General features: G+C 57.2%; 56 protein-coding genes (1 of these 56 running past the window's edge). 23 read left to right on the top strand and 33 right to left on the bottom strand.

What is annotated here, in order from left to right:
• A protein-coding gene (locus GS630_RS12660) for a DNA-3-methyladenine glycosylase I (RefSeq protein WP_171175397.1) crosses the window boundary here: on the top strand, positions 1 to 350 show its 3' portion. It extends 313 nt beyond the left edge of the window; 350 of the gene's 663 nt are visible here — the last part of the coding sequence; its start codon lies beyond the left edge, outside the window; the stop codon is at positions 348 to 350.
• Positions 351 to 392: 42 nt separating this feature from the next.
• A complete protein-coding gene (locus GS630_RS12655; protein ID WP_171237227.1) occupies positions 393 to 1085 on the top strand; it encodes a hypothetical protein in 693 nt (230 codons plus the stop codon).
• Here the strand turns inward: GS630_RS12655 and GS630_RS12650 are convergent.
• Positions 1076 to 1480, bottom strand: a complete 405-nt coding sequence (locus tag GS630_RS12650) for a cytochrome c (protein WP_171175401.1) — start codon at positions 1478 to 1480, stop codon at positions 1076 to 1078. The two genes, GS630_RS12655 and GS630_RS12650, sit on opposite strands and share 10 nt — an antisense overlap.
• Positions 1481 to 1572: 92 nt before the next feature.
• On the opposite strand from GS630_RS12650, the gene GS630_RS12645 reads away from it, so the two are divergent.
• Positions 1573 to 2010: a DMT family transporter gene (locus GS630_RS12645; RefSeq protein ID WP_171175403.1), complete on the top strand. Its 438-nt coding sequence runs from the start codon at positions 1573 to 1575 to the stop codon at positions 2008 to 2010.
• Here the strand turns inward: GS630_RS12645 and GS630_RS12640 are convergent.
• Positions 1994 to 2680, bottom strand: coding sequence for an ABC transporter ATP-binding protein (locus tag GS630_RS12640; RefSeq protein ID WP_171620599.1), 687 nt, complete (start codon positions 2678 to 2680; stop codon positions 1994 to 1996). The two genes, GS630_RS12645 and GS630_RS12640, sit on opposite strands and share 17 nt — an antisense overlap.
• Entirely contained in the window at positions 2673 to 3968 is a 1296-nt protein-coding gene (locus tag GS630_RS12635; protein WP_171620597.1) for a lipoprotein-releasing ABC transporter permease subunit, read from the bottom strand. Before GS630_RS12635 ends, GS630_RS12640 begins: the two co-directional genes overlap by 8 nt.
• Positions 3969 to 4325: 357 nt before the next feature.
• Here GS630_RS12635 and GS630_RS12630 point away from each other — a divergent pair, with 357 nt between their 5' ends.
• A complete protein-coding gene (locus GS630_RS12630) occupies positions 4326 to 4685 on the top strand; it encodes a hypothetical protein (RefSeq protein ID WP_171175409.1) in 360 nt (119 codons plus the stop codon).
• Between the two features lie 91 nt (positions 4686 to 4776).
• Here GS630_RS12630 and proS read toward each other — a convergent pair whose 3' ends face one another.
• Positions 4777 to 6117, bottom strand: coding sequence for a proline--tRNA ligase (gene proS / locus GS630_RS12625; protein ID WP_171620595.1), 1341 nt, complete (start codon positions 6115 to 6117; stop codon positions 4777 to 4779).
• A gap of 169 nt (positions 6118 to 6286) precedes the next feature.
• Between proS and GS630_RS12620 the strand changes: the two genes are divergently transcribed.
• The 5 genes from GS630_RS12620 to GS630_RS12600 all read left to right on the top strand — a co-directional run bounded on the left by GS630_RS12620 (position 6287) and on the right by GS630_RS12600 (position 12073).
• Positions 6287 to 7651 carry an FAD-dependent oxidoreductase gene (locus GS630_RS12620; RefSeq protein WP_171175412.1) on the top strand — a complete coding sequence of 455 codons (1365 nt, stop codon included), beginning with the start codon at positions 6287 to 6289 and terminating at the stop codon, positions 7649 to 7651.
• On the top strand, positions 7651 to 8625 hold the full coding sequence (locus GS630_RS12615; RefSeq protein ID WP_171237223.1) for an isopenicillin N synthase family oxygenase: 975 nt from the start codon (positions 7651 to 7653) through the stop codon (positions 8623 to 8625). The genes GS630_RS12620 and GS630_RS12615 overlap by 1 nt, the downstream gene beginning before the upstream one ends.
• Positions 8626 to 8715: 90 nt before the next feature.
• A complete protein-coding gene (locus tag GS630_RS12610) occupies positions 8716 to 9789 on the top strand; it encodes an AI-2E family transporter (RefSeq protein WP_171176236.1) in 1074 nt (357 codons plus the stop codon).
• Positions 9790 to 10479: a DnaA ATPase domain-containing protein gene (locus GS630_RS12605; protein WP_171620593.1), complete on the top strand. Its 690-nt coding sequence runs from the start codon at positions 9790 to 9792 to the stop codon at positions 10477 to 10479. It begins immediately after the preceding gene.
• Between the two features lie 49 nt (positions 10480 to 10528).
• Positions 10529 to 12073, top strand: coding sequence for a Ppx/GppA family phosphatase (locus GS630_RS12600; RefSeq protein ID WP_171175416.1), 1545 nt, complete (start codon positions 10529 to 10531; stop codon positions 12071 to 12073).
• A gap of 7 nt (positions 12074 to 12080) precedes the next feature.
• On the opposite strand, the gene GS630_RS12595 is transcribed toward GS630_RS12600, so the two are convergent.
• The 6 genes from GS630_RS12595 to scpA all read right to left on the bottom strand — a co-directional run bounded on the left by GS630_RS12595 (position 12081) and on the right by scpA (position 17546).
• Positions 12081 to 12455: a hypothetical protein gene (locus GS630_RS12595; RefSeq protein WP_171175418.1), complete on the bottom strand. Its 375-nt coding sequence runs from the start codon at positions 12453 to 12455 to the stop codon at positions 12081 to 12083.
• A gap of 37 nt (positions 12456 to 12492) precedes the next feature.
• Positions 12493 to 13494 (bottom strand): endonuclease/exonuclease/phosphatase family protein, encoded by a 1002-nt coding sequence (locus GS630_RS12590; RefSeq protein ID WP_171237220.1) that lies wholly within the window; start codon positions 13492 to 13494, stop codon positions 12493 to 12495.
• A gap of 4 nt (positions 13495 to 13498) precedes the next feature.
• Complete coding sequence (locus tag GS630_RS12585; protein ID WP_171175422.1) at positions 13499 to 14179, bottom strand: molecular chaperone DjiA; 681 nt, start codon at positions 14177 to 14179, stop codon at positions 13499 to 13501.
• A 45-nt stretch (positions 14180 to 14224) separates the two neighbouring features.
• Positions 14225 to 14713 (bottom strand): GNAT family N-acetyltransferase, encoded by a 489-nt coding sequence (locus GS630_RS12580; RefSeq protein WP_171175424.1) that lies wholly within the window; start codon positions 14711 to 14713, stop codon positions 14225 to 14227.
• Positions 14710 to 15312 (bottom strand): VOC family protein, encoded by a 603-nt coding sequence (locus GS630_RS12575; protein ID WP_171235486.1) that lies wholly within the window; start codon positions 15310 to 15312, stop codon positions 14710 to 14712. The genes GS630_RS12580 and GS630_RS12575 overlap by 4 nt, the downstream gene beginning before the upstream one ends.
• 107 nt (positions 15313 to 15419) lie before the next feature.
• Complete coding sequence (gene scpA, locus GS630_RS12570) at positions 15420 to 17546, bottom strand: methylmalonyl-CoA mutase (protein ID WP_171620591.1); 2127 nt, start codon at positions 17544 to 17546, stop codon at positions 15420 to 15422.
• 169 nt (positions 17547 to 17715) lie between these two features.
• On the opposite strand from scpA, the gene GS630_RS12565 reads away from it, so the two are divergent.
• A complete protein-coding gene (locus tag GS630_RS12565; protein WP_171175430.1) occupies positions 17716 to 18162 on the top strand; it encodes a DUF4174 domain-containing protein in 447 nt (148 codons plus the stop codon).
• A gap of 76 nt (positions 18163 to 18238) precedes the next feature.
• Here GS630_RS12565 and GS630_RS12560 read toward each other — a convergent pair whose 3' ends face one another.
• Together GS630_RS12560 and GS630_RS12555 are read right to left on the bottom strand one after the other, a co-directional pair.
• Positions 18239 to 20284, bottom strand: coding sequence for an acetyl/propionyl/methylcrotonyl-CoA carboxylase subunit alpha (locus GS630_RS12560; RefSeq protein WP_171237216.1), 2046 nt, complete (start codon positions 20282 to 20284; stop codon positions 18239 to 18241).
• Between the two features lie 116 nt (positions 20285 to 20400).
• The gene (locus GS630_RS12555) at positions 20401 to 20604 is read right to left on the bottom strand and encodes a hypothetical protein (RefSeq protein WP_171175434.1); all 204 of its coding nucleotides are present in this window, start codon (positions 20602 to 20604) and stop codon (positions 20401 to 20403) included.
• 650 nt (positions 20605 to 21254) lie between these two features.
• Here GS630_RS12555 and GS630_RS12550 point away from each other — a divergent pair.
• Entirely contained in the window at positions 21255 to 22406 is a 1152-nt protein-coding gene (locus tag GS630_RS12550) for a DcaP family trimeric outer membrane transporter (protein WP_171620589.1), read from the top strand.
• 86 nt (positions 22407 to 22492) lie between these two features.
• Here GS630_RS12550 and GS630_RS12545 read toward each other — a convergent pair whose 3' ends face one another.
• The 3 genes from GS630_RS12545 to GS630_RS12535 all read right to left on the bottom strand — a co-directional run bounded on the left by GS630_RS12545 (position 22493) and on the right by GS630_RS12535 (position 25111).
• Entirely contained in the window at positions 22493 to 22846 is a 354-nt protein-coding gene (locus GS630_RS12545) for a hypothetical protein (protein WP_171175437.1), read from the bottom strand.
• Positions 22847 to 22979: 133 nt separating this feature from the next.
• Positions 22980 to 23309, bottom strand: a complete 330-nt coding sequence (locus GS630_RS12540) for a DUF6497 family protein (protein ID WP_253284444.1) — start codon at positions 23307 to 23309, stop codon at positions 22980 to 22982.
• 269 nt (positions 23310 to 23578) lie between these two features.
• Positions 23579 to 25111: an acyl-CoA carboxylase subunit beta gene (locus GS630_RS12535; protein ID WP_171620587.1), complete on the bottom strand. Its 1533-nt coding sequence runs from the start codon at positions 25109 to 25111 to the stop codon at positions 23579 to 23581.
• 183 nt (positions 25112 to 25294) lie between these two features.
• On the opposite strand from GS630_RS12535, the gene GS630_RS12530 reads away from it, so the two are divergent.
• Together GS630_RS12530 and GS630_RS12525 are read left to right on the top strand one after the other, a co-directional pair.
• The gene (locus GS630_RS12530) at positions 25295 to 26500 is read left to right on the top strand and encodes a multidrug effflux MFS transporter (protein WP_171620585.1); all 1206 of its coding nucleotides are present in this window, start codon (positions 25295 to 25297) and stop codon (positions 26498 to 26500) included.
• 63 nt (positions 26501 to 26563) lie between these two features.
• The gene (locus tag GS630_RS12525) at positions 26564 to 27964 is read left to right on the top strand and encodes a short-chain fatty acyl-CoA regulator family protein (RefSeq protein ID WP_171175445.1); all 1401 of its coding nucleotides are present in this window, start codon (positions 26564 to 26566) and stop codon (positions 27962 to 27964) included.
• 75 nt (positions 27965 to 28039) lie between these two features.
• Here GS630_RS12525 and GS630_RS12520 read toward each other — a convergent pair whose 3' ends face one another.
• The 7 genes from GS630_RS12520 to GS630_RS12490 form a co-directional block, all read right to left on the bottom strand.
• Positions 28040 to 28279, bottom strand: a complete 240-nt coding sequence (locus GS630_RS12520) for a YdcH family protein (RefSeq protein ID WP_171175447.1) — start codon at positions 28277 to 28279, stop codon at positions 28040 to 28042.
• A gap of 89 nt (positions 28280 to 28368) precedes the next feature.
• Entirely contained in the window at positions 28369 to 28950 is a 582-nt protein-coding gene (locus GS630_RS12515; RefSeq protein WP_253285900.1) for a thermonuclease family protein, read from the bottom strand.
• Between the two features lie 120 nt (positions 28951 to 29070).
• Entirely contained in the window at positions 29071 to 30729 is a 1659-nt protein-coding gene (gene betA, locus GS630_RS12510) for a choline dehydrogenase (RefSeq protein WP_171175458.1), read from the bottom strand.
• Between the two features lie 70 nt (positions 30730 to 30799).
• On the bottom strand, positions 30800 to 32308 hold the full coding sequence (gene betC / locus GS630_RS12505) for a choline-sulfatase (protein ID WP_171175460.1): 1509 nt from the start codon (positions 32306 to 32308) through the stop codon (positions 30800 to 30802).
• Entirely contained in the window at positions 32305 to 32877 is a 573-nt protein-coding gene (betI, locus tag GS630_RS12500) for a transcriptional regulator BetI (protein WP_171175463.1), read from the bottom strand. Before betI ends, betC begins: the two co-directional genes overlap by 4 nt.
• 86 nt (positions 32878 to 32963) lie before the next feature.
• Positions 32964 to 33872, bottom strand: a complete 909-nt coding sequence (locus GS630_RS12495; protein ID WP_171175465.1) for a DMT family transporter — start codon at positions 33870 to 33872, stop codon at positions 32964 to 32966.
• Between the two features lie 40 nt (positions 33873 to 33912).
• Positions 33913 to 34512 carry a LysE/ArgO family amino acid transporter gene (locus tag GS630_RS12490; protein WP_171175467.1) on the bottom strand — a complete coding sequence of 200 codons (600 nt, stop codon included), beginning with the start codon at positions 34510 to 34512 and terminating at the stop codon, positions 33913 to 33915.
• Positions 34513 to 34599: 87 nt separating this feature from the next.
• On the opposite strand from GS630_RS12490, the gene GS630_RS12485 reads away from it, so the two are divergent.
• The gene (locus GS630_RS12485; protein WP_171235473.1) at positions 34600 to 35493 is read left to right on the top strand and encodes a LysR family transcriptional regulator ArgP; all 894 of its coding nucleotides are present in this window, start codon (positions 34600 to 34602) and stop codon (positions 35491 to 35493) included.
• A 27-nt stretch (positions 35494 to 35520) separates the two neighbouring features.
• On the top strand, positions 35521 to 36210 hold the full coding sequence (locus GS630_RS12480; protein WP_171175471.1) for a nitroreductase family protein: 690 nt from the start codon (positions 35521 to 35523) through the stop codon (positions 36208 to 36210).
• A gap of 11 nt (positions 36211 to 36221) precedes the next feature.
• Here the strand turns inward: GS630_RS12480 and GS630_RS12475 are convergent, their stop codons facing one another.
• Positions 36222 to 37556, bottom strand: coding sequence for an MFS transporter (locus GS630_RS12475; protein WP_245223224.1), 1335 nt, complete (start codon positions 37554 to 37556; stop codon positions 36222 to 36224).
• A gap of 92 nt (positions 37557 to 37648) precedes the next feature.
• Positions 37649 to 38389, bottom strand: a complete 741-nt coding sequence (locus GS630_RS12470; protein WP_171175476.1) for a YebC/PmpR family DNA-binding transcriptional regulator — start codon at positions 38387 to 38389, stop codon at positions 37649 to 37651.
• 110 nt (positions 38390 to 38499) lie between these two features.
• Here GS630_RS12470 and GS630_RS12465 point away from each other — a divergent pair, with 110 nt between their 5' ends.
• The 4 genes from GS630_RS12465 to GS630_RS12450 all read left to right on the top strand — a co-directional run bounded on the left by GS630_RS12465 (position 38500) and on the right by GS630_RS12450 (position 43627).
• Entirely contained in the window at positions 38500 to 40272 is a 1773-nt protein-coding gene (locus GS630_RS12465) for an SLC13 family permease (protein ID WP_171175477.1), read from the top strand.
• Between the two features lie 16 nt (positions 40273 to 40288).
• A complete protein-coding gene (locus GS630_RS12460; RefSeq protein ID WP_171620579.1) occupies positions 40289 to 41023 on the top strand; it encodes a glutamine amidotransferase in 735 nt (244 codons plus the stop codon).
• 73 nt (positions 41024 to 41096) lie between these two features.
• Positions 41097 to 41954, top strand: a complete 858-nt coding sequence (locus GS630_RS12455) for a bile acid:sodium symporter family protein (RefSeq protein ID WP_171175481.1) — start codon at positions 41097 to 41099, stop codon at positions 41952 to 41954.
• Positions 41955 to 41965: 11 nt separating this feature from the next.
• Positions 41966 to 43627 carry an FAD-binding dehydrogenase gene (locus GS630_RS12450; RefSeq protein WP_171620577.1) on the top strand — a complete coding sequence of 554 codons (1662 nt, stop codon included), beginning with the start codon at positions 41966 to 41968 and terminating at the stop codon, positions 43625 to 43627.
• 13 nt (positions 43628 to 43640) lie between these two features.
• Here the strand turns inward: GS630_RS12450 and GS630_RS12445 are convergent, their stop codons facing one another.
• The 3 genes from GS630_RS12445 to GS630_RS12435 form a co-directional block, all read right to left on the bottom strand.
• Positions 43641 to 44378: a YbaY family lipoprotein gene (locus tag GS630_RS12445; RefSeq protein ID WP_171175485.1), complete on the bottom strand. Its 738-nt coding sequence runs from the start codon at positions 44376 to 44378 to the stop codon at positions 43641 to 43643.
• 96 nt (positions 44379 to 44474) lie between these two features.
• Positions 44475 to 46253: an SLC13 family permease gene (locus GS630_RS12440; protein ID WP_171175487.1), complete on the bottom strand. Its 1779-nt coding sequence runs from the start codon at positions 46251 to 46253 to the stop codon at positions 44475 to 44477.
• 87 nt (positions 46254 to 46340) lie between these two features.
• A complete protein-coding gene (locus GS630_RS12435; RefSeq protein WP_171235466.1) occupies positions 46341 to 47156 on the bottom strand; it encodes a TIGR00282 family metallophosphoesterase in 816 nt (271 codons plus the stop codon).
• A gap of 133 nt (positions 47157 to 47289) precedes the next feature.
• Between GS630_RS12435 and GS630_RS12430 the strand changes: the two genes are divergently transcribed.
• Positions 47290 to 47517, top strand: coding sequence for a DUF333 domain-containing protein (locus GS630_RS12430; RefSeq protein ID WP_171235465.1), 228 nt, complete (start codon positions 47290 to 47292; stop codon positions 47515 to 47517).
• 3 nt (positions 47518 to 47520) lie between these two features.
• On the opposite strand, the gene GS630_RS12425 is transcribed toward GS630_RS12430, so the two are convergent.
• Together GS630_RS12425 and mgtE are read right to left on the bottom strand one after the other, a co-directional pair.
• Positions 47521 to 48078: a 5-formyltetrahydrofolate cyclo-ligase gene (locus GS630_RS12425; RefSeq protein ID WP_171620575.1), complete on the bottom strand. Its 558-nt coding sequence runs from the start codon at positions 48076 to 48078 to the stop codon at positions 47521 to 47523.
• Positions 48075 to 49469, bottom strand: a complete 1395-nt coding sequence (mgtE, locus tag GS630_RS12420) for a magnesium transporter (RefSeq protein ID WP_171235463.1) — start codon at positions 49467 to 49469, stop codon at positions 48075 to 48077. Before mgtE ends, GS630_RS12425 begins: the two co-directional genes overlap by 4 nt.
• Before the next feature lie 139 nt (positions 49470 to 49608).
• On the opposite strand from mgtE, the gene guaD reads away from it, so the two are divergent.
• Positions 49609 to 50895 (top strand): guanine deaminase, encoded by a 1287-nt coding sequence (guaD, locus tag GS630_RS12415; RefSeq protein ID WP_171235462.1) that lies wholly within the window; start codon positions 49609 to 49611, stop codon positions 50893 to 50895.
• On the opposite strand, the gene GS630_RS12410 is transcribed toward guaD, so the two are convergent.
• The 3 genes from GS630_RS12410 to GS630_RS12400 form a co-directional block, all read right to left on the bottom strand.
• Complete coding sequence (locus tag GS630_RS12410; RefSeq protein WP_171237203.1) at positions 50892 to 52226, bottom strand: 8-oxoguanine deaminase; 1335 nt, start codon at positions 52224 to 52226, stop codon at positions 50892 to 50894. The genes guaD and GS630_RS12410 overlap by 4 nt on opposite strands.
• Before the next feature lie 114 nt (positions 52227 to 52340).
• On the bottom strand, positions 52341 to 53132 hold the full coding sequence (gene hisN / locus GS630_RS12405; protein WP_171620573.1) for a histidinol-phosphatase: 792 nt from the start codon (positions 53130 to 53132) through the stop codon (positions 52341 to 52343).
• A gap of 40 nt (positions 53133 to 53172) precedes the next feature.
• Positions 53173 to 53544, bottom strand: coding sequence for a helix-turn-helix domain-containing protein (locus GS630_RS12400; protein ID WP_171175504.1), 372 nt, complete (start codon positions 53542 to 53544; stop codon positions 53173 to 53175).
• A gap of 332 nt (positions 53545 to 53876) precedes the next feature.
• Between GS630_RS12400 and GS630_RS12395 the strand changes: the two genes are divergently transcribed.
• Entirely contained in the window at positions 53877 to 54833 is a 957-nt protein-coding gene (locus tag GS630_RS12395; protein WP_171620571.1) for an NADPH:quinone oxidoreductase family protein, read from the top strand.
• A 6-nt stretch (positions 54834 to 54839) separates the two neighbouring features.
• On the opposite strand, the gene GS630_RS12390 is transcribed toward GS630_RS12395, so the two are convergent.
• Positions 54840 to 55721: a LysR family transcriptional regulator gene (locus GS630_RS12390; protein WP_171235457.1), complete on the bottom strand. Its 882-nt coding sequence runs from the start codon at positions 55719 to 55721 to the stop codon at positions 54840 to 54842.
• A 127-nt stretch (positions 55722 to 55848) separates the two neighbouring features.
• On the opposite strand from GS630_RS12390, the gene GS630_RS12385 reads away from it, so the two are divergent.
• On the top strand, positions 55849 to 56058 hold the full coding sequence (locus GS630_RS12385; protein ID WP_171175509.1) for a DUF1127 domain-containing protein: 210 nt from the start codon (positions 55849 to 55851) through the stop codon (positions 56056 to 56058).
• Positions 56059 to 56179 lie beyond the last annotated feature (121 nt).

Genomic DNA, 56179 nt, shown 5'->3' with positions numbered 1-56179 from the left:
CCGTTCGTGACAATGCCGCGTTTCTGATGGAACTGCGCGAAGAAGGCGGTGCGGGCAAAGTACTGGGGGGCTGGCCCTCGGCAGATTACATCAACTTGCTGGCACTGCTGGCCAAGCGCGGGTCGCGACTGGGCGGTGCGTCTGCGCAATACGCGATGCGTTTCATAGGACGTGACAGTTTTATTCTGTCCCAGGACGTTACCGCCCGGCTGATCGCCGAAGGCGTGATCGACAAACCTGCCACGTCCAAGAAAGCGATGTTGGCCGTCCAGAAAGCTTTTAATACATGGATGGACCAATCCGGGCGGTCCTTGACCGAAATCAGCCGGGTGCTGGCCATGAGCCTGTGAAAACGGTTTGCGGAACCGGCGCGGCAGACTAGGATTCTACGTATGGTTCTGCGCGTATTTCTAGTTTCTCTCTTGTTTCTATCGTCCTGCGGTCGTCCGCTGACAGAGCCAGAGCGCGTGTTTGCAGAAAGCATCCAAGGAGAAACACTGAACCTGGATAGTGTGCGTCTGGTCGAAGGGGCTCCGGTCGCCCCGGTGACGTATTTCCGAGAGGAACGCCCACGTCAGGCTTGCCGCGAGCTTATTCTGCCGCCGGTCGAAGCTGGGCTTGTGACAGGCAAACCAGCTGCCGTCGCCCTTTTCAACAAGGTCTACTTTGCGCGCGACTGGTATCTGGAAGATTATATGACCGACTTCCCCGATCAGATGAACCTGATTGCCGCGATGCTGCTGGCCCATGAACTGACCCATGTCTGGCAATGGCAAAATCGCGCAACCACCGGCTATCACCCTTTACGGGCCGCGGCGGAGCATGGCGGGCGGCGGGATCCGTATCTGTTCGATCTGGACACCTCGCCTGACTTTTTGTCCTACGGCTTCGAACAGCAGGGCGCGATCGTCGAAGAATACGTTTGCTGCCGTGCGCTGGACCCTCAGGCCGAACGCACAGCAAGGCTCCACACTATGTTGGGCGCACATTTCGACCTGTCTCCGTTGCCGGAAAAAGGGCGTGAACGAGCGGTTCTTTTGCCGTGGAGCGAAGCCGAAGTAGACGGGATTTGCAGTCAGTCCTGAAGCGTTTCCAGATAGGCCACCAGATCCACAATAGGCTGGCTTGTCAGGATCGGCTGTCCCTGCGGCGTTTTCATCGATGTGTCCTGCCCATCAAAATACGGGCCATACACCGGCATCGGGCTGCCGTGGCTGACCAAAGGGTCCCGTCCATCGATCCGGCCAACTACGCGGGCGGTTGGGAAAAGACCATCCTGGCCGGATAAATCGGTCAAATCAGTCGGCTGCACGACCAACACACTGGCCATAGGCCCCTGCCCGGTCGCATCAATCCCATGACAGGTTGCACAATAGTGCATGTAAAGTTCTTGTCCGATCTTGGCGTCCTGCGCCAAAGCGGCCTGAGACGATACGACTGAAACCGACAATACCAGCGCACCAAGGGTTGCCTTGAACATCCTATCCTCCTGTCAAGATTGACAATTGAAGGGTTGCCCGGCGGATGTCTTGGCGCAATGATCCAGATCAACGCAGGCGGAGGGCACGGGCCATGACACAATACGCAGCGATTATGCTGGCAGCCGGGATCGGCGTCCCTATTCTTGCGGCGTTGAACGCGGCCCTAGGCAAGCTGATTGGCTCCCCAACCACCGCCGCCGTGATCCTGTTTGCGATCGCCTTTATCGCGTCGGCCTTAGTGATGCTTCTATTTCCGGGTCTCGAAGCGCTTTCCAAGGTGGCTGCGACCCCGAAACACTTGTTGCTGGCCGGTGTTCTGATCTCGTTCTATGTTCTGTCGATCACCCACGTGGCCCCGCACTTCGGTGTCGGTAACGCGGTTTTCTTTGTATTGCTGGGGCAATTGATCAGCACAGCGGCGATTGACCATTTCGGCCTGTTTGGCGCTCAGATCACGCCACTGACATGGATACGAGCCGGCGGAATCGCCGTAATGGCCATAGGCGTTGCGATCACGCAACTGGCCTGAGCACCCCGCCCTCAAGCTTGACCATTCGGTCCATACGAGCCGCCAGATCCAGGTTGTGGGTCGCAATCAAGGCCGAAAGCCCTTCGTCGCGCACCAGTGCCATCAGCGCGTCAAAAACCTGATCCGAGGTTTCCGGGTCCAGATTGCCGGTCGGCTCATCCGCCAACAAAACACGCGGTGCGTTGGCCAGCGCCCGGCAAAAGGCCACACGCTGTTGTTCCCCGCCCGACAACGCCGCAGGGCGGTGGCTGGCACGTGGGGCGACGCCAACCCGATCCAGAAGGTCCATAGCCCGCGCCTGCGCAGCTTTTTCGGAAACGCCATTCGCCAGTTGTGGCAGGGTGATGTTTTCCAAAGCCGTGAATTCGGGCAGAAGGTGGTGAAACTGATACACGAACCCGACGTCCCGCCGACGTAGTGCAGTTCTGGTACGATCACCCTTGCCGGTCACGCCCTGACCGGCAATCTCGACCGAGCCTTCATCGGGCCTATCCAACAGGCCCGCGATGTGAAGAAGCGTTGATTTGCCCGCACCTGACGGAGCAACCATCGCAACGGCCTCCCCCGCGCGTAAGTCCAGATCAACCCCACGCAGTACCTGCACCTCGCCCGGTGTGCCCTTTAGGTAGGTTTTGGTCAGCCCGCTCAGACGCAATGTGACATCACTCATAACGCAACGCCTCGACCGGGTTCAGCCGTGCCGCGCGACGGGCTGGGAAAAAGGTGACAATGAAAGACAGGCCAAGCGACAGGCCGATGGCCTTGAGCACGTCACTCAGGTGCAACTCGGCCGGTAAAGCGTAAATTCCGCGGATCGACGGGTCCCAGACACCACCGCCCATCACGTAATTCACAAAAGAAAAGATCGGATCGATGTAGATTGCGAAAAGGCATCCCAGAATAACACCCATCGCCGTGCCTATCAGGCCGGTGAATGCACCGCAGATGAAAAAGACCCGCAGAACGGACCCTTCGCTCAGACCGATGGTCCGCAGGATGCCGATGTCTCGACCCTTGTTTTTAACCAGCATGATCAGGCCCGAAACGATATTCATCGCGGCAATCAGAACCAGAATCGAAAGGATGATGAACATCACGTTGTCTTCAACTTCCAGCGCGCGAAGAAAGCCGCCGGACGCATCTTGCCATGTCCATATCTGACTGCGTTCGCCCGAGGCCTCAATGATCGAAATCAGAATTGGACCCAGATTTTCCGGCTGCTGCACCATCACTTCGATCTCATCCGCAACACCTTCACGGTTGAAGAAACTCTGAGCTTGCGAAAACGGCATATACACGCGGGTGCGGTCGATGTCGTAGCGACCAGCTGAAAACACATAGACAACGCGATACGCGTTTACACGCGGTGAAGTGCCAAAGGCGGTCTTGACCCCATTTGGCGAGGTCAGCTTGACGACATCCCCCACGGTGGCTCCGATACTGCGCGCAACACCGGATCCAATGGCGATGACATCTTCACCTGTTTGAAACTCTGTCAGATCGCCTGCGGCCTGCTCTGCCTGGGCGATACCCGGCAAATCGAACAGATCGTCGGGTCGGATGCCAAACACCTCAACCCCACTGCTGCGGTCGCGATTGGTGATCAACACCTGCCCTTTTACCAAAGGCGCAGCCCGTTCAACTCCGGCGACCTGCGCGATCCGGGCTGCGCGATCTTCGTAATCGGCTATCGTTCGGTCGACCTGACCCTGATCATCAATTTCCCCGGACGAATAGACTGTCACATGTGCGTTGGCACCCAGAATTGTGCCCACAAATTCCGCACGGAAGCCCGACCGAACCGCCAACGTCGCAATCAGTGCGAACACTGCAAGCGTGATACCGATCAGAGAAATCCACGTCATCACACTTACACCACCTTCAGCCCTGCGGGCCCGAAGGTAACGCCAGGCGATCTTCCATTCAAAAGGGGCAAAGGGCGGGGGTGTCTTGGCCATGCCTGCTCCGGGGTGTTTCTTGTTTGCGGCGACAGTTTCGGCATTTCTCCCGATGGTCAAGCCGGTAGTCGCAAAGACCCCATACCTCGGCCCGAATGAGCCGCATTGATTCGGTTCACCACAGATACGTCGCCGCAAAATGGATGACTTCGAAACGTAGCGTTATACCATGAGTTGTGAAGACCTTCACAGACACGACCGGATTGTTTCAGTTATGAAGTTAATCATCGCGCTTCGTGAGTCTGTGAATCGAAAAGGCAACAATGATGGCGAAATTTTATTACTCATTTTGATTATTTTTGGAAACTTTGTCACCCTAACTACGGGGGAACACATTTAACGAGCGGGGGTCGCTCAATGAATTTTCAAATTTCTACCAATGGCGCGGGCTCAATTCCGACTCGCAGGGCATCAACAGAACTGGATTGTGAAACAGCAGCACTGCTGCGCGCGGCCATTCGGCCGATCTTTGTCAGCGCGGCAAGCTGGAGCAATTTGGCAGACATCCTAAAAGAAAAAGGATATCGACTGGTGTTTCGCCAGGGCCGTTTGTGCATCACGGATCGAACAACCGACGCACGCGTTTGTGGGCTACGGTTTCTGGGCCTCGAGTTTCGTGAACTGGTCAGCCGTCTGGGTCGTCCCATTGTTGTCGCTCGAGGCGACGACGCCGATGGCGACGTTCTGGCAGAGCGTCCGACACCAGACCAAAATTAAGGCCCGGGCCGGTCGCTTTGCTTTGGCCTCAGTTAGCGGCCAGATCAGATGTACTCGGCGTGACTGACAGCGCAGCATCCGATGATCGCGATCAGGCGATCTGCTGATAGATTTCTGCAACTTTGGTGACAGCCGCTTCGGGGCTTAGCTCTTCGCTTTCACCAGTGCGGCGGCAAGTCAGTTCAACCACACCATTCTTCAGACCACGTGGACCCACGGTGATGCGCCAAGGCAGACCGATCAGGTCCATGGTTGCAAACTTGCCCCCTGCCCGTTCGTTTCGATCATCATACAGTGGCTCCAGACCCAAAGCGGTCAGCGCCGAATATATCTTGTCACAGGCCGCATCCGCTTGTTCATCACCCTGTTTCAGATTCACGATACCGCAGTGGAACGGCGTTACTCCCTCGGGCCAAATGATGCCCTTATCGTCATGGCTTGCTTCGATGATCGCACCTACCAAGCGGCTGACGCCGATACCGTGGCTGCCCATGTGTACCGGAACCGGTTTGCCATCAGGGCCCTGTACGGTCGCGCCCAGAGGTTCGGAGTATTTGGTGCCGAAATAGAAAATCTGCCCGACCTCAATACCACGTGCAACGCGACGGCGCTCCTCGGGGATCTGGTTGAAAAGCGCCGCGTCATGCGTTTCGTCGGTACGCGCGTATTTCGAAGTGAACTCTTCCAGTATGGCCTGGCACTGTTCACGGCTGTCATAGTCGATCTCGCGGTCTCCGAATGTCAGGTCGGTGACGGCACTGTCATAGAAGACCTCGGATTCACCGGTATCAGCCAGCACAAGGAATTCGTGCGTGTCATCGCCACCAATGGGGCCTGAATCGGCGCGCATCGGGATCGCCTGCAGACCCATGCGTTCGTAAGTGCGCAGATAGCTGACCAGATGGCGGTTATATGCGTGCAGCGCATCTTCCTTGGTCAGGTCAAAATTGTAGCCGTCTTTCATATAGAACTCGCGGCCCCGCATCACGCCAAAACGCGGGCGGATTTCATCGCGGAACTTCCACTGGATTTGATACAGCGTCAGCGGCAGATCTTTGTAGCTGCTTACGTGACCGCGGAAAATATCTGTCACCAGTTCTTCCGCCGTGGGCGTAAACAACATGTCCCGGTCATGCCGGTCCTTCATCCGCAGCATTTCCTGACCGTAATCGTCATAGCGACCGGATTCGCGCCACAGATCGGCCGATTGCAAAACCGGCATCTGTATCGCGATATGGCCCGCGCGCGCCTGTTCTTCGTGCACGATGTTTTCCAGCTTGCGCAGCACTTTGAAACCCATCGGCAACCACGAATAAATCCCGGCCGCAGCCTGCTTGATCATCCCGGCACGTAGCATCAGCCGGTGGCTGACAATCTGAGCCTCAGACGGGTTTTCCTTGAGAACGGGCAGAAAGTAACGGCTCAGGCGCATAGGTGGACCTTCAAAGGTAAGAAATCGACTGCACAGGTGATTATTCCAAAGCCCCGCCGGGGGCAATCGGACATTGGCGTTTTTGCGACTTCGCGTCAGTCGGTTTTTTGATTGACCCGCCAATTGAGAATTTCAATTGTAACGGAACTGCTAATTCCACGAGGCGCCGATGCAAACAATTCAGGAACCCGCCCGCCAAATCCCTGTCATCCATCAGACCGACGTGTTGGTTGTTGGCTCTGGTCCCGCAGGGTTGGCCGCAGCACTGGCGGCGGCGCGGGCCGGGGCCGAAGTATCTCTGGTCGACCGCTTTGGTTGCATGGGCGGCAACATCACTGCTGTGGGTGTCGAGGGTTTCGCATGGTATCGCCATGAGCAAACCATTGAGGCTGGCGGAATCGGGATGGAATTCGAAACCCGCGCCAAGGACATGGGCGCGGCGGTGCCTGAAAGCCAGTCGCTCAGTTATGAACTGGACAGCGAAGGGTTCAAACTGGTGGCCGACAAGCTGGTCGAAGAGGCAGGCGTGCACCCAATGCTTCATCGCCAGTTCGTCGCCCCCATCATGGATGGCGACCGGATCACCGGCATCATCACCGAATCCAAGGCGGGGCGCGAGGCGATCCTGGCCAAAGTGGTAATCGACGCCACCGGCGACGCAGATGTGGCGCACCGCGCAGGCGCACCGACCCACAAGACCCCACGCGAAGACATGATGGCCGCCTCGGTCATGTTCCATCTGGCCGGTGTCGACAAGCGCGCCTTCATGGAGGGCGTGAAAGCCGACCCGCAGACCTACAAGGACTGGGGCGGCGGCGGTGAGTGGAATATTGAGACCAGCGGCAAAGAGGACGACATGTTCTCGCCCTTTGTTCACAAACCGTTCCAGCAGGCGATTGATCAAGGTCTGATCCCCCCGCATCTCAACACCATCGCGGGCACCTGGGGCGCAATGCATGACACGGGTGAGCTGACGTATATGAACCTCATCCATCTGGCCGAGATCGACGGGACCGACCCTGACAGCCTGACACGCGGTGAGATCGAAGGCCGCCGACAGTCGATGTTAGCCATCGATGCCCTACGAAGGTTCATGCCCGGATGCGAAAACGCGCGGCTTCGGAACTTCGGAATGACTATTGGCATCCGCGACACCCGCAAGATCGATGCCCTGTACAACATGACAGAAAACGACGCCCGCCATCAGGGTCGGTTTGAAGATACCATTGGCATTTATCCCGAATTCATAGACGGCTATGGCATTTTGATCCTGCCCACCACGGGGCGGTACATGCAGGTTCCCTATCGCTCGATGTTGCCCAAAGGGGTCAAGGGCCTGCTGGTCGCGGGCCGGTCGCATGGCGCGGACCGAGTGGCTCATGCCGCCACGCGCAACATGGCCTGTTGCGCCGTCATGGGTCAGGGTGCAGGCATTGCGGCCGCACTTTCACTCAAAAGCAATCAGGACCTGGACCAGTTGAATTTGGCACCTGTCCATACGGAACTGGAACGCCAAGGGGTCAGGATTCACTGATGGACAGCATTCCAACAATCGACATCTCGCCTCTGACCGAACCGAAAACCGATGCATACGAAGCAACGGTGCAACACATCCTTGAGGCTTGTACCGGGATCGGGTTCCTGTCCATCACCGGGACAGGCGTGACTCGGGAAACCGTTGATCAAGTCAGACGAACGACCCGAGACATCTTTGCCATCGATGAGTCGCGCAAATGGGATCAGGCCATCACCCGCGAAAACTATCGCGGCTATATTCCCATGGGGTTCTTCACTCCCAACGATGGCTCGGGCAAGGCCGACAAATATGAAGGGTACAAGCTGCACCACGAGGTTGCAGAAGACGCGCCGATACGTGCGGATTGTGCTCTGTACGGACCAAACCTCTGGCCGGATGAGGTGCCAAGTGCCAAGGCGACCATTCTGGACTATTGGGCCCAACTGGATCGCGTTACCGATCTGTTGCTCGGCGCATTAGAAAACGGTCTGGGTTTGAAGCCCGACGCTCTGCGCAGTGCGTTTCAGAACCCTATGACCAACATGACCCTTCTGCACTACCCGCCGCAGGCAGACGATGAAACGGGCTATGGCATCCATCCGCACAAAGACACGGACGCACTGACCATCATCGCCCCTGATCCGGTGGGTGGACTTGAGGTTCAAACGCGTGACGGTGGATGGATCACACCGGATTGCCCACCCGGCGGCTTTGTGGTCAACATTGGCGATATGCTAGAGCTATGGTCAGGCGGGCGATTGAAATCCACACCACATCGGGTGGTAAACCGGTCAGGCAAAGAGCGATACTCTTTCCCTTACTTCGCCGTCCCCCGCCACGATGTTATTGTCCAGCCGTTGCTGCCCACGCTACCTGGTTTCGACCGACCTGCTGTCCATTGCGGACATTGGTCTGCAGAAATCTGGCGTACCAATTGGCCTGATGAAGCCGCAGACGAGGACACGCCGGAACTGGGGACGCTACAGGACTAACCGCCGCAATTTCAGGCCACATGAAGCGCTTGCATCACGGGGCTTGATACGCCAAGAACACCGTCAATGACCTGCCAAAAGGGGATCGCGATGGCATTGCCGGTTAAGGATCAACTAAGATACTGGGGCTTCGCCGCTGCGGTTTTTGCGTTGATCCTCTGGGCCTTGGGAGACGTCCTGCTGCCGTTTGTGATCGGCGGGGCCATTGCCTACTTCCTTGATCCTGTCGCGGATAGGCTTGAGCGGCTTGGCCTTTCGCGCATGGCGGCCACAGCTATCATCACGGTTGTGGGCGTATTGGGGTTCGTGTTGGCAATCCTGATGGTCGTACCCGCCTTGATCACACAGCTATTGGACCTGGTTGATGTCTTGCCGGCCCTGTTCAAAGAGTTGCGCGGCTTTATCGAAAGACAGTTTCCGTCCCTTTTGGATCGGGAATCAAGCACGCACCAGATGTTGGTATCTTTTGGCGATACTTTGAAGTCCAAGACAGGGGATGTTCTGCAGACGGTGCTGACCTCTCTGGGGTCCGCAATCAACATTGTGGTTCTGCTGGTCATCGTACCGGTTGTCGCGGTCTATATGCTGTTGGACTGGGACCGCATGATCGCTCGCATCGGAGAGCTTTTGCCACGCGACCACGCCCCAACCATCAAGCGGCTGGCGGTCGAGATTGACGCCGTTTTGGCCTCTTTCGTGCGCGGGATGGGTACCGTTTGCCTTATCCTTGGCACATATTACGCGGTCGCTCTGATGCTCGCGGGTCTGCAATTCGGCCTGATCGTAGGCTTTATTGCGGGGTTGGTCACGTTCATTCCTTATCTGGGCGCCTTGATTGGTGGAACGCTGGCCATTGGGCTCGCGCTGTTTCAGTTCTGGGGCGATTGGGCACATATCGGTTTGATAGCGGGCATATTTGCCATTGGCCAGGTCACCGAAGGGAATTTCCTGACACCCAAATTGGTCGGCAACTCTGTAGGGTTACACCCGGTCTGGCTGCTGCTGGCGCTTTCGGTCTTTGGCGCATTGTTTGGCTTTGTCGGTATGCTGATCGCAGTCCCCGTCGCAGCAGCGCTTGGCGTGCTGGCGCGGTTTGCAACTTCGCTGTATCTGGACAGCAGACTTTACACCGGTCTTGAAAGTCAGGATCAGGAAACCGAGTAAATGGCCCGACAACTCAGCTTTGACCTGCCCGCCAAAACTGCGCTTGGGCGTGAGGATTTCTTTGTCTCGCCTTCCAATGCTCTGGCGGTTGCGATGATTTCGGCCACGTCTTGGCCCGGAAACAAGCTGGTACTGAGCGGACCGGCGGGCGCGGGCAAAACTCATCTGGCGCATGTCTGGGCCGCTGAAACCGGCGGTCGGATCGTTCAGGCAGCAGACCTGCGCTATGACGACGTACCTGATCTGGCGCGAGGACCGATCGCCGTCGAAGATGTACCCATGGTCGCCGGGGATTTGGAACAGCAGAAAACACTGTTTCACCTGCACAATCTGGTGCTGGCCGAAGGGCATGCCTTGTTAATGACCGGCAGGCTTGCACCGAAATTTTGGGAACTGCCCCTGGCGGATCTTCAAAGCCGCGTTGAAGGGGCCCATCACGTCGCATTGGACCCGCCTGACGACGCGCTTCTGGGCGCGGTGCTGGCCAAACTGTTTGTGGATCGTCAGTTGAATCCTGGCCCCGAAGTCATCGCTTATCTCGTGAAACATATGGATCGACGGTTTGAAACCGCTGCAAACGTTGTTGCGCAACTCGACCATCTGGCATTAGCGGAAAAGCGTGACATCACACGCGCATTGGCCGTTCGGGTTTTGAACACAAGCCCGGACGAGGTCGACACGGGTGATTGACCCGCAAGCTCCAATTTCGCATCCTCTGACTGCACTATCTGGAAGACACATGGATCAGACCGTCGAAACCGACATCCCGGACTGGGGACCTTTCGGAAAACCTTTGTTCGACGACCCTGGCACACGTGCCCTGTCGCGGGTCGGAGTGGTCGATGTGGGGTCGAACTCGGTTCGGATGGTGATCTTCGACGGCGCAGCCCGGTCGCCGGCTTATTTTTACAACGAAAAGGTGATGTGCGAACTGGGCGCGGGCCTGTCCGAGACGGGCCGGTTAAACCCACGCGGGCGTGACCGTGCACTGGCGGCGCTGCGGCGATTCCAGCATCTGGCGATGGATCTGGATCTGCCCGGGCTGCATGTGGTGGCCACGGCTGCGGTGCGTGAGGCCGAAGACGGCCCGGATTTCTGTGCACAGGTCGAGGCAGAAACCGGGTTGCATGTGGCCGTAATCGACGGCGCGGAAGAGGCACGTCTGTCTGCACAAGGCGTGTTGCTAGGCTGGCCCGGTGCGTACGGCCTGATCTGCGACATTGGCGGCTCGTCCATGGAATTAGCCGAAATCGGCGATGGTCAGGTTGGTCGTCGCGTGACCTCTGCCCTAGGCCCTCTGAAGCTGCGCGACATCAAAGGCGGGCGACGAGCCCGAAAGGCGCATATCAAGTCAACAATGGAAGAGTTGCGCGATCAGATGGGTCCGCAGCGAGATCGCCTGTTTCTGGTCGGAGGCAGTTGGCGAGCTTTTGCGCGACTGGACATGCTGCGGCGGGGCTATCCGCTGAACGTGCTGCACGAATACCGAATGACCACCAAACAAGTGCGCGATACCATCAAGTTCATAGAAAAAAGCGACTACGAAAAACTGCGTGGCGAGGCTGGGGTCTCAAGCTCTCGTATGTCGCTGATTCCTTATGCAATGGATGTTCTGGCCCGGCTGATCCGAACCTTCAAACCCAAGGATATCGCGATTTCGAGCTATGGCATCCGCGAAGGGTTGCTGTATGAACAGATGCCGCAGGAACTGCGGGACCGCGACCCCCTGATCGAAGCCAGCCGCTTTTCCGAAGCAAAGGATGCGCGTCTGCCTGGTTTTGGCCGCAACTTGTATGACTTTGTCATGCCGCTGTTCAAATCTGCCCCGCCCAGCCGCGTACGCCTGATTCAGGCCGCGTGCCTGCTGCACGATGTCAGTTGGCGCGCTCATCCCGATTATCGGGCCGAGGTTTGCTTTGACAATGTCACTCGCGCCAATCTTGGGGGTTTGAAACATTCCGAGCGTGTCTTTATCGGGTTGGCCCTGCAACATCGTTACAAGAACAAACGCGAAGGCAACCGGTTTACGCCCCTGTATGAGTTGCTAGACGAGAAAGACCAGAAGCAGGCCGAAATTCTGGGAAAAGCCATGCGATTTGGCGCAATGCTCTGGATGCACAACGAAGCCAATATGGGGCGCCTGAAATTCTATCCGAAAAAGCGCGAGTTAGAACTGTATTTACCCGAGGCTGCGGCACCTTTGTTCAGCGAAGTGGCCGAGGCACGCCTGAACTCGCTGGCAAGCGCCCTGAAATCTGAAACGCAGGTGATCATCAAGGGCTGAGGCAAACTCAGATATCAGTTGTGCCCTCGGGGTTCTCTTCGTCCTTGTTTTCATGTTCAGGCAGGTCTTCAACCGGCTTTTTGCGGATGATGATGTCGCCATTGGGCAGGATCTCGGGTGCCTCATAGGCGCTCCAATCCTTGACCTGAGCTGCCAGTTCCGCCAGCGCCGGGCCCATCTCTTGCAAGAACGACTGCATGGCTGGGCCGAACTCATCCGCCAATCCAAGCAAGTCATCCAGCGCCGGTTCCATTTCCTTGCGCAGCCCTTCGAAAAATAACTCGGCTCCCTGCTCCATCAGGGATTTTCCAGTGTCTTCTTGGGCCGAAGCTGGCATTGCAAATGATGCCAACACGATGCTGATCAGAACAATCCGTTTCATAGCCTTGATATAAACCTTTGGGCAGAGGCTGCAAAGATCACAGGTCAATATCCAGAGTGACCGGAAAATGATCCGAAGCTGTCAACAGCGCTTGCCGCATTTCGGGTTCAGACCAACAAACAGTATCCCGAAATGGGTGCCAAATACGCCAGACGGGATCAAAGGCACGCAAATCTTGGGAAATCATGATGTAATCCAGAAGCGCCTCCAGAAATCGGCCCTCTTCGGGGCGCGCAAAGCGCGCAGTGGACGGGATCGAACCTGGCCGAAATTCATGTGCCCTGACCGCGTGCGGATCATACAGCCCGGACTGCAGCAAAATCTCAACAGATGAATGCCCAAAGAGGTGTTCAAATTCATCCAGCCCCGGCCCGTCATTCAGATCCCCCAGCAAAATGACAGACTCGTCCTGTTCTAAATGCGTCTCAACCCTTCGGGCCAACCAAACTGCCTGCGCTAGCTGCTTGCGACGATTGGCAATCGAGATTCGGATCGCTTCGTCCCTGGACTCTGCCCCATGCGGCGCCTTTGATTTCAGATGTGCTCCAATAAGCCTGACTTCATTGCCTGCCTTAGTCGTCAGCGCCAGTTCCATTGGCGGTTTGGAAAACTCAACAATGTCTTCGGTCGCGTCAACATCCAGATCAATTCTGAATTCACCGTCGAACCGAGGAGCCGACCCGTCTTCAATGCCCCCTTTTGGATCGTGACGTGCGCTCAGAACAGTTCTGTCAAACAGCAGTGCCAATTCCTGATGTGTGTCATTGGCAAAGCCCATCACCGCATCGGCGGTGCGCAGTTCGAATGCCTCGGCAAAGCCTTGCAAAGCACGCACTGTATTTTGTCGTTTGCCGGTGTTCGGTGCCTCGACAATCAGCACTGCATCGGCATCCATCGCGGTTAGAACCTTGGCAATTGCCTCAACTTGCTGCGCTTTGGTGACATCGTGCCTGCCGGACCAGCTGTCATCGACAATAAGGGCGTCATTCTTGTCGAAAAGATTGGCGAACCATTCGATATTATAGGTCGCCAACCGCATCCCCTCAGGCCGCCGCGCCGTTGATCTCGTCCCAGGCGCGATTAATGTCGATCATCTTCTTTTCAGCCAACCGGATCGCTTCTTCGGGGACCCCGCGTGCCATCATGGCGTCCGGGTGTGTCTCGCGCACCAGCTGACGCCAGACCTTGCGGATCTCGGCCACGGGCATATCCCGGGATACTCCCAGAACCACATATGGGTCGTTGGGTGCGTCCGGCACAAACCGCGCACGCAAGGCCAAAAACTGCGCATCTGTTTGGCCAAAGATGCGGCTGACCTCTTCTAAAAACTCATTCTCATTGGGATGATAGAACCCGTCGGCCATCGCAATGTGAAACAGCCCTTCCATCAGGTCGCACAGTGTGGTGCTGTCTTCGGAAAACATCCGGGCGATCTTGCGGGCATAATCCTGATACCCGGCCACATCCGTGCGCGCCATGTTGAAAACCCGCGCCGCGCCCTCCTCATCCTCGCGTGCAATCTGGAACACGTCGCGGAAGGCTGTGACCTCGTCCCGCGTCACCTGCCCGTCTGCCTTAGCCATTTTTGCGCCCAGCGCAATGACGGCAATCGTAAACGCCACCGAGCGTTCAGGCGGTGAGCGAAGCTTTTCAAAAACAGCGGTCAGGCTTTCGCCCTGTGCAAGTGCGCTAAGAGCGTCTGATATGCGAGTCCAAATCGACATGGGCGTACCCTAGCGCCACAATTCGGGACTGTCAGGTGCGATAGATCAATCCGGGGAAAGAATTTTCTGCATCAGCACAAGATCCAGCCACTGCCCCCATTTGTAACCGATTTGAGGCATAACCCCGACCTGTTCGAACCCCAACGCTGCGTGGAATGCAACAGCAGACGGGTTTGCGGATGAGATACCAGCAACCAAGACGTGGACCCCCTTGGCTCGCGCAGCTTTCTCCAGTGCGACCATCAGGGCGCGGCCCACGCCTTGGCCGCGCGCTTCAGGCGCCAATTGGATGGAGTGTTCGCAACTATGCGCATAACCCGGGCCCGAGCGGAAAGGTCCAAAGGTCGCAAACCCGACCACGCGGCCTTCAATTTCTGCAACCAGAAACCCGGGACCTCGGGCGTGGATATCTTCGGCGATACTCTCAGCGCTGCGAGTATCGGTGGTGAACGTGACCAGCGTCTCGCGAATGATCTGATTGGCGATCTCGGCAATCGCAAGCGCATCTGCTGGCTGTGCGGGGCGAACCTTCATTCCAACACGCGCAGACCGTGCGGGGTATCAACCTCGGCCCGCAAGGCAGCTGGCCCAGTGTCGAACACCACCCAGTCCAACGCGCCAAGATGTGTGGCCAGTGTCAGCGCATCCGGGTGGAACACGACCAGCCTGCGCAGGCGGCAACCGCTGTCTTGCAACATCTGCGCCGGGTGCAGATCGCCCTGCCACTGGATCAACGCGGGAAAAAGGTTGTCAAACGGAAGTCGGCCGGTCGGCGGCACGGCCATACGCCAACTCAGGGCACCACGAGTCAGATCAATCGGTGTCCCGATACCATCGGGAAACACCGACAGCGAGGCTTCGATGTCTGGCACGCGACAAATCCAGTTGCTCAAGCGGGGTTTGCCCGTAAACCGGTCCAGATCGAACCAGCGGGTTCGTTCTGGTTGGGGGGCGTCAGGATCGATGGAAATCGCCTCAAGATACAGACCATCCTTGAGCCCCAGCAGTCGATTATAGGTACCAAACTTCTCGTGCTTGCCGCCCGCCTGCAACGCAACGCCCAAAGCCTGTTCGACATGTGCGGATGCTTCTTCCAGCGTTTCGCCTGCAACGGCCAGATGATCGAGCAACATGCGCCCCTCCTAAAAACAATTCGACCAGACCCAATCAGGTCTGGTCGCATGTTTCCGCCATCGGCGCGAGATCACAAGATTTTTCGACGAAAAATCTTGGCCACTGTTTAGCCCCGCGCTTCGTTGATCAGACGCAGGATGTCCTGCGCGGCTTCGGGAATATTGGTGCCCGGCCCAAAGATCGCTTTTACGCCGTGATCGTAGAGGAACTGGTAATCCTGCTGCGGAATCACGCCACCGCAGATGACGATAATATCCTCTGCCCCGGCTTTCTTGAGCTCTTCGACCAACTGCGGGGCTAGCGTCTTGTGCCCGGCGGCTTGCGAGGAAATCCCGACCACATGCACGTCATTGTCCACCGCGTCCTGCGCGGCCTCGGCAGGTGTCTGGAACAAAGGCCCAACATCGACGTCAAAACCAATATCGGCAAAGGCCGTGGCGATGACCTTGGCACCCCGGTCGTGACCGTCCTGTCCCATCTTGACCACCAGCAAACGAGGGCGACGCCCTTCAGCTTCGGCAAACTCTTCAATGGACTTCTGGATCGCGGCAAAGCCTTCGTCACCTTCGTAGGCCGCGCCATACACACCGGCCAGGGTTTTCACTTCGGCACGGTGGCGGCCGAACTCTTTTTCCATTGCCATGCTGATCTCTCCTACGGATGCGCGGGCGCGGGCGGCCTCAACCGCGGCGGCCAGCAAGTTTCCACCCTCTTGAGCGGTCTTGGTCAGCGCGTCCAGCGCAGCCTGACACGCGGCCTCATCGCGGGTTGCGCGGATACGTTCCAGTCGCGCGACCTGTGCTTCGCGCACCGCAACGTTGTCGACATCCAGAATGTCGATCGGATCTTCCTGCTCCTTGCGGTATTTGTTGACACCGACGATCACCTCGTCGCCCCGGTCGATCATGGCCTGACGGCGCGCGGCGCTTTCTTCAATGCGCAGCTTGGGCATACCCGAGGCGACGGCCTTGGTCATACCGCCCATTTCTTCGACCTCTTGCATCAGCGCCCAGGCTTTTTCGACCAGTTCATTGGTCAGGCTTTCGACATAGTAGGAGCCCGCCAAGGGATCGACCACATCAGTCACACCGGTCTCTTCCTGCAACACCAACTGGGTGTTCCGCGCGATGCGGGCCGAAAAGTCCGTCGGCAGCGCAATCGCCTCGTCCAGAGCATTGGTGTGCAGCGACTGGGTGCCGCCCAGAACCGCGCTCATCGCTTCATAGGCTGTGCGGATCACGTTGTTATAGGGATCTTGCTCCTGCAACGACACGCCCGAGGTCTGGCAATGAGTGCGCAACATCTTTGATCGCTCGGATTTTGCACCGAATTCGGTCATCACGCGATGCCATAGGGTCCGCGCCGCGCGCAGTTTGGCGATCTCCATGAAGAAGTTCATGCCGATGGCAAAGAAGAACGACAGACGACCCGCGAACTTGTCCACATCCATTCCGGCCTCTGTCGCGGCCCGGACGTATTCACGCCCATCAGCCAGCGTGTAGGCCAATTCCTGCACCAGGTTCGCCCCGGCCTCCTGCATGTGATAGCCCGAGATCGAGATCGAGTTGAATTTCGGCATCTCGTTCGAGGTGTATTCGATGATGTCCGAAATGATCCGCATCGACGGCTCGGGCGGATAGATATAGGTGTTGCGCACCATGAACTCTTTCAGAATGTCGTTCTGAATAGTGCCGGACAGCACCGATTTGTCATGGCCCTGCTCTTCCCCCGCAACGATGAAACTGGCCAGGATCGGAACCACCGCACCGTTCATGGTCATCGAGACCGAGACCTTATCCAGCGGAATACCATCGAACAGGATCTTCATGTCTTCCACGCTGTCGATGGCCACACCGGCCTTGCCCACATCGCCTACAACACGCGGGTGATCACTGTCATAACCACGGTGCGTGGCCAGATCGAAAGCGACTGAGACACCCTGCTGACCTGCTGCCAGGTTGCGGCGGTAGAAGGCGTTTGACTCCTCGGCTGTCGAAAAGCCCGCATACTGGCGGATCGTCCACGGACGACCGGCATACATCGTCGCCTTCACCCCGCGCGTAAACGGGCCAAAGCCCGGCAGCGAGCCCATATGCGGCAGATCTGCTGTATCTTCTTGCGTATAAAGTGGTTTGACGGCGATGCCTTCCAGCGTTTCCTTGGTCAGATCGTCCAACGGACGTCCGCGCAGCTCTTTCTCGGCCAGCGCTTTCCAGTCCTTCGTGTCGGTCATTTCGATTTCCTCTCGTCAATTCGGGTGGCGGCCGTCGCAAAACGTCCGCATTTAGGTCATGCGCTTGACAATTGCGTCGGGGCGCAAGCGCAAAATTTTGAGTGTTCTGCGTAAATCGTCAGTCGCAATCGCGGAGACAGGGGCTATATTCGAAAGAACAGGAGGCCACATGACTCGCACGCTTGCCTTTGTTTTCTCGGCACTAATCCCGCTGGCCGCTTGGGCGGCGGACGGCACGGCACCATCAGATGACAGCTTTGTTCGCCCGGCAGGCGACAGCGAACTCAGCGATTTTCTATGGGTCAACCGCCCTATCGTTGTCTTTGCAGACACGCCAGCCGACCCGCGATTCCAACAACAGATCGACATGCTATTGGATGGCGAACAGGCCATGCGTGACCGGGACGTCGTGGTCTTGACTGATACCGACCCGTCAGCGAAATCCCCGATCAGGGCGCAACTGCGCCCGCGCGGGTTCCAGATGGTGTTTGTCGACAAAGACGGCGTGGTGAAACTACGCAAACCCTCCCCTTGGAGCGTTCGCGAGATCGGCCGATCAATCGACAAGACACCCCTGCGTGAGCGCGAAATCCGCGAACGGCGCGAGGGTGGCTGAACACTTTCGACACCTCCACGGCCTCCGGCGTGGCACGCCGGAGCCTTTGGAAGATGTGTCGAAAGCGTCTTCATGATCATTCGAACTCGATGATCACTTCGTCTACGGCAAGGCTGTCGCCGGGACCAGCATTGATCTTGGCAACAGTGCCCTTCTTCTCGGCGCGCAGGATGTTCTCCATCTTCATCGCCTCAATCGTGCACAACGCCTGACCTTCCTGTACCTCTTGCCCGACTTCCACGTCGATCTTCACGACCAGGCCTGGCATCGGGCACAGCAGCATTTTCGAGGTATCCGGCGGCAGTTTTTCTGGCATCAGTTTGGCCAGCTCTGCCTGACGCGGACGGCGCACCAGAACCTTCAAATCGGCCCCCCGGTTGCGAATGCGGAACCCGCCCGAAACCTTGCCCACCTTCAGAACCAACGGGCTGCCATCGACATCTAATACGGCCAGTTGATCACCCGGCGTCCAATCCGAGGCCACACGCAGGGTCGAGCCATCTTCGAACTTGACGGTTGCACCTTCTTTGTCAGCGTTCACCTGAACCGGCAATTCGTGACCTTCCAGCGATACAACCCAGCGTTTGCCAACTTTGCGTTCATGATTGTCCATCCGACCCGACACGCGGGTGCGGCGGATTTCGGCCACACGGTGCATGGCCGCACAGGACGCCGCGATCCGGCGCAGGTCATCTTCGGGCAAGGATACGCCCTCAAACCCATCGGGATATTCTTCGGCAATGAAAGCCGTGGTCATGTCACCACTGATGAACTTCGGGTGGTCCATCACAGCAGACAGGAACGGCAAGTTGTGACCAATGCCTTCAACCTCGAAACTGTCCAGGGCAACGCGCATCGCCTCAATCGCGGCTTCGCGGGTCGGTGCCCAGGTGCAGAGTTTTGCAATCATCGGGTCGTAATACATGCTGATCTCGCCGCCCTCGTAGACGCCGGTATCGTTGCGCACTGCCGCTTCACCTTCGTGCGCGTCGCCCTGCCATTTGCCGTTGACCAGCATCGGACCAGCCGCAACCTCTTGCGGTGGGCGATAACGGGTCAGACGGCCAATCGAGGGCAGGAAGTTGCGATAGGGATCTTCCGCATACAGGCGGTTTTCAATCGCCCAGCCAGTCAGCGTCACGTCGTCTTGCGTGATCGACAATGGCTCACCAGCGGCCACGCGGATCATTTGTTCCACCAGATCAACGCCTGTGATCAGCTCAGTGACCGGGTGTTCCACCTGCAGGCGGGTGTTCATTTCGAGGAAGTAGAAGTTCTTTTCCCCATCGACGATGAATTCCACCGTACCTGCGCTGGAATAACCCACGGCCTTGGCCAAGGCCACAGCTTGTTCGCCCATCGCCTTACGGGTTGCTTCATCAAGAAATGGCGACGGTGCCTCTTCCACTACTTTCTGATTCCGGCGCTGGATCGAGCATTCGCGCTCGCCCAAATAGATCCCGTTTCCGTGGCTGTCACACAAAACCTGAATTTCGATGTGGCGCGGCTGGGTGACGAATTTCTCGATAAAAATCCGGTCATCCCCGAACGAGTTCGCGGCCTCGTTCTTGGACGACTGGAAGCCCTCGCGCGCTTCTTCGTCGTTCCACGCGATCCGCATGCCTTTACCACCGCCCCCGGCGCTGGCCTTGATCATGACCGGATAACCTATCTCATTCGAGATTTTGACCGCCTCATCCGCATCTTCGATCAAGCCCATGTAGCCTGGAACCGTCGAAACATTTGCGTCCTGAGCAATTTTCTTCGAGGTGATCTTGTCGCCCATCGCTTCGATCGCGCCTTTCGGGGGGCCGACAAAGGCCACGCCTTCGGCTTCCAGCGCTTCGGCGAATTTGGCATTTTCCGACAGGAAGCCATAACCAGGGTGAACGGCCTGTGCACCGCTTTGGCGGATAGCGTCCATGACCTTGTCGATCACGATGTAAGACTGATTGGCTGGCGGCGGCCCAATGTGCACGGCTTCATCTGCCATCGACACATGCAGCGCGTTCTTGTCCGCGTCCGAATAAATGGCAACTGTGCCGATACCCATTTTGCGGGCGGTTTTGATGACCCGGCAGGCGATCTCGCCCCGGTTGGCGATCAGGATCTTATTGAACATGGAACGTCCTTTGGCTTGGTGTTCTGGAAACGCAAAACGCCGCCGCAGGGAACGATCCCCGCGACGGCGTGATGCGCGATGACGGACGGGACGAAAGGCGCCCCCAAAATGATGCGTTAGTTACAGGTGTTCTGCGTTTTGCAGTAAAGCACGTTGCCCGCTGCGCCGACGGCCGCGCCGAAAAGCGGGTCGGCATTGAGGACGGCTGCGCCGACAGCGCCGGCCCCACCACCCAGGATAGCCTGTTCGCCTGTGGTGTCGCCGCACGCAGCCAAGCCCGCGCAGATCGTCGCAACAAAGATGAGCCGTGAGATTCGCATGATATCTGCCCTTTTTGGTTTCTTGGTTTGTTGGGCGTCAGATGCGCGAAACGCAGACTGTTATTCAATATCAAAGAGTGTACAGGCAGAATTTGTGCAGGTTTTTGCCTTTGTTCGCCGCGTTCTCGCAAAAAGAAAAACGCGGACAGGTCTTTGTGGGGAACACAAGCCTGCCCGCGTGAGGAAGGGGTACGGAATAGTAGGTGCACGTGCGGCGCAGGCAAAGTAGAGCCGCACGGCTCGTTCACCTTGCACGCCACAATCTCACCAGAAAACACAGCATTGTTTCTGCGCGTTGTCTCGGCTGGAATCTGCCCATGCAGCGAGACCTCGCGCAAGTTTGCGCCGAAACCTCTTTTACGACCCACGGATAGCGAAGCCATCTTGCCCGTCAAATTTCTGTTACAAACCGGCTCCTCGCACAGAAGCTTTACACACGCGGCATCACGGCATGACACTTTTTTGATAAGCAAAATCGTATTTGGATTCATATGGTTGACAGATCGGTTCACCCAGTCGTGATTTTTCTTAGCTTCAGCCACACAATTCCTTGAGAAAATTATAGTTTTTCGTCTCACCCTTGTGATTTCCGTCGCTACTGAACGCGTGAAACGTTGGGTTTGCACACTCGCACACAAGGAAATACCCACATGACGACTACAAGACTGAAGGCACTCCTGCTTGCTGCCTCTGCACTCAGTGTGACCAGCACCCTTGCTTATGCTCAGGAAGCCCAGACCCAAGCCGAGCTCGACGCACTGCGCGCGAGGGTCGAGGCGCTGGAATCCGCGAATAACAGCACCGCCGACGGAGATTTTCGGATCGGTAACACCACTTTGGACGTTTACGGTTACGTCAAGGCCGATTTCTTCTATGACTTCGAATTCGATCAGGGCGACACAGCCTTCGTGAACGTCATCGGTGAACCTTCTGCCGCGACTGATGGCACCTTTGGCGCCACGGTGCGCCAATCGCGGATCGGATTGCGCACCTCGACGCCAAGCGGAATCGGAGACATCGGCGGGCAGTTGGAACTTGACTTGTTCGGCTCGGGTGGTACCGCTGAGCTGCGTGTGCGTCACGCAAACATCACGATCGGGGACCAGTACCTGATCGGTCAGTACTGGACCAACTTCCAACCGCTTGATTCCTATCCTACCTCGGTCGAATTCAACGGCCCGGTCGGCATCGCCTTCGCCCGTGTTCCGCAGCTGCGTTACACTGTACAGCTTGGAAGCAATGCTCAGTTTGCCGTTTCGGTCGAAGAAAATGTCAGCGGTTCGAACTCTGACGATCCGGTCCTCACGGCCTCGGCGGAATACAACGACGGCACCTACATCGCACGCGGTGCGGTGCTTTACGGCAAAGCCAATTCCGGCAGTGTTGAAGTTGACCAAACAGGCTTTACTGCCTCTGCCTCGGTACGCCCGTGGCAAGGCGGGCTGTTCCAGGTCAACTATGTAACGGGTGAGGCCCTTGGCCCATACCTCGTCGGCATTGGAGATGCGATTGTCGGAGGTCAGGCGAATGATGTTGACGGCTACACTATCGAGTTCAGACAAGACCTGAGTCCGAAGTGGAATGTCGGCATTGCATATGGTCGCGAAGATTATGACCTTCCCACCTCGACCGGCACATTGTCCTTCACCGAGCTGGAAACGATCCACGTCAACGCGTTCTACAAGGCGACCGACAATCTGACCCTCAGCGCCGAGTACATCTATGGTGAGCGGAACGACGCGTCCACCGGCCGTACCTTTGATGGCAATCGCGTTCAGCTTGCCGCTCAGCTGAACTTCTGACACCGCACATAGATCCTGCCCGGCTTTGGGCAGGATCGCCGCAACACCGGGTTCGGCTCTCTGATATGCGGTAGCCAATGTCAAAATCAGCCCAACTCGTCGATGACATCAGGAAAGGATGCGCGAGCCGCATCCACATCAATGACCAAAAGTGCATCATAACTGGCCGGATCAAACGGATCCTCTGCAGGAACCACCTCGCGCCCGAACAACCAGCTCAGGCGACCTGCATCCAGGTTGCCCCGTTCGAACGGCTGATCACCGAAATGAACCCAAAGCGCTTCCATGAACGCGGTATCTGCGCGCTTGTCAGCAGGCCTGCGATCGCGAAACCGTTCCCGACGGGTCAGAGGCGTCACACCTTTTGGATTGGCGCGACGAATGGTGAACTGAAAATCCGTACCGGTCAGGCGACCGGGGAAGCCACGATGCTTCAACATGTCAGCACCCCCGGCTTAACACGTACAGACAAGGACAAATCATGCCCGAAAAGGGATGGAATCATGTTGCGCACCTCCAAAGCCGCACCGTTGGTCTGAGATGCTCTGACTTCATGACGGGAAAAGTTCATGATCAAAGCCCCTCCCAGATACACCGGGACTGCTCCAGCCGGTAGGCTTCAAAAAATTGCGTCGCGTCCGGGGCGACATCGCCAAATTCCAGCGGTCTGTCCGACAACGAAATGACAACCCGCGCAGGCTGCAGCTCATGTTCCGCCACATAGGGAACCGCCAGAATTTGGCACAAGTGCTCCATATCCTTGGACGCCACATCATAAGTGATCCGCCCTACCGTCCCGCCGATCCTTGGCGCAATGAAACGAAAGCGCACCCACAACTCGCCCGGATTGTTATCAAGCAGAACGTCATCCAAATGCACAGGTTGGCCCGAGGGTACCGGCAACGGCGCATCTGATTGAGCAAGACCCGGAGAACAGAGCGCACTGAACATCAGACAAATGGCGCGACCCCGGACTCGCCAAGGGCAAGCTCCTCCTTCCGGGATCGCGCGCGCAGTGCTTTTGAACTGCGCTGATCTATGTCTAACGGGTCGGATCATTCAACTATTTGCCGATTCTTGTCAATTCCGCCTCAATTTTGGGCAATATTCGCCCAAACTTCAGCCGGACGGCGTGAAGGAACACCAGGGCAGGCTGCGCTGCCCCGGATTGATCACAGCGGGATATTGTCGTGCTTTTTCCAAGGGTTCTTCAGCTGCTTACCTCGCAGACTGGCAAATGCCCGGGACACGCGGCGGCGGGTCGATTGAGGCATGATCACCTCATCGACAAAGCCGCGCTCGGCCGCAACAAAGGGATTCGCAAACCGATCTTCGTAATCCGCGACGTGCTGTGCTGTCTTTTCCGCATTTCCGAGGTCAGCACGGTGAATGATTTCAGTTGCGCCTTTTGCACCCATCACAGCGATTTCGGCTGTAGGCCAGGCATAGTTGAAATCACCGCGCAGGTGCTTGGACGCCATAACCACATAAGCACCGCCATAGGCTTTTCGCGTGATCACGGTCACTTTGGGCACTGTCGCCTCGCCATAGGCATAAAGCAGCTTCGCGCCATGTTTGATCACACCACTATATTCCTGCTGCGTGCCCGGCAGGAAGCCCGGAACATCCACAAATGTCAGGATCGGAATTTCAAAACAATCGCAGAAACGCACAAAGCGCGCCGCCTTGCGCGAGCTGTCAATGTCCAGACATCCCGCCAGTACCATCGGCTGGTTGGCAACGACCCCAACGGTCTGACCCTCTAGACGGATAAAGCCGGTGATGATGTTTTTGGCAAAGTCTTCCTGGATCTCGTAAAAGTCGCCCTCATCCGCAATCTTGGTAATGAGCTCTTTCATGTCGTAGGGCGTGTTGGGATTGTCCGGAACCAAAGTGTCCAGCGACGGCTCAAGCCGGTCGGGCTCGTCAAAGAAGGGGCGCACCGGGGGTTTCTCGCGGTTATTGAGCGGCAGGAAATCCACCAGTCGACGGACTTCTGCCAAAGCCTCGACATCGTTCTCAAACGCCGCATCCGCAACCGAAGACTTCTTGGTATGTGTCGAAGCACCACCCAGTTCCTCGGCCGTCACGACCTCGTTGGTGACGGTTTTGACAACGTCGGGACCGGTCACAAACATGTAAGACGAATCTTTGACCATGAAGATGAAGTCGGTCATCGCCGGGCTGTAAACCGCGCCACCGGCGCAGGGGCCCATGATTACGCTGATCTGCGGAACGACGCCGGACGCCGTGATATTGCGCTGGAACACTTCGGCATACCCTGCCAGCGAGGCAACGCCTTCCTGGATTCGCGCCCCACCCGAGTCGTTGATCCCGATGATAGGTGCTCCATTCTGCACCGCCATATCCATGATCTTGCAAATCTTCTGTGCGTGGGTTTCCGAAAGCGATCCACCAAAGACGGTGAAATCCTGACTGAACACATAGACCATACGGCCATTGATCGTGCCCCAGCCGGTGACAACCCCGTCACCTGCAGGCTTTTGGTTTTCCATCCCAAATTCGGTGCAGCGATGGCTGACGAACATATCGAATTCTTCAAAACTGCCTTCATCCAGCAACAACTCGATCCGCTCACGCGCCGTCAACTTGCCACGTGAATGTTGGGCATCGATCCGTCTCTGCCCACCGCCCAGTCGTGCGTTGCCGCGGCGGTCTTCCAACTCAGAAAGGATGTCTTTCATGACGAGTATCCCCTATTAAATTTGGCGCGACACTACCCGCTCGACTTGCTCAACCAAAGACCTTTTCCGCAAATTTGCAAAACACTAGCAATACCAATCTGGATAACTGCAAATTAGCTAAGTATCGCATTGATTTTTGGCAACGACTGGCATTCCGAAATTCCGTGGCTATACATGTGAACCATGCAGTTCAGCTCTGGCGCCGTGCCGCGCACACCACCTACATTGGCAACGCTTGTCTTGCTTTCGGGCTTGTCCGCCCTGAGCATGAACCTTTTCCTGCCAAGCCTGCCGAACATGGCGCTGTATTTCGAAACCGATTACAAGGTTATGCAGCTGTCGATTGCTTTGTACCTGCTGATTAACGCCATTCTGCAAATTGTGATCGGACCGCTCGCTGACAAGGCAGGTCGCAGACCCGTTCTGCTTTGGGGTCTTGCGCTGTTCCTGCTGGCGACCCTGGGATGCATTTACGCGCCCAACGCCGAGATCTTTCTGGTTTTCAGGATGTGCCAGGCGGTTGTGGTGGTGGGTATGGTTCTCAGTCGCGCCGCAGTACGCGACATGTACGATCAGGATCAGGCTGCGTCAATGATCGGGTATGTGACCATGGGTATGGCTGTGGTCCCCATGATCGGCCCTGCCATAGGCGGCATTCTGGAAGAGACGCTCGGCTGGAAGGCCAATTTCTGGCTGCCATTTGCCATCGGCGCTTTAACCTTGTTCCTTACATTCACGGATTTCGGCGAAACTGCAGCGAAAAGCGGGAAGTCGCTCGTACAGCAATTCAAAGAATACCCCGAGTTGCTAACCTCGCCCCGCTTCTGGGGGTATTCACTGGCCTGCGCCTTCTCGTCAGGGGCCTTCTTTGCCTATCTGGGCGGCGCTCCGTTCATCGGAACGGAATTATTTGGGTTGAGCGCTGCTCAGGTCGGTATCTATTTTGGCGCGCCGGCCGTCGGATATTTTGCAGGGAACTTCATCAGCGGGCGATACTCCGTACGGATTGGTGTAAATCGCATGGTGCTTTGGGGCAGCCTGTTGAACGCCTTCGGCGTCGCACTGTCAGCCCTGCTTTTTCTGGCAGGTAGCGGCACGGCGCTCAGTTTTTTTGGACTTATGACCTTTGTAGGTGTGGGCAACGGCATGGTTATTCCCAATGCAACATCGGGCGCCCTATCAGTTCGCCCACATCTGGCGGCGACCGCGTCAGGGCTGAGTGGTGCAATCATGTTGGGCGGCGGTGCAGGCCTCAGCGCCTTGGCAGGCGCACTGCTGACCCACGAAACCGGCGCAATGCCACTGTTGTGGCTGATGTTGACAACCGCCCTGCTGGCCATTTGCGCCATAGCGGCCGTCATCCGACGCGAACGGCAATTGGGGCTCTGACAGCTTGCATGGATAGGTTTGCAAAGTTAGACTTCGATTTTAGAAAACTTGCAAAGGCCCTCAATGGCGACTCAAAAACTCTATGCGGGTGCAAAGCTGCGCGAGATGCGCACACGACTGACCCTGACCCAGCGGGAATTCGCAGCCAAGCTGGGTGTTTCCTTGCCTTACCTGAACCAGATGGAGAACAACAACAGACCGATTTCAACAACGGTTGTTTTGGCTCTGGCGCAAGAATTCGGCATGGACGTGACCGAACTCAGCACAGGCGATAGCGAACGCCTTGTCTCCGACATGCGCGAGGCATTGGCCGACCCGGTGTTTGCCGACATTCAACCTCCGCTGGCCGATTTGCGCCTGACCGCCTCGAACGCCCCCGCTTTGGCCCGCGCATTCATCGAATTACACAAAACCTACCGCCAAACTCACGAGCGCCTGGCCTCACTGGACGAAGCACTGGGTCGGGAAGATGCCCGCATTCAGGCCAGCCCGTGGGAAGAGGTGCGGGATTTCTTTCATTATTGCGACAACTATATCGACGCCGTGGACAGGGCAGCAGAATTGTTTTCCAACCGGGCAGACGGGCCCGGCGGGATTCGGCAGGCCGCCCTGAACAGCCTTTCAGAACGCGGTATTCAGGTCGTTTTTTCAGACATGGACCCCCTGCGCAGATACGATTCTGAAAGCAAGATTCTCCGCCTGTCCTCGCGCGCTGCGCCGCAAACCCAAGTGTTTCAATTGCTGTTACAGGTTGCTTTGATCAGCCAGGACAAGCTGCTGGAAGCAACGTTGGATTTTGCAAAGTTTCAAAGCGAAGAGGCCCGGTCAATTGCAAAGATTGGACTGGCCAACTATTTCGCCGGCGCGTCTTTGATGCCTTATTCGACCTTCTTGACCGCCGCGCAAGAGGAGCGCCACGATCTGGAACTGCTGAGCAATCGATTTGGCGCTTCTATCGAGCAGATTGCCCATAGGCTATCGACGCTACAACGCCCCGGAGCAAAAGGTATCCCATTCTTTTTCGTTCGCGTGGATCAGGCTGGCACGATCACCAAGCGGCACTCGGCCACCCGTCTTCAATTCGCGCGATTTGGCGGCGCATGCCCCTTGTGGAACGTGCATCGGGCCTTTGAAACACCAGGGCATTTTCTTCGGCAATTGGCGGAAACGCCAGATGGAGTTCGCTATATTTCGCTTGCGCGAGATGTATCGAAATCCGGCGGGTCATTCGGCGCGCCTGTCCGGCGCTATGCGATTGCCTTGGGGTGCGAGGTTCGGCATGCTCCGGCGCTTGTCTACGCCGACAACCTCGATATCAACAATGCCAGTTCTTACGAACCGATTGGCATATCTTGCCGCATCTGCGAACGGCAAACCTGCCACCAGCGCTCGGTCCCGCCCCTGGAACGTCGCCTCAGCATCGACACCGATTTACGCGGCACTCTGCCCTACGAAGTCACCTGATCTTCATCTGGCCAGAAATACCTCGGGGGAATCGCGGCCAAGGCCGCGACGGGGGCAGAGCCCCCGCCTTTTGGCTTAGGCTTTGGACAAGATCGCCCAGATTTCGTCTTTCAACGCTGCCCGCTTCTTGCGCAAATCCACTTCGGCCAATTCCTCCATCGGTTCAACATTGGTTTCTGCCCGATGCACCACGCGATTGATTTCGTGATACTCATCAGCAAGCCGGGCAAAATGCGCGTCCGACTGTTTGAGCTGGCTCATCAGTTCTACTTTGTCCGGGAACTCTTCTGCCAGTTCATGCGGGGTGTGGGACATACCTGTTCGCTCCATAATTAGTTGTTGCAAATGAGTCGTAGATGCGTCCGGCGGCGCTCGCTTTGACGCGGATCAATTTGACGCAAATTTCATCGCTGAGACGCGCGCCATCCCGCAGCGCGAGCCTCAGCGGCAGAACAAAACCAGTGTTCGCCCCTGGACATATCAATCTCAGTTTTGGCATAAAAATTTTGGCCCGGTACGTGAAAAATTCGGTCCCCTTTCGCAGAGATATTCCCTTTGATCCGACAACTCACTGTCGATCGTGACTTTCCCGCCGCCCTGTGCACCCAAGGCACTTGAATATACTGCTGATGAAGCCCCAATTTTCGGCTTTTTGCGTCCCTCTCAACGCTGGCGTAGGCACTGGAATATTTGAGGCAGGCAAAGGCTAGGCTCTGCCGCACCAGTTGATCTGCTGCATCCTGCCCACCCGACGTGCATTTTGCGACAACCCGGCCATAGCGATCCCGGTCCAATGGCACACAAGTCGCTGTTTTACCCTGATACCTCTGCCGAACGACCTGCGTAACCCACGCACCACATGGCCAGCGAGAACCTTCGGTGTCATGACAGGATTGATCTATCTCGGGGGCATCAATGCCATGCAACCGAACCCGGACTCCGCCCACACCCCATGTATCGGCGTCGATCACGTGAATCTGCCCCATAAATCGTTGTGCGGCCAACGCGACAGATGGCAGAAAGAGAACAAAAGCTAAACAAATTCTTAACATGTCCCCGATATGCGCCTGAAATCACGCGTATTCAAGCGGGGGCATGTCAAAAGGTTAACGCTGTGCCGTTGCCCAGTTCGGGTGGATCCAAGGCCGGTCATTGGCTTTGGGCAACGGGTCTTTGCCCAACAGGGAATCCGACACTTTCTCTCCCACCATGATCGACGGCGCGTTAAGATTGCCGTTGGTAATTTGCGGAAAGATAGAACTGTCGGCAACGCGCAGCCCCTCTACCCCAATCACACGACCTTCGGGATCGACCACTGCGTTTTTGTCATCCGCTCGCCCCATTCGGCAGGTACCGCAAGGATGATAGGCGCTTTCCGCATGCTCCGCGATAAAGCCGTTCAGTTCTTCGTCTGATTGCACAGAAGCGCCCGGTTGGATTTCCTTGCCGGCATAGGGTTCGAACGCGTCCTGACCAAAGATTTCGCGCGTTAAACGGATACAGGTCCGGAAATCTTCCCAATCCTTTTCGTGGCTCATGTAATTGAACTTTATGACTGGCGCATCCGCAGCTTCAGCGGATCGCAGCGTCACAGATCCACGCGACGGAGACCGCATCGGACCGACATGCGCCTGGAACCCGTGGCCTTCCGCTGCTGCCTGCCCGTCATAACGCACTGCCATGGGCAGGAAATGATACTGAATGTCAGGGTACTCAACACCAGGTTTCGATCGGATAAAGGCTGCACTTTCGAACTGGTTCGACGCCCCCAAACCCGTCTTGGTAAACAGCCATTGCGCACCGATCAGACCTTTACTGAATAGGTTCCAGTGTTTGTACAATGTAATCGGCTGCAAAGAGGCTTGTTGGATATAAAGTTCCAGATGGTCCTGCAGGTTTGCGCCAACCCCCGGACGATCCGCCACAATATCGATTCCATGGTCAGCCAGATGCGCTGCCGGGCCGATTCCGGACAACATCAACAGCTTGGGCGAGTTGATCGACGACGCCGCCAGAACGACCTCACGCCGAGCCTTAATGACCTCTTTCTTGCCGCCACGGATCAATTCCACCCCTGTGGCGCGACCGTTTTCCATCACGACTTTAGAAGCAAGACCCCGAACGATATCGCAATTGTCGCGTTTTAGTGCAGGTCTCAGATAGGCATTTGCTGCGGACCAACGCCGTCCTTTCCAGACGGTCTGCTCCATCGGGCCAAAACCTTCCTGCTTTTCGCCGTTATAGTCGCCCGTAACCTGGTATCCGGCTTGCCGGCCGGCATCCACAAACGCCTTAAACAGGGGGTTTTCACGTGGACCGCGCGAAACATGCAGCGGGCCATCTGTACCGCGCCACGACGGATCCCCGCCATGGCCGCCATCATGCCAGCTTTCCATTCTCTTGTAATAGGGCAGTACGTCAGCATAGGACCACCCGTCTGCACCCATCTCGGCCCAGGTGTCGAAATCGCGCGCATGGCCGCGCACATAAACCATTCCGTTGATCGAGGACGAACCGCCTATCACCTTGCCGCGCGGACAGGCCAGACGGCGATTGTTCAGTTGCGGCTCAGGCTCGGATTGATAGCCCCAGTCATAGCGCGACATGTTCATCGGATAGCTCAGCGCCGCTGGCATCTGGATGAACGGCCCCGCATCGGTGCCGCCATGTTCGATCACCAGAACCGAGGCCCCTGCCTCGCTCAGACGATATGCCATTGCGCATCCGGCAGAGCCGGCGCCAACGATGACAAAATCTGCTTCCATTTCCATAACTCCTGCCCCGCCGAGAAGGCTGGATGCCTCCGGCGGGAGTATTTTCGAAAAGATGACGAGGTTATTCGCCGCGCGGGAAGCGGGCGTTTTCCTCGACGACGTTCAGATCCATGTGATTGCGCATGTAGCGTTCCGATGCTTTTTGCAGCGGCTGGTAATCCCACGGGTAATATCCACCCTGGCGCAGCGCCTCATAGACGACCCAGCGCCTTGCCTGGCTGGCTCGGACTTCGGCGTCAAAACGATCCAGATCCCAGCGGGCTTCGGATTTTGCGCGCAAGGTTTGAAGCGTACCTGCATGTTCGGGGCTGTCTGCCAGATTGGTCATTTCGTGAGGGTCGGCCTCAAGATCAAACAACTGATCAGGGTCCAACGCGCAGCGGTTGTATTTCCACTTGCCATAGCGCAACGAGACCAGCGGCGCATAAGATGCCTCTGCCGCGTATTCCATCGCTACCGGCGCGGTGCGCTCGCCCCCCTGCGCAAGAGGCACAAGGTTTTCACCATCCGTCCACGGTGCAATTTCATCCATATCGACCCCTGCCAATGCCCCAAGGGTTGGCGTTACGTCGATAGTAGACACCGGAGTGTCGATCCGGCCTGAAGGCAGATCGGGGGATGAAATCATCAAGGGAACACGCGCTGAACCTTCATAGAAGTTCATTTTGAACCACAAGCCGCGTTCGCCCAGCATATCGCCGTGATCCGAGACGAAGAGAATGATCGCCTCTTGCCGGGTGGTTTCCAGCACTTCGAGGATCTCACCGATCTTGTCATCCAGATAGGAGATATTGGCAAAATAGGCGCGGCGGGATTTGCGGATGTCTTCTTCGGTGATGTCAAAACTGCGCCAGTCATTGGCGTCGAAGATACGCTTGGCGTGTGGGTCCTGATTGTCGTAGCCGATATCAGCGACCTCGGGCAGCAGATGCTCACAATCCTCGTACAGATCCCAGTACTTGCGGCGGGCGACGTATGGATCGTGGGGATGCGTGAAGCTGACGGTCACGCACCACGGACGATTATCCTTACCGCGCGCCAGATCATAGAGCTTGGCCTTGGCGTTATAGGCAACCTCGTCGTCATACTCCATCTGGTTTGATATCTCGGCCACACCCGCACCGGTGACAGAACCCATATTGTGGTACCACCAGTCGATCCGCTCGCCCGGTTTTCGATAATCCGGGGTCCAGCCAAAATCGGCCGGATAGATGTCGGTGGTCAGACGATCTTCGAACCCGTGCATCTGATCAGGACCGACAAAATGCATCTTGCCAGACAAGCAGGTATAGTACCCGGCCCGGCGCAAATGGTGTGCGTAAGTGGGGATGTCGCTGCGGAACTCAGCTGCGTTGTCATAGACGCCTGTGCGCGAAGGCAATTGACCGGACATAAAGCTGGCCCGCCCCGGCGCGCAGAGCGGCGACGCCGTGTATGCGTTTGCAAACCGGGTCGAACGTTCGGCCAACTTCTTCAAGTTCGGGGCATGAAGCCAGTCTGCGGGACCGTCGGGAAAGAGGGTTCCGTTCAGCTGATCCACCATCAGGATCAGAACGTTCGGTTTTGTCATTTTTCAGCCTCGAGCAGAGTGTTGAGCACGCGTTTCGCGTGTGACACGGCCAGTTGCGGTTCTTCCGGCGCGCTGAGCGCCGCGCGGATGTACAACCCGTCAATAAGAGCAATCATGTTTTCAGCAGCTTCAACCGGGTCCTGCATCCTGGCGCGCAAAGCGTGGATCAGGTTTGAACGGATGCGTGCCTGATAGATCTGCCACAAGCGCAGTGCATCATCATTGGTTTGCGCCAGAACATAGAAGGTCATCCACGCAGCGATCACGTCAGGTGTGAAACACGAGGGGGCGAAACACGCCTCAATGATCGCCTGCGCCCGGCCTTCCGGAGCAGATGCCTTCAGTTTGGCCCGCGCCTCATCACCGAAATCCGAAAGGATCTGACGCATCGCCGCCAGAAAAATCTGATCCTTGCCGCCGAAATAATGATGCGCCAGCGCGCTGGACATACCTGCCCGTTTCGCAATTTGGCTAACTGTAACATCAAGGGATTTCTGCACACCCAGCTCGGCAATTGTCGCGCGGACAATAGCATCGCGGCGGATTGGCTCCATTCCAACTTTTGGCATCATGACCCCCTGAACAGGCGTTATGACTCCAAACTAGGAGTTTTTTATTGACTCGTCAATCAATGAAGGTCTCGATGGTGCCGGTATCACAGCTTCGGAGCAATACTCGGGGGCGTCAAGTCTCGACGATTCAGGACTGCTTCGCGCCATGAGATGAAGCTGACGGCGCACAGGATCAATGTGCCTCCGGCGACGACCCAGATATCAACGCTTTCATGGAACACGACTGCGCCCAGCAATGTGGCCCAGATGAGTTGAAGAAACGTGATCGGCTGCGTGACGGCCACAGGTGCAGCCTGCAAGGCCAGCGTCATGAAATAATGACCGGCGGTGGCAAAACAGGCCACCAGAAACAGAACCCCGAGATCGCGCAAGCTGGGTTGCGTCCAGACGGCCACAGCAAATGGGATCAGCGCAAGCGTCACCCAAATCGACAAATGCGCCACGACGACAGAAGGTGGCACATCCCGCACCAACAGTTTTGCCAGCAAATAAGAACCGCCCAGTGTCAGCGCCGTCCCCAGCATAGCCAGATGGCCCGCTGACACCTCTCGAAACCCTGGCCGTAGGATGATCAGCACACCAACCAAAGCAACCAGAATTGCCGCGATCCGCCGAAAGGCCAGCTTTTCCCCCAAAAACAGGGCCGCGCCCAAAGTCACGTAAACGGGCGTCATGTAATTCATGGCCGTGACTTCTGCCAAGGGGATCTGTGTCATGGCAAAGAACCACAGCATAACAGCAACCGCATGAACCACCCCGCGCACCCCGAACAGGGTCAACAGCCGGGGTGTCAGTTTGGTCGCCATGATCGACCGCAGTGCCGGAAGAAGGAACGCCAAGCCCAGGGCGTATCGCAGGAACGCAGCCTGAATCGGGTTGATGGTCGTGCCCAGCGACTTCACCAAAGCTGTCATTACAACAAAAGACAGCCCGGCGGCAAACATCCAGAACATGCCTGCAAGAGGACGGGACGAAACGGTGTGTGAGGTCATGGCCTAGGTTGAACACCGAAACCGAGCCAGGAACAACCCTTCACATGACAACAAGTTTCAGTGCGATACCCAGCATGACGACGCCAATTCCGGCATCCAGTACTTGCCACGCCCGGGGTCTCGTAAAAACAGGCGACAAAATACCCGCGCCGTATCCAAGCGAGAAGAAGAACACAAAGCTGGAGGTCATCGCGCCCAGCGCAAACCCCAGACGGTCGTCATACTGCGCCGAGATTGAACCGATCAAGACCACTGTGTCCAAATAGACATGCGGATTCAGCCAGGTGAACGCGAGTACCGTAAGCAACGCGGCCTTCAGGCTGGTGCGCTGGCCATTGCCAATCTCCATCACCGCGCCGCCCCGCCATGCCGAATGCAAGCTGCGCAGCCCATACCAAGTTAGGAACGCGGCCCCGCCATAACGCATCACGGTTTCGAACCACGGCACCGCCTGCGCGAGCGTACCAAATCCCGCGACACCTGCCCCGATCAGCAACGCATCAGATATCGCGCAGGTCAGGCACAGAACAAATACATGCTCGCGCCGCAACCCCTGCCGCAGAATAAAGGCGTTTTGCGCACCGATCGCGAGGATCAGGCTGAAACCCAGTGCAAAACCGGCGATCGTGGATGTGGGCATGGAACCTCCTGCGCTTTGGCAGCGTTGACTAAGCCCCATCGGGGAATCTATCAAATTAAAGATTCTATTCCGAATTAAGCAAAACTAATGTTGCTAGACCCCAATCAACTTTCCGCATTGTCAACCATTCTGCGGCTTGGCAGCTTTGAGGCCGCAGCCATGGAATTGGCTGTCACGCCTTCGGCAATTTCCCAGCGCATAAAGGCGCTGGAGGATCGTGTTGGTGCGGCGCTGATCCGCCGGGGTACACCTTGCACCGGAACACCCGCAGGGCTGCGCATTGCCCGATATGCCGAGGATGTTGGACTGCTTGAGGCGCAATTGGTCCGTGAGCTGGCTTTGGAACAGGATCCTGTATCGGCGCGGGTTCGCATTGCTGTGCCTGCTGATGTACTGGCCACTTGGTTTATCGATGTAATGGCGCAAGTACCCGATATGCTGTTTGATCTTGTCATCGACGATCAGGACCATTCGGCCGAGTGGTTGAAACGCGGCGAGGTCAGCGCCGCCGTCACAGTAGGCGGGCGTCCTGTTACAGGGTGTGATGTGACGCCGCTGGGTGTCCTGCGATACCTGCCCACGGCCAGCCCTGCCTTCATCGAAACGTGGTTCAAGGATGGTGTTAACGAGGGCACGCTCGGCAAAGCGCCATGCCTGGTTTTCAACCAAAAGGACAGTCTGCAGAAGGCATGGCTTTCGCAATATGCCGCGCCTAACCTTTCGCCGCCGTTTCATTTCCTGCCGTCCTCGAACGGGTTCGTGGATGCCGCGATTGCCGGTCTGGGATGGGGCATGAACCCAGCAGTCCTTTCCAAAGACGCCTTGGAAGACGGGCGGTTGCAACCCCTCCTCGCTAATGCTCCGCTGGATGTTGCCCTCAACTGGCAGGTCGGTCGCGTACTTGCACCCGCCCTCAAACCGCTTACACATGCCGTTCGACGTGCCGCCAAGCAGGTCCTGTTACCGCCCAGCGCGAACTGATCGCACACCACAGTTTCGGAGGAACCGATGTTCTCACGCGATGCCCTCAGCTATAATCCCATTCCCCTGCCGGACCGATCCGAGATCAGCGACGCGGACATGCAAGGTGCCGCACAACAGTTCTACGACAAGATGCGCCAGCGCCATACGGTGCGGGATTTCAGCCCCCGCCCCGTGGACCGCTCTGTAATCGAAACGTGTTTGCGCACAGCGGGCACTGCGCCTTCTGGCGCCAATCACCAACCGTGGCACTTTGCTGCGATCTCCGCCCCTGACCTGAAGCAACGCATCCGCGAAGAGGCCGAAGAGGAAGAACGCCGGTTCTATGCGGGCGGCGCGGGCGACGAGTGGATCAAAGCGCTTGAGCCCATCGGCACCAACGCAGTCAAAGAGCATCTGACTTTTGCACCCTGGCTGCTCGTGGTGTTCGCCCAGCGCTGGGGACAATTCGAAGATGGGACGCGATACAAGAACTACTACGTGCCGGAAAGCGTGAACATTGCCACCGGCTTTTTGCTGGCTGCACTGCACCATGCCGGTCTCAGCACTTTGACCCATACCCCGAACCCGATGCGGTTTTTGAACGACGCGCTGGACCGGCCCGCGTCAGAGAAACCGACGATGATCATTGCAGTGGGACATCCTTCGGAAACCGCCACGGTGCCAGCCGTGGCAAAGTTGAAGAAACCCCTGAACGAGATCTCTTCGTTTTTTTGAGAACAAGCGCTTTACTCCTGCGGCTGGGATACGTCTTCCCGGACAGGCTCCATCATTCGATAGCATGTGACGCAGGACACCAGGCTGGCGGCGACAATGAAGGCGACCGCCAATGCGACCTCATGCATATGGGCCACTGCGGCCAGGGCTGCCGAAAGCAGCACAGCTGACAAACGAGTAATTGATTTGACCGCAGCCGTCCCCTGCACGCGCAGATCTTTGGGAGCGATATCCAGAAAATACAGCTTGCGCGCACTGCTGATCCCCGTCACCGCCACGGTGACAACAAACAAAGCGATGGCATGCAGATGCACATCGTGATCGATGCCCAAGTAGTGGAACGCCAAAAGGACGCTTCCGGTGGCAGCCACCATCAAGGTTCCAACCATCATAACAGCGCGATGGGACTTCATATTCACGAATTGCCATAATGGCCCCGAAACAAGATAACCCGAAGCAGAAGACACGATCATCGCAGTCAGACCTTGTGCCGAACTGTGATGCGCCTCTGCCGCGATCAACGCGAAGAACGGAACAGAGAGCGTGACCGCCACCAACGGCATACGCATGATCATGAAGCGCCGAAACCAAGGGAATTCGAACATGCTCAGAATACCCTGAACATTGGCCCTAAATGACAGTTTTGGTTTGGTTTCAGCTTTCTTTGCCGGTTCAGCAGTGCCTGCGTTCTCGGTCATTGCCAACATCAGAAGCCCCGAAAACATAAAGAATGCAACAGACACGCCGATCATGGTGGAATGTCTTGAAAACGGTGGGTTTTCCTTGGTGATCTGATGCACTAGCAGAGCAAGGCCAATGGCACACAGGCCGCCACCCCCAAGCTGCAAATATTGCATCACCATGCGCGAGCGTGAATGGAGATGATCGCCTAGCAGGTCGGTGAACATGAGGTTCTGGACCTCGTCCACCAAGCCGATCACAAAGAAAACCGAAACGAAGATCACAGCAATCAGCGGAACGATCCCGGTCGCGGCGGCGGCCATGGCCGTCACCAGGCAAGCGCCGATAACAGCTTCGGTCAGGGCAATGGCCCGCTTCTTCTGGGATTTTGCCGCTACGGATTGCGCCAGAAAGAAGTCAGATATCATGCTGCCGACCATCCGGACCGAAACCAAAGCACCCGCCACGAACATTGGCAGCTCAAAAGACACCGCCAGAAACGGCAATACCACCGATGGGCTGCCAAGGGTCCACGCAACCTGAGACATAATACTCTGCCCAGTCAGAACAGGCACATTGCGTTTGGCAGCATCGGGTGTCTCGGGCGTCATGGGTCTTGCGGTCGCATCTTTCCATAGATCAATACCCGCCCAACCTAAGCGCATCCACGGATTCCGCCAACAACCATTGGAAATCGCCCGGAAACGAAAAAACCCGGCCAGGTTGGCCGGGTTTCCAAACCGCATCTTGCGCTTTTTCAGAGCTGCGCCATCACTTCGTCAGTGGCTTCGAAATTGGTCGTAACGCGTTGCACGTCGTCATCGTCTTCCAGCGCATCCACCAGCTTCATCAGCTTTTGCATATCTTCCAGCCCCAGCTCGGTCGTGGTGGTGGGCTTCCATACCAGCTTGGTCGATTCCGATTCACCCAACGCTTCTTCCAGCGCGCTCGATACATCGTTCAGGTCGGTATCGGCGCACCAGATGATGTGACCATCCTCCGAGCTTTCGACATCCTCGGCCCCGGCCTCGATCGCGGCTTCGAAAATCGTATCCGCATCGCCGGCATCCGCCTGATAGACAACCTCGCCCTTACGGTCGAACATAAACCCGACCGAGCCCGTCTCACCCAGATTGCCGCCATTCTTGGAAAAGGTCGAACGCACGGTCGAGGCGGTGCGGTTGCGGTTGTCGGTCATGGTCTCGACGATCACCGCGACACCGTTCGGGCCGTAACCCTCGTAGCGGATTTCTTCATAATCGTCGCCTTCACCGGCGACCGATTTCTTGATTGCGCGGTCGATCACGTCCTTCGGGACCGAGTTCGACTTGGCTTCTTTTACGGCCAGACGCAGGCGCGGGTTCTTGTCGGGATCAGGGTCGCCCATCTTGGCAGCGACGGTGATCTCTTTCGACAGCTTGGAAAAGAGTTTGGACCGCGCGGCGTCCTGACGTCCCTTGCGGTGCTGGATGTTGGCCCATTTGGAGTGGCCTGCCATAATGCGTCCTCGTCATCGTGATTGCGTGTTCGGCGCTCATATAGACGTTTGCGGGGGGCAGGATCAAGAGAGCGGCTTGCGACAGTACCACTGGCTTGTATGGTGACGGCATGACGACAGATCAGATCATTCTTTTTTCGCTTTTCATCACAGTCTTTGGAATGTTGCTTTGGGGTCGGTTTCGGTACGATCTTGTGGCCTTCGCCGCGCTGATGATCGGCGTCATGCTGGGTGTTGTGCCAGTGGATGACGCTTTTGCAGGGTTCGGCCACCCGGCCACCATCATCGTGGCACTTGTGCTGGTCGTCTCGGCCGGGCTGGTCCGTTCGGGGGCGGTTTTCATGATTACCCGCACTTTGGTCGATGCCTCACGGGGGCTGGGCGCGCATATTGCGCTGATGGGCGGGATCGGCGCGGTCCTGTCAGCCTTCATGAACAACGTGGCGGCGCTGGCGCTGTTGATGCCCGTAGACATCCAGACCGCACGCAAAGCCGGGCGGTCTGTGGGTCTGTCACTGATGCCGCTGAGCTTTGCAACCATTCTGGGGGGGATGGCGACCCTGATCGGCACCCCTCCGAACATCATCATCGCGTCGATCCGGGCCGAGACGCTGGGCGAGCCGTTTCACATGTTTGATTTTGCGCCCGTGGGCGGGATAGCCGCAATTGCGGGTCTTGCCTTTGTCGCTCTGGTCGGCTGGCGTCTGATCCCTAACCGCGGGCCGCAAACTGAAACCTCAGAAGCACTGGCCGAGTATATCGCCGAACTAACCATCCCGCCGGGTTCGATCCATATCGGAAAACGCGTGAGTGAGCTCTATGAGGCAGCTGAAAAATCTGATGTCGCCATCATTGGTCTGATCCGCGATGGCAAGAGGCGTTATGGCCGATCCGCCCATGCCACGCTGAAGGAAGGCGACGCACTGGTTTTGGAGGCCCGACCCGAGGCGTTGGACGAATTTCGCGCCGCGCTGAATCTCGACTTTTCGGACACGCGACGGCAGGAGTTACTGACGGCTGAGGGCGACGGGCTTGAAGTCATCGAGGTGGTTGTGCCGGAAAGCGCCCGCATCACCGGGCGCACCGCACAGGGTCTTGGACTGGCCTGGCGGCAGAGTACAGTGCTGATGGGCATCTCACGTCAGGGGCGACAAATCACCCAACAGGTTCGCAAAACCGAGGTGGAACCCGGCGATATCCTGCTGCTGCTTTGCCCGCGCGACCGCGCTGCGGATGTGACGGAGTGGCTGGGTTGCCTGCCCCTTGCCGGACGCGGCCTGAATGTTACCGCAAACGATAAAGCGTGGCTGGCCATCGGCCTGTTTGCTGCCGCCGTTTTGGCCGCAAGTATTGGGTTGATCTACCTGCCGATAGCTTTGGGTCTGGTTGTCATCGCTTATGTGCTGACCAAGATCATGCCAATTGCCGACATCTATAATCACATCGAATGGCCGGTGGTTGTCCTTCTGGGGTCGATGATCCCACTTGGCAGTGCTTTGGAGACCTCTGGCGGGACTGAACTCATTGCAAATGCGCTGATCCAACTGACCGATGGTCTGCCCGCTTGGGCGATCCTGACTGTGTTGATGATCGTGACCATGACATTGTCGGATGTGCTGAACAACACTGCCACCGCCATTGTCGCCGCCCCTGTTGGTATCCAAATGGCCCGCACGCTCGAGGTTTCACCCGACCCATTCCTGATGACGGTTGCGGTAGCTGCCTCGGCCGCGTTCCTCACGCCAATTGGACACAAGAACAATACGCTGGTTCTGGGCCCCGGAGGCTATCGGTTCGGCGATTACTGGCGCATGGGTCTGCCGCTTGAGGTGCTGATCATCGCGGTTTCCATACCTGCCATCCTTGTCTTCTGGCCGCTTTGACGGGTAAAGGCAGCATATGAAACGCTTTTTGATCCTGCAACTGCGCCCGGAAACGGATGCATCCGACGCCGAATATGCTTCGATTCTGGACAAGACTGGCCTTGCGCCCGAGCAAACCCACCGTATCCGGCTGGATTGTGAGGACCTGCCTGAAAGTTTGGATGTAACAGACTATGCAGGTGTCATCGTTGGCGGTGGTCCCGGCTGTGTCAGCGATGATCACGCGACGAAATCTGAACTGGATGCAAAGATCGAAGGTGCGGTCATGGGGCTCATGCCGCAGATCACGGCGCAGGATCACCCCTTCATGGGCTGCTGCTATGGTTTGGGCGTTCTGGCCGCACATCTGGGCGGTGAAGTCAGCAAAGCCCGCTATGGCGAACCGGTCGGACCGTCAGCCTGCCGCCTGACGGACGATGGTGCCAATGATCCACTGACAGCCGGGCTGAACCTGGAGTTCGACGCCTTCGTTGGCCACAAAGAAGCTGTTCAGGCTTTGCCCGAAGGCTGCGTACATCTTGTTGCCTCAGACCCCTGCCCGTTTCAGATGATCCGCTTTGGTCAGAACGTCTATGCCACACAGTTTCACCCCGAAGCGGATGCAAGAGACTTTGAGCAGCGCATCAACATCTACAAACATCACGGCTATTTCCCGCCCGAAGACGCCCAGCGCCTGATCGACATCTGCAACGCCGCAGACGTCACCCAACCCGGCGAAATCCTGCGCCGCTTCGTCGAACGCTACAAGTGACCTAACGGCGCGGTTGCCTGCGCCTTTCATGCTCGCATAGGCTGATCCGAAACGACTTTGGGAGGAGTTGTTCTTGGATTTGCTCATCAATGTCGGCCTGCCGATCTCGCTTGCCACCATAATGCTGTCCCTAGGCATCGGGCTAGAGATCGCGGATTTCCGGCGTGTGCTGAACCGGAAATATCCTTTTGCAATTGGTGCGGTATGTCAGGTCGTACTTCTGCCCATTGCTGCGTTCTTCACCGTCACACTGTTTGGACTGCCCCCTGAAATCGCAGTTGGCTTCATGCTGCTCAGCTTTTGCCCGGGCGGTGTGACCAGCAACATACTGACCAAGCTAGCCAAGGGCGACGTGGCGCTTTCCGTCAGCCTGACTGCGGTGATCAGCATCTTTTCAATCCTGACAGTGCCGTTTCTGGCGGCGTGGTCCATTACCTATTTCATGGGGGAAAACGCGCCAGATGTGTCGATCAGCGGCCTGGCGATTGCCATGTTTCTGATCACCACCCTTCCCGTTGCCATTGGGGTCGGAGTTCGCAGGTTTGCAACCGGGTTTGCAAACCGCATCGAGGGCGGACTTTCGACGCTCGCAACCGTTTTGTTTGTAATGATTGTCGTGGCCGCCCTGGCTGGAAACTGGCAGATTTTCATTGATAACCTGGGCATCATGGGCACCGGTCTGATCTCGCTTAACGTGGCCCTTTTGCTTATTGGGCTGGGGATCGCACGTGCTGCAAATCTGTCATGGGCCGAGTGTAAAAGCATTTCAATTGACACTGGCATCCAGAACTCGACACTGGGCATTACACTGGCGGCCCTAATCACAGGCACAGAGAGCGGATTTAGCCCTCTGGCCCTGCCGTCCGCAGTCTACGGGATCACGATGTATGCCGTCGTGCTGCCGTTCCTCGTTTGGTTTCGACGACGCTGAAAGGACAGTTCATGACCAAGAACACAGCAGATGCGATTGTCGTCGGCGCAGGCCTAGCCGGACTGGCCGCCGCAGCTGAACTGGGCGACCGGGGCAAAAAGGTCATCATTGTCGATCAGGAGCCCGAGAGCTTTCTGGGTGGTCAGGCGTTCTGGAGCCTCGGTGGTTTGTTCATGGTCGACACTCCGGAACAACGGCGGATGGGCATACACGACAGCCAAGAGCTTGCCCTTCGTGACTGGATGGGCAGCGCACAGTTCGACCGCGCGGAAGACGCTTGGCCCCGCAAATGGGCCGAGAGTTATGTCGAGTTTGCGGCTGGTGAAATGCGCCCCTGGTTGCATCAGATGGGTTTGCGCTGGTTTCCGGTCGTAGGTTGGGCAGAACGCGGTGGATCCTATGCGAACGGGCATGGCAACTCTGTTCCGCGTTTTCACATCACTTGGGGCACTGGCCCCGGCGTTCTGGAGCATTTCATCCGTCGGGTCCGCGAACATGCCAGCGCCGGTCTGATCCAGCTGAAGTTCCGCCATCAGGTCAGCCATATCATCATGCAGAACGGCACGGCCAAAGGCGTATCAGGCGAGGTTTTGGCCAACGACACCGCCCAACGTGGCGGAAAGACCAACCGGGACGAAGTGGGAGAGTTCGAGGCCTATGCGCCGTCGGTCATCGTTACCTCGGGTGGTATTGGCGGCAACTTTGAAATGGTTCGGCAGAACTGGCCCAAGGATCGTCTGGGCGAACCTCCAAAAGACATGGTGGCTGGCGTGCCCTTTCATGTCGATGGCCGCATGATCGCGATCAGCGAAAAAGCCGGCGGACATGTGATCAACGGCGACCGCATGTGGCATTACACCGAAGGCGTCCGCAACTGGGATCCGATCTGGCCTGCCCATGGCATACGCATTCTGCCCGGCCCCAGCTCTATGTGGTTCGACGCCAAAGGAAACCGTCTGGAACCGCCCTGCCTGCCGGGGTTCGATACGCTGGGGACGCTGAAGGAAATCCTGAAAACAGGATACGAATACAGCTGGTTTGTTCTGACCCAAAAGGTCATCAAGAAGGAATTCGCCCTATCCGGGTCTGAACAGAACCCGGACTTTACCTCCGGCAGTTGGAAAGAGGTCATCCGTCAGCGCATCCTGTCAGGCTCCAAAGCAACCGCACCGGTGGAAGCGTTCAAAGAACATGGCGAGGATTTCGTCGTCGCCAACACGTTGACCGAACTGGTCAACGGGATGAACCATCTGGGCGGTGGGTTGATTGACGAGGCGCACTTGCGCGGGCAGATCGAAGCGCGCGACTCGCAGGTCGACAATCCATTCTCAAAAGACGCCCAGATGATGGCGATTCTGGCCGCCCGAAACTATCGCGGCGACAAGCTGATCCGCACAGCAAAACCGCATAAGTTCCTCGATCCGACCAACGGCCCGCTGATCGCGGTCAAGCTGCACGTTCTGACGCGTAAAACGTTGGGCGGGTTGCAAACCAACCTGGACAGCCAGATGATCGGAGGCGATGGAAAGGTGGTGCCTGGCCTGTTCGCCGCTGGCGAAGTCGCCGGGTTCGGCGGTGGAGGCTACCACGGCTACAACGCGCTCGAGGGTACGTTCTTGGGCGGTTGCATATTTTCGGGGTGCAACGCAGGGCGGTCTAGGGCTGTCGCCTGATGGCCCCTCTGCTTTATTTGCGGACCAGCTTGATCACCGGCTCTCCGTCGCCGTTCAGAAGAGCCAGCGCGTCGCCTTCCATCGCAAAGGACGTGACGCTTTGCATCGTCTTGAGGAAGGCGCGCTCAACTTCATCCAACTCGGGCGGACAAGCCATGAGGGTTGCGGCCATGTTGTCGGGAAATGTGAGCCGGTTGCCTGAAATCTCGGCCTGACCGCTGAACCGGTTACAGCCGCCGCTGCCACCAAAGGACCCGCCTTGCCCAAAACTCAGCTCTGGGCGTTTTTCCGTCTCAAGAGGCGCGCCATTCAGGGTTGCGGCAACCCATTCGGTGTTCTCAATCGTCACACTTCCCTGACTTTGGGCTTGGACCAGCAACAAGTCAGCCGAGTTCCCCGCTTCGTTTGTCAGGACCGGATAAACCGTGTCTGTAGTGAACAACAGCTTTTGCCCCTGCGTGACCGTCGCTCGCACCGCGTAGCTGTGCCCTTCTTTGATCAACGCATCATCATAGGTCAGTTCAAACTGCGCAGGCACACCTGTCAAAGCGTATCGTTGCGCCGAGAGTGTCACGGCTGGTGCATCGGCCAGCGAAATATCCTGAAGCTCAACAAACAGGGTTGCATTGGGCGGAAGGGCGATACGCTCTCGATACGTCGCGGTACCTTCAACCGTGCCCGCCATCGCGACACTACTGATCATGGCGGCAAACACTGCACCTGCCAATATGGCTTTTCCGGTCGTCAGCATGGCAAATCCCCTTTTACAAATCACATTTCAAAAAGATCGTGTGTCTTTGCACGTTTACAAGGGCTTCCTGAAACAGGTGGCAATTCTAAGCCGATCCTAAAGGGGCCAGATCAACGGGATCAGCAGCGACGCCAGCAACCCAACTGTCAAGTTCAGCGGGATGCCCACCTTCATGAAATCGGTAAACCGATAACCTCCGGGGCCATAGACCATCATATTCGTCTGATAGCCGATCGGCGTTGCAAATGAGGCCGAAGCCGCCACCATGACCGCGACCACAAGCGGACGCGGGTCCATTCCCACGGCCTGCGCCAAACCAATGGCGATTGGCGTAACAACAACAGCAACAGCGTTGTTCGAGACCAGTTCAGTCAGGACGGAGGTCAGCAGATAGACCGCCCAGATGATCAGGAAGGGCGGCAAAGCGCTAAGCCCAGGCGCAACAGCCTCGACAATCAACGACACGGCGCCAGAACTGTCCAATGCTGCGCCAATGGCGAGCATCGCAAATATCAAAGCCAATAGCCGACCTTCGACAAAGGAAAATGCCTCATCCGCATCGATACAGCGGGTCACCAAGACTACTGCCACCGCCACAATCGAAAGCAGCAGGATCGGTGCGATGCCCAGCGCAGCAAGCGCAACAATCCCAATCAGTGCGCCTATTGCAATGGGCGCATGGCTGCGTCGGAAAGCGCGCGCCGACGGTTGGGTGACGTCCACCATATCCATTTCAGCCGCAAGCCGTTGTATGTCGGCGGGCGCACCTTCCAGCAGCAACGTGTCACCCACACGGACCACAAGATCGTCCAACTGGCGACCGATATTCTGGTTCCGTCGGTGAACCGCCAAGACATAGACACCATATCGCCGCCGTAGGCGCAGCATTCCCAAGGTCCGCCCCACCATGCGGCATCCGGGTGTGATCAGCACTTCGACCGTCTTGGTTTCAACGGCGGAAACCTGGTCCACTCGCTTGAGTTCCTTGTTGCTTTGTAAACTCAACAACTCGGTCATCTCGGTCCGCAAAACCACACGGTCGCCAACCCTCAGCTCAACGCCTTTCAGATTGCGCCGCAGAGATTCATCCCCGCGAACCACGTCGATCAGACGGACTCCGGGTCGTTTGAACAATTGAACACCGGTCACTTCGCGCCCGATCAGGTTGCTGTCGGGTGGAATGACGGCTTCGGTAAAGAACTTCATCTTCGACCGGTCGCTGAGCAATGACGCCATACTGTCACGCTCGGGCAAAAGCTTGGGCGCGATGAAGCGCAAATAAATCATCCCGTAGATCACAAGGACGATCCCCAGCGGCGTGACCTCGAAGATTGTAAAGGGTGTCATCCCCTGAGCGCGCGCGACGCCATCAACCAGCAGGTTGGTCGACGTACCGATCAATGTCAGCGTGCCGCCCAGAATGGCCGCGTAACTCAACGGAATCAGCAGCTTGGACGCGGGCACATTCAAGGTTCGCGCAATTTGTACAAAGACCGGGATCATGACCACAACCACCGGCGTGTTCGACACCACAGCCGAGGCCAGAACGACAAACGCCATGAGCAGCCCAATCGCGATGCGCGGGTTTACCTGAGCCTGTTTCTGCGCGGTTGAGGTGAACGAATCCAATGCCCCCGTTCGCACCAGGGCCCCCATGATGATGAACATTGCTGCGATCGTCCAAGGCGCGGGATTGGACAAAACCGCCAACGCGCTTTGATAGGGCAGAATGCCCGTAACAAGCATCAGTGAGACGCCTCCGATGGCCACCACTTCGGTCGGATAAACCTCGCGAAGGAACATGACGAACATGCCCGCAACGATAAGCAACGCCAGAATTGCGCTGCCCGTGTCTGTCAGTGAAAGGAAATTCATTCGTGGTATTCTGTCCGAACCCGGGCCCAAGCGCCTGATGACATGCAGTTTCACGCATTGCGCACGGCAGAGCAAGCCTGACGTTTGTTATTCAGGCCCAGCTTGTTCCAAACGCCCCCCGACGCGCACCATATGCACAGATTTTGCCCGCCCGTCGCGATCATCAGTTTCCACGAAAACGCCGCTCAGCGTTGCTTCACCATTTGCAGGGGTGAACCGCGCCTTGGGCATACCGGTGATGAAGCGGCGCATCGGTTCCTGCTTGTCCATCCCGATGACCGAGTCGTAGTCTCCGCACATGCCTGCATCTGTCAGATAGCCTGTACCACCCGGCAATATCTGAGAATCTGCGGTCGGCACATGAGTGTGCGTTCCTACAACGAGGCTGGCACGTTTATCGCAATAATGGCCCATCGCCATTTTCTCGGACGTCGCCTCGCAATGCATGTCCACGATGATGGCTTGCGCCTGCCCCCCGCGAGGATGCGACTTCAGGATCGGTTCGATGGCCGAGAACGGATCGTCAAAGGGCCGTTTCATGAAAACCTGCCCAAGCACCTGCGCGACCAGAACCTTGCGCCCACCCGGTGCATTGAACAGCCGATGCCCCCGCCCCGGTGCGCCTTTGGCAAAGTTCACCGGGCGCACGATGCGCTGCTCTTTCTCGATATATTGCAACATGTCCTTCTGATCGAAGGCATGATCACCCAGCGTCAGGCAATCCGCACCCGCATCCAGAAGCAGCTTGGCGTGATCGCCGCTCAGGCCCATACCGTTCGACGCGTTTTCGCCGTTGACCACAACAAAATCCAGCCGCCATTCATCGCGCAGACGCGGCAAGTGCTGCTGAACGGCAGCGCGGCCCGCGCGCCCCATGACATCGCCAAGAAACAAAATCCTCATGACCCGGGTCGTAGGGGCTGTGCAGGGCAATAACAAGGCGGAAGCATGAAATTTGCCGCAGAGTTGAGGGTTGAATTCACATTCACCTGTGGCAATGTTTTTAAAGAGCGTTTGAACATAGAAGGAATTCTTCGTGAAATCTTTAGTTTTACTGACGGCCAGCGTCTTGTTTGCTTCGGCTGCCGTTGCCGAAGGCACCAAAACCTCCATGCCCAACCCCGCAGCAACATTTTGCATCGAAAACGACGGGACGTATCAACTTCGGAAAAACGAAGACGGCAGCGTTTTTGGTGTCTGCATTCTGACAGACGGCACCGAAGTGGATGCCTGGGATTACTTGCGCAGCCATTTCGAGCAATAACAGCTAGAAGGTCAGCACCCGGCTTTCCGTGATGACCATATCCAACGGTTGGTCTGTTGGCTCCAACGGCAGGCCCTCGGCCTCCTGCGCGTCAAAGGCAAAACCGATGGCCAGCGTCGGGCGTTTGGCGCGCAAACCTTCCAGCGTGCGGTCATAGAACCCGCCGCCATAGCCCAGCCGACCACCATTTGCATCAAACGCGACCAGCGGCACGATAAGAATCTCGGGATCGAAATAGTCATCCACCTCGGGCACTTTGGCACCAAACGGGCCATCTTTCAGTACACCTTCGGGTGTCCAGCGAGAGAATTTCAAAGGTTGACCAGCGGCCTGAATGACCGGCACGCCAACCGGCCCGTAAGCCGATGCCTCGGCCATCGCGGGCAGCGGGTCGATCTCGGTTCTGATGGGCATATAGCCTGACATGGGTACGCCCCGGTGCCCGGCCAGAACCTCGGATAGCCGTCCGGCCGCACCGGGCAAACGCGTATCAAATGCAGCCTTGCGGCGGGCAAAGGCCGCTTTGCGGGCTGCGGCTTTGATTTCGGTCAGATCGGTCACAAGAGCACCACGCTGGCAAGGCCAAGAAAGATGAAGAACCCCATGACATCCGTTGTGGTTGTCACAAAGGTTCCGGACGCCAGCGCCGGGTCAACACCCAAACGGTCCAGCACGACAGGTACTACTGTACCCGCGAACCCGGCGATGATCATGTTCACGACCAAGGCAGAGCCGATCACGACACCCAATAGCGGAGAGTCAAACCACAACATCCCCACGGTACCCAACACGATGGCAAAGCATAGCCCGTTGAGCATGCCGACCAACAATTCGCGCCGGATAACACGCATCACGTTTGCATTGGTCAGGTCTCGCGTCGCCAAAGCACGCACGGCCACCGTCAGCGATTGTGTGCCCGCGTTGCCACCCATTGACGCGACAATGGGCATCAGGATGGCCAGCGCGACCAGTTGATCAATCGCGGCCTCAAACTGTGAAATCACCAACGAAGCACAGATCGCCGTACATAGGTTCACCGCCAACCACGGTAGCCGCCGTCGGCTTGTCGCCGCCACACTGTCGGAAATGGAGCTTTCGTCGCTCACGCCAGCGAGGCGCAGGATGTCTTCTTCGTGTTCCTCATCCAAAACAACCATTGCGTCGTCGATGGTGATAACACCAACCAGACGACCATCAGAATCCACCACCGGGGACGAGATCAGATGGTACTGGTTGAAGGCATACGCCACGTCTTCTTCGTCCTGATCGACGGGGATGATGTGAAATTCTTCTTCCGCCAGATCGGTTAGCGGTACTTCGCGCCGCGTCGCCATCAGCTTACCCAAAGTCACCTGCGCCACTGGCTTCAGGCGCGGATCGACCAGAACCACGTGATAAAACTGCTCGGGCAGATCATCATTGGCGCGCATAAAATCGATGGCTTGCCCGACGGTCCAATGCTCGGGCGCCATGACGACCTCGCGCTGCATGAGACGGCCGGCCGAGTTCTCGGGGTAGGACAGCGCCTGTTCGGCGGCGATCCGTTCGGAATCCTCCAGCGCATCCAGAATGGTTTCCTGCTGAGGCTCCTCAAGGTCCTCAAGCAAGTCGACGACATCGTCGCTTTCCATCTCGCGCACTGCTTCAGCCAGAACATCCGGGTTCAGGACCGAGATCACCTCTTCGCGGACCGATTCATCCAGTTCGGACAGGATGTCGCCGTCAAATTCCTTGTCATACAGGCGGATCAGGCGGGACCGGTCAAACGGGTTGATCTGCTCAAGAAGGTCCGCGATGTCCGCCGCGTGCAGCGGCTCCATCAGCTCAATCAGCTTGTCGCGGTCGTCGATATCCACCGCATAGAGGATTCCCGCCACAACCTTGGGGTCCAGCGCATAGGCGTCCTCGTCCCGGGGCAGATCGTGTCCGGCTTCGTCACTGCCTGTCGTCATGCGCTGCCCCCTTGTCTCGGCGATTGGCCCCTAAATAGAAGAAGCAGCTACAGAAAAACAATGACAATGCGCCAATTTACCCACTTCTTTCGTCCGCCTATGCTGATGTGCGGTTCAAATGAGGTGGAGAACAGGGCAAATGGCGCAAAAGACGCTTTTGAAGGGGCGCGTTCTGACTTTCACAGGTTCACCTTTTGAAGGAGAGCCGACCGACGCCACACGACTGCACGAAGCGGTTGTGATCGAAGACGGGCGCATCGCCGATGTTGGCACCGCCGATACGTTGACGCAGGCTCACCCCGATGCAGCCACCAAGGACCATGGCAACCATCTGATCATGGCAGGGTTTGTTGACCCGCATGTGCATTACCCCCAGACGGCTATGATCGCCAGTTGGGGGAAGCGGCTGATTGACTGGCTGAACACCTACACCTTCCCGGAAGAGATGAAGTTTGGCGATCCGGACTATGCAACCGAGATCGCCAATCGTTACCTGGACCTGACCACCGCACATGGCACCACTACGATGTGCAGCTTTTGCACAATCCACCCCGAAAGTGTGGATGCGTTCTTTACCGCAGCGCAGCAGCGTGGGCAGCGGGTGGTGGCGGGCAAGACATGCATGGACCGCAATGCGCCCGAAGGTCTGCGAGACACAGCGCAGACTGCTTACGATCAATCAGCAGCCCTGCTGGAAAAGTGGCATCGTATCGACCGGCTGTCCTATGCCATCACCCCGCGCTTTTCGCCGACCTCAACCCCGGAACAGCTGGAAGCGATGGGCGCGCTGTGGGCCGAACATCCACATTGCCTGATGCAAACCCATCTGAGCGAGCAAACGGATGAAATCGAATGGGTTCAATCCCTGTTCCCCGACGCGCGGGATTATCTTGATACCTACGAAAAGTTCGGTCTGTTGGGCCAGAACGGTCTTTATGGACACGTCATCCATCTGGAGGACCGGGAGCGGGATCGGCTGCGCGAAGTTGATGCCTCACTGATCCACTGCCCCACTTCGAACACCTTCATCGGTTCGGGTCTGTTTGACATGAATGGGCTAATCCATGATGGCCACCGCGTCGGTCTGGCCACGGATACAGGCGGCGGGTCCAGTTTCTCGATGCTGCGCACAATGGCGGCAGCCTATGAAATCGGCCAACTGCGTGGCCGCCCGCTGCATCCGGCGCAATTGCTGTGGCTGGGCACCGTCGGGTCCGCGCGGAGCCTGCGCATGGATGACTGCATCGGCAATGTCGCACCGGGGATGGAGGCGGATCTGGTTGTGCTCGACCTCGCCTCGACCCCAGCCATTGCCCAGCGCGAGGCCCATGCAAACGATGTGTGGGAGGCAGTCTTCCCGACCATCATGATGGGTGATGATCGGGCCGTGGCCGAGGTTTGGATCGGCGGGCAACAGGCTGCTTAAGCCTGCAACGCCCGCGCAAGCGCATTCTGACGCTCGATCACACGGGGCAGATCAATCGTAGTGATATGCCCATCCCGCACAATCTGACGGCCTTCAACAAACAGATGTTTCACGGTCATTGGCCCCGCCAACAGCAACGCTGCAGGATCCCAACTGCCTGCGCTTTCGATGCAACGTGTGTCCCACACTGCGATATCCGCACGTTTACCGGGCATAAGCCGGCCGCAATCGGTGCGGCCCAGCACATCAGCCCCGCCACGTGTCGCGATCTCCAACGCTTCTCGCGCCGACATGGCGTCTGCGCCGCTGGCCACTCGCTGCAGCAGCATCGCCTGCCGCGCTTCCAACATCAGGTTGCCATTGTCATTGCTGGCCGAGCCGTCCGCGCCAAGACCAACCTTGACGCCTGCGTCACGCATCGCCCGAACTGGCGCGATGCCAGATCCAAGGCGGCAATTCGAACAGGGGCAGTGGGCCACACCTGTTTTGGTGCGCGAGAACAGATCAATTTCGGCCCCATCCAGTTTGACACAATGGGCGTGCCAGACATCGGGGCCGGTCCAGCCTAAATCTTCGGCATACTGACCGGGGCGGCACCCGAACTGCGCCTGCGAATAAGCAATGTCCTCATCATTTTCAGCCAAATGCGTATGAAGCATCACACCTTTGTCTCGCGCCAGCAAAGCTGCATCGCGCATCAGCTCACGGCTGACAGAGAACGGCGAACACGGGGCAAGGCCAACGCGGCACATCGACCCTTCTAACGGGTCATGAAACGCGTCAACAACCCGGATCATATCGTCCAGAATGGCGGCTTCCTGTTCAACAAGGCTGTCCGGCGGCAGTCCACCATCGCTCTCGCCGATGCTCATCGCGCCACGCGTTGGGTGGAACCGCATCCCCAGCTCGGACGCAGCAGAAATCGTGTCTTCGAGCCGCGCGCCGTTGGGGTAGAGATAAAGGTGATCGGAGCTGAGCGTACAGCCCGAAAGCGCCAGTTCAGCCAAGCCAATCTGGGCAGAGGTGAACATCTCATCCGGTCCGAACCTTGCCCAGATCGGGTAAAGCGTTTGCAGCCACCCAAACAGCAACGCATCCTGACCGCCCGGAACGGCACGGGTCAGGGTTTGGTAAAGGTGGTGATGGGTGTTCACCAGACCGGGTGTCACCAGACAGCCCGAGGCATCGTGAACTTCGCCCTGCGCCTGCAAGCCCTTCCCGATCTGGGCAATCTGCCCCTCGCGGATCAGAATGTCAGCCCCAGACAATTCCCGCCGGGTGTCGTCCATCGTCAGGATAAGGTCAGCGTTCTTGAGTAGGATTTCGGTCATATCGCTCTCCTGCATCTGCCCGTTTCATGCAAGGAGTGCGTTGGCCGGCGGAAAACGGGCTCAAGAACCGGCTATTTACGGTTTAACCGCCATTCGTGTGCGCGGCAACAGTGTTCAGAATCGGCGCAGTATCTCAAGGGCTGCGGCGTGAAGCTCTGCGTTCGCGGCAGCCAAGGCACGACCACCATCATGCGCTGGGCCACCTTGCCAATCTGTCACGATCCCCCCTGCCGCTTGAATTACAGCGATAGGTGCTTGAATGTCGTAAGAGTTCAGGCCAGCCTCAATCACCAGATCCGCCTGTCCTGCGGCCAGAAGCGCATAGGCGTAACAATCCATTCCATACCGCGTTAGTTGCACCTGCTCGGATACGGCCTGAAACCCGGCCCGGTCTTTTGAGGTGCCGACCTCGGGAAATGTGGTGAACAAAGTAGCCTGATCCAGTGTTCTGGTATCGCGCGTTTGCATTTTACTGGTGCCCAAAGGCCCGGTCAAATGAGCGCCGGATGGCGATCCTATGAAACGCTCTCCGATATAGGGTTGATCGATGACCCCCATAAATGGCCCATCGTGATCGCTCAGCGCGATCAGAACACCCCAGGTTGGCGTTCCGCTTATAAAGCCACGGGTCCCATCGATAGGGTCCAATACCCAAGTGCGGCCACTGGAGCCTTTTTGCGCACCAAACTCTTCGCCCAGAATACCGTCTTCTGGGCGCTGCCGGGACAGAACCTCTCGCATCGCTTGTTCAGCGGCGCGGTCAGCCACCGTTACAGGGTCAAACCCGTCGGTCAGCTTGTTTGACGTTTCAAGATTTGTTTGGCGAAAAAAAGGAAGAATGGCCGTGCGTGCTGCTTCGGCCATTTCTTCGGCTATTTCGATGTCGCTTTGGATCGTTGGTTGCATCGCTCACAGGTGCGAGCAATGTCCAACAAAGTCAAGTCACTCAGGCAACGTCGCTGAGAACTCGCGCCAACTCGAACAGACGGCGACGCTGGTTTTCCGGAATCGCATAGTATGAACGCACCAGATCCAAGGCTTCCTTATCGCCCATCAAGTCGGCAGGAACGGATTTTTTGTCCGATTCGCTTTTCTGGGTTTCTTCCAAACCTTCAAAGAAAAAGCTGACCGGCACTTCCAATGCCTCGGCAATATCCCACAGGCGAGAAGCGCTGATTCGGTTGGCTCCGGTTTCATATTTTTGAATTTGCTGAAACTTGATACCAACTTGCTGCGCCAACTGCTGTTGGGTCATGCCAATCAGCCAGCGGCGATGCCGAACGCGCTTGCCCACATGGACATCGACGTGATGAGTCATTGGTATTCTCCTATACTACACAAACATCTGCGTTGGAGGTCGCGACGTCCGCTATCGCAAAATTAGAGGGTTCCCCTTAATGCACCCCTAATACGGACTGTGCCGCCCCCCTAAACAGCACTAGGCGTTTATAATGCCGGTTTTTGAATTTTTTTCAAGACGGTTGAGTCATACCCCTTTTTGAAGGGTTGTGGTTGTATTGCGTTGCGCCCTACGTGCCCGGTTGCCTTGGTTGCAAGAAACCTGCTGGTTTCGCGTTGCCTCTGATGTACCAAACCAATTGACTTTCGCCACCTCACGCGTGCCTATGACCCAAAATTGCGAGGGGACAAATGCGGGCCTATAGCGTTCAATCTACCGGAGTACCGGCTGAGCTGTGCGATCTTGAAGTACCAACACCAACGAAGGGTCAAGTGCGGGTTGCGATCAAGGCGTGCGGTCTGAACTTCGCCGACCTGCTGATGCAAAAAGGCACTTATCAGGACACGCCCCCAGCCCCTTTTACCCTGGGCATGGAAATCGCGGGCGTTGTGGATGAAATCGGGCCCGACGTGTCGGGTTTGAAACCGGGCGATCGAATTGCGGTCTACTCCGGACAGGACGGGTTGGCTGAATACGGCGTGTTTGATGCCGAACGCGCGATCCCATTGCCTGATTGCATTAGCTTTGAAGAGGCCGCCGCAATCCAGATCGCCTATGGCACCAGTCACATGGCGCTGGATCATCGAGCGAGATTGCAACCGGGCGAGACACTTTTAGTGACTGGCGCTGCGGGCGGCGTTGGCTTGACCGCGGTCGAGATCGGCAAGCTCATGGGCGCAACAGTCATCGCGCAGGCGCGGGGCGAAGACAAACTTGCCGTGGCCCAGGCCGCAGGGGCCGATCATCTGATCGACGCCTCAGAAGACCTGAGAGAGCGGGTCAAAGCACTGGGCGGCGCGGATGTCGTCTATGATGCCATCGGCGGCGACGTGTTCAAAGCTGCGTTTCGAGCCACCAACCCCGAAGGCCGCTTGCTTCCAATTGGCTTCGCGGGGGGCGAGGTGCCGCAAATCCCTGCAAACCACTTGTTGGTCAAGAACCTGACCATCATCGGATTTTACATCGGCGGATATTTGAAATTCCGCCCCGAGGCGGTACGCAACAGCTTCGAAACCCTTTTCCGGTGGCACGCAGAAGGGCGCATAAAGCCGCATATCAGCCATACACTGCAACTTGAGGACGTCGCGCAGGGGATGCAACTGCTCAAAGAGCGGAAGTCGACGGGCAAGATTGTAATCACGCCCTGATCGCGTTTACCCCGCGACCGCACGCAATGGGGTGCTTCCAAGCATCCGAAAATTCTGGCGCACCAGCTGCGCCAGCGCCTCAACAACTGCGCCCCTGCCTGGCTCGCCGCCATAAAGGTTGATCATGTGGGCTGGCAGATCAGGCAGCGCGCCACCGGAATCGATTTGCTCGAGATGCGAAGCTTCGGTTCCGTCTAACATGGCGTTAACTGCAAGGTCAGCACTGACCGTGGCTTCGATCGTCCGGTCATTTTCGGTTTCAACTGACAGCTCCCAAGGAATTCCCGCCGCATCCAATGCCGAAATCACCTGTGGCCGGAACAGGCACCTACGCCCAAGTGCCAGCGGCAGCGGTTGTTTGCGCCACGCAGACCCACCCGGCGCACCAATCCAGCGTAAAGGAAGCTCTGCTATTGTCTCTCCCGCCTCAGCCGCGGATGGTTCAGTTGTCAGGATCAAGTCGCATTCACCACGCTTGTACATATCTTTCAGCTGCAGCGAATACGATGACACCAATTGCACGCGCACGCGTGGAAAATCTACGTTGAACCGCTGCAAGACCCTTGGGATCGCAGGATAGACAATGTCATGGGGCACACCGAGAACAACCTCGCCTTCAAAAGCTTGATCCGTCAGACGACCGATCACCTCATCATTCAGGGCAATCATTCGGCGGGCGTAAGCCAGCAGCTGCTCGCCGGATGCAGTCAACGCAATGGTACGGCCGCTTCGATCCAACAACTCCAGACCTAAAAGCTCTTCCAAACGCTTCAATTGCATGGATACGGCAGATTGGGTCAGGTGCAGAAATCCGGCAGCACGTGTCACACCGCCCTGATCTGCAACGGCCACGAAGGATCGCAGGGTCGTAATGTCCAGATTTCGCATCTTCACGATTCCTTATGGATGACATCAAAAATATTCGTTTTGAAAATATGACACATGCATCCATATCTATCAAGGAAATTGATGTTGAAAACAAAAAGCATCGCGAAACCAGGAAAGGACAAAGACCATGACCCAAGTTGCACTTCACACGACTTGCAAGCCAGCCAACCGGTCCCTGATGGTGGGAATCTTTCAGGCAATCGAACTGACCCGGCAACGCCGCGCTCTGGCGCACCTGGACGATGCCGCGCTTGAGGATATCGGAGTGACCCGCGCTGAAGCCTCTGCTGAGGCGCGCCGGTTCTTCTGGGACGCACCTGATTTTTGGAAAAGATAACTTCAAAACTCATATTTTGAAGGCGATGGGTGGTGTTTCATCTCCCGTCGCCAAATTTGTTGCGTGTTTTAGTCGGTTTTCATCCGGAATCTCTTGAAACATAGCCTCTAGTTGCCGATAT

It is taken from the genome of Ruegeria sp. HKCCD7303 (assembly GCF_013111185.1).
Classification (GTDB): domain Bacteria; phylum Pseudomonadota; class Alphaproteobacteria; order Rhodobacterales; family Rhodobacteraceae; genus Ruegeria.
This window is presented reverse-complemented; position numbering and strand designations above follow the sequence as displayed.

Bases quoted from the DNA above. Each gene is read 5' to 3' on its own strand.
- GS630_RS12435 (WP_171235466.1), bottom strand. From the start codon at position 47,156: ATGAGGATTTTGTTTCTTGGCGATGTCATGGGGCGCGCGGGCCGCGCT.
- GS630_RS12605 (WP_171620593.1), top strand. From the start codon at position 9,790: ATGGCCCGACAACTCAGCTTTGACCTGCCCGCCAAAACTGCGCTTGGG.
- GS630_RS12460 (WP_171620579.1), top strand. From the start codon at position 40,289: ATGAAACGCTTTTTGATCCTGCAACTGCGCCCGGAAACGGATGCATCC.
- GS630_RS12480 (WP_171175471.1), top strand. From the start codon at position 35,521: ATGTTCTCACGCGATGCCCTCAGCTATAATCCCATTCCCCTGCCGGAC.
- GS630_RS12575 (WP_171235486.1), bottom strand. From the start codon at position 15,312: ATGTTGCTCGATCATCTGGCCGTTGCAGGCGAAACGCTGGAAGAAGCA.
- GS630_RS12400 (WP_171175504.1), bottom strand. From the start codon at position 53,544: ATGACTCATCACGTCGATGTCCATGTGGGCAAGCGCGTTCGGCATCGC.
- GS630_RS12495 (WP_171175465.1), bottom strand. From the start codon at position 33,872: ATGACCTCACACACCGTTTCGTCCCGTCCTCTTGCAGGCATGTTCTGG.
- GS630_RS12590 (WP_171237220.1), bottom strand. From the start codon at position 13,494: ATGCGGTTGGCGACCTATAATATCGAATGGTTCGCCAATCTTTTCGAC.
- GS630_RS12545 (WP_171175437.1), bottom strand. From the start codon at position 22,846: ATGTTGAAGCATCGTGGCTTCCCCGGTCGCCTGACCGGTACGGATTTT.
- GS630_RS12515 (WP_253285900.1), bottom strand. From the start codon at position 28,950: ATGGGGCAGATTCACGTGATCGACGCCGATACATGGGGTGTGGGCGGA.
- GS630_RS12525 (WP_171175445.1), top strand. From the start codon at position 26,564: ATGGCGACTCAAAAACTCTATGCGGGTGCAAAGCTGCGCGAGATGCGC.
- GS630_RS12645 (WP_171175403.1), top strand. From the start codon at position 1,573: ATGACACAATACGCAGCGATTATGCTGGCAGCCGGGATCGGCGTCCCT.
- GS630_RS12610 (WP_171176236.1), top strand. From the start codon at position 8,716: ATGGCATTGCCGGTTAAGGATCAACTAAGATACTGGGGCTTCGCCGCT.
- GS630_RS12450 (WP_171620577.1), top strand. From the start codon at position 41,966: ATGACCAAGAACACAGCAGATGCGATTGTCGTCGGCGCAGGCCTAGCC.
- GS630_RS12390 (WP_171235457.1), bottom strand. From the start codon at position 55,721: ATGCGAAATCTGGACATTACGACCCTGCGATCCTTCGTGGCCGTTGCA.
- GS630_RS12635 (WP_171620597.1), bottom strand. From the start codon at position 3,968: ATGGCCAAGACACCCCCGCCCTTTGCCCCTTTTGAATGGAAGATCGCC.
- GS630_RS12535 (WP_171620587.1), bottom strand. From the start codon at position 25,111: ATGAAAGACATCCTTTCTGAGTTGGAAGACCGCCGCGGCAACGCACGA.
- guaD (WP_171235462.1), top strand. From the start codon at position 49,609: ATGGCGCAAAAGACGCTTTTGAAGGGGCGCGTTCTGACTTTCACAGGT.
- mgtE (WP_171235463.1), bottom strand. From the start codon at position 49,469: ATGACGACAGGCAGTGACGAAGCCGGACACGATCTGCCCCGGGACGAG.
- scpA (WP_171620591.1), bottom strand. From the start codon at position 17,546: ATGACCGACACGAAGGACTGGAAAGCGCTGGCCGAGAAAGAGCTGCGC.
- GS630_RS12490 (WP_171175467.1), bottom strand. From the start codon at position 34,512: ATGCCCACATCCACGATCGCCGGTTTTGCACTGGGTTTCAGCCTGATC.
- GS630_RS12395 (WP_171620571.1), top strand. From the start codon at position 53,877: ATGCGGGCCTATAGCGTTCAATCTACCGGAGTACCGGCTGAGCTGTGC.
- GS630_RS12560 (WP_171237216.1), bottom strand. From the start codon at position 20,284: ATGTTCAATAAGATCCTGATCGCCAACCGGGGCGAGATCGCCTGCCGG.
- GS630_RS12485 (WP_171235473.1), top strand. From the start codon at position 34,600: ATGTTGCTAGACCCCAATCAACTTTCCGCATTGTCAACCATTCTGCGG.
- GS630_RS12445 (WP_171175485.1), bottom strand. From the start codon at position 44,378: ATGCTGACGACCGGAAAAGCCATATTGGCAGGTGCAGTGTTTGCCGCC.
- GS630_RS12440 (WP_171175487.1), bottom strand. From the start codon at position 46,253: ATGAATTTCCTTTCACTGACAGACACGGGCAGCGCAATTCTGGCGTTG.
- hisN (WP_171620573.1), bottom strand. From the start codon at position 53,132: ATGCAACCAACGATCCAAAGCGACATCGAAATAGCCGAAGAAATGGCC.
- GS630_RS12640 (WP_171620599.1), bottom strand. From the start codon at position 2,680: ATGAGTGATGTCACATTGCGTCTGAGCGGGCTGACCAAAACCTACCTA.
- GS630_RS12585 (WP_171175422.1), bottom strand. From the start codon at position 14,179: ATGTCGATTTGGACTCGCATATCAGACGCTCTTAGCGCACTTGCACAG.
- GS630_RS12550 (WP_171620589.1), top strand. From the start codon at position 21,255: ATGACGACTACAAGACTGAAGGCACTCCTGCTTGCTGCCTCTGCACTC.
- betC (WP_171175460.1), bottom strand. From the start codon at position 32,308: ATGACAAAACCGAACGTTCTGATCCTGATGGTGGATCAGCTGAACGGA.
- GS630_RS12410 (WP_171237203.1), bottom strand. From the start codon at position 52,226: ATGACCGAAATCCTACTCAAGAACGCTGACCTTATCCTGACGATGGAC.
- GS630_RS12615 (WP_171237223.1), top strand. From the start codon at position 7,651: ATGGACAGCATTCCAACAATCGACATCTCGCCTCTGACCGAACCGAAA.
- GS630_RS12595 (WP_171175418.1), bottom strand. From the start codon at position 12,455: ATGAAACGGATTGTTCTGATCAGCATCGTGTTGGCATCATTTGCAATG.
- proS (WP_171620595.1), bottom strand. From the start codon at position 6,117: ATGCGCCTGAGCCGTTACTTTCTGCCCGTTCTCAAGGAAAACCCGTCT.
- GS630_RS12630 (WP_171175409.1), top strand. From the start codon at position 4,326: ATGAATTTTCAAATTTCTACCAATGGCGCGGGCTCAATTCCGACTCGC.
- GS630_RS12555 (WP_171175434.1), bottom strand. From the start codon at position 20,604: ATGCGAATCTCACGGCTCATCTTTGTTGCGACGATCTGCGCGGGCTTG.
- GS630_RS12580 (WP_171175424.1), bottom strand. From the start codon at position 14,713: ATGAAGGTTCGCCCCGCACAGCCAGCAGATGCGCTTGCGATTGCCGAG.
- GS630_RS12620 (WP_171175412.1), top strand. From the start codon at position 6,287: ATGCAAACAATTCAGGAACCCGCCCGCCAAATCCCTGTCATCCATCAG.
- GS630_RS12520 (WP_171175447.1), bottom strand. From the start codon at position 28,279: ATGTCCCACACCCCGCATGAACTGGCAGAAGAGTTCCCGGACAAAGTA.
- betI (WP_171175463.1), bottom strand. From the start codon at position 32,877: ATGCCAAAAGTTGGAATGGAGCCAATCCGCCGCGATGCTATTGTCCGC.
- GS630_RS12385 (WP_171175509.1), top strand. From the start codon at position 55,849: ATGACCCAAGTTGCACTTCACACGACTTGCAAGCCAGCCAACCGGTCC.
- GS630_RS12475 (WP_245223224.1), bottom strand. From the start codon at position 37,556: ATGCGCTTAGGTTGGGCGGGTATTGATCTATGGAAAGATGCGACCGCA.
- GS630_RS12655 (WP_171237227.1), top strand. From the start codon at position 393: ATGGTTCTGCGCGTATTTCTAGTTTCTCTCTTGTTTCTATCGTCCTGC.
- GS630_RS12565 (WP_171175430.1), top strand. From the start codon at position 17,716: ATGACTCGCACGCTTGCCTTTGTTTTCTCGGCACTAATCCCGCTGGCC.
- betA (WP_171175458.1), bottom strand. From the start codon at position 30,729: ATGGAAGCAGATTTTGTCATCGTTGGCGCCGGCTCTGCCGGATGCGCA.
- GS630_RS12600 (WP_171175416.1), top strand. From the start codon at position 10,529: ATGGATCAGACCGTCGAAACCGACATCCCGGACTGGGGACCTTTCGGA.
- GS630_RS12650 (WP_171175401.1), bottom strand. From the start codon at position 1,480: ATGTTCAAGGCAACCCTTGGTGCGCTGGTATTGTCGGTTTCAGTCGTA.
- GS630_RS12470 (WP_171175476.1), bottom strand. From the start codon at position 38,389: ATGGCAGGCCACTCCAAATGGGCCAACATCCAGCACCGCAAGGGACGT.
- GS630_RS12530 (WP_171620585.1), top strand. From the start codon at position 25,295: ATGCAGTTCAGCTCTGGCGCCGTGCCGCGCACACCACCTACATTGGCA.
- GS630_RS12465 (WP_171175477.1), top strand. From the start codon at position 38,500: ATGACGACAGATCAGATCATTCTTTTTTCGCTTTTCATCACAGTCTTT.